General features: G+C 35.5%; 40 protein-coding genes (1 of these 40 only partly in view). 22 read left to right on the top strand and 18 right to left on the bottom strand.

All coding sequences use genetic code 11. The annotated features are described in order from the left end of the window. From ABD792_RS14880 to tamL, 5 genes are all read right to left on the bottom strand, one after another. On the bottom strand, nt 1-1,085 hold the 5' end (the start) of the coding sequence (locus ABD792_RS14880; protein ID WP_345007070.1) for a polyribonucleotide nucleotidyltransferase. The gene continues 1,153 nt to the left of window position 1, outside the view; the window shows 1,085 of its 2,238 coding nt (coding positions 1-1,085); the start codon lies at nt 1,083-1,085; its stop codon lies beyond the left edge, outside the window. A 171-nt stretch (nt 1,086-1,256) separates the two neighbouring features. Continuing rightward, a complete protein-coding gene (gene rpsO, locus ABD792_RS14885; protein WP_345007122.1) occupies nt 1,257-1,526 on the bottom strand; it encodes a 30S ribosomal protein S15 in 270 nt (89 codons plus the stop codon). A gap of 132 nt (nt 1,527-1,658) precedes the next feature. After that, complete coding sequence (gene accD / locus ABD792_RS14890; RefSeq protein ID WP_345007071.1) at nt 1,659-2,516, bottom strand: acetyl-CoA carboxylase, carboxyltransferase subunit beta; 858 nt, start codon at nt 2,514-2,516, stop codon at nt 1,659-1,661. A gap of 296 nt (nt 2,517-2,812) precedes the next feature. After that, entirely contained in the window at nt 2,813-3,880 is a 1,068-nt protein-coding gene (gene fbaA / locus ABD792_RS14895) for a class II fructose-bisphosphate aldolase (RefSeq protein WP_345007072.1), read from the bottom strand. A 131-nt stretch (nt 3,881-4,011) separates the two neighbouring features. Further along, nucleotides 4,012-6,540 (bottom strand): translocation and assembly module lipoprotein TamL, encoded by a 2,529-nt coding sequence (tamL, locus tag ABD792_RS14900; protein WP_345007073.1) that lies wholly within the window; start codon nt 6,538-6,540, stop codon nt 4,012-4,014. A 219-nt stretch (nt 6,541-6,759) separates the two neighbouring features. On the opposite strand from tamL, the gene ABD792_RS14905 reads away from it, so the two are divergent. Further along, nucleotides 6,760-7,485 carry a TrmH family RNA methyltransferase gene (locus ABD792_RS14905; RefSeq protein WP_345007074.1) on the top strand — a complete coding sequence of 242 codons (726 nt, stop codon included), beginning with the start codon at nt 6,760-6,762 and terminating at the stop codon, nt 7,483-7,485. Here ABD792_RS14905 and porT read toward each other — a convergent pair. Continuing rightward, nucleotides 7,479-8,210, bottom strand: coding sequence for a type IX secretion/gliding motility protein PorT/SprT (porT, locus tag ABD792_RS14910; RefSeq protein ID WP_345007075.1), 732 nt, complete (start codon nt 8,208-8,210; stop codon nt 7,479-7,481). The genes ABD792_RS14905 and porT overlap by 7 nt on opposite strands. Before the next feature lie 3 nt (nt 8,211-8,213). Further along, nucleotides 8,214-8,942, bottom strand: coding sequence for a bifunctional demethylmenaquinone methyltransferase/2-methoxy-6-polyprenyl-1,4-benzoquinol methylase UbiE (gene ubiE, locus ABD792_RS14915; protein WP_425568176.1), 729 nt, complete (start codon nt 8,940-8,942; stop codon nt 8,214-8,216). A 512-nt stretch (nt 8,943-9,454) separates the two neighbouring features. On the opposite strand from ubiE, the gene trkA reads away from it, so the two are divergent. Both trkA and ABD792_RS14925 read left to right on the top strand, forming a co-directional pair. Then, nucleotides 9,455-10,804 (top strand): Trk system potassium transporter TrkA, encoded by a 1,350-nt coding sequence (gene trkA / locus ABD792_RS14920; protein WP_345007077.1) that lies wholly within the window; start codon nt 9,455-9,457, stop codon nt 10,802-10,804. Nucleotides 10,805-10,807: 3 nt separating this feature from the next. After that, the gene (locus ABD792_RS14925) at nt 10,808-12,301 is read left to right on the top strand and encodes a TrkH family potassium uptake protein (protein WP_345007078.1); all 1,494 of its coding nucleotides are present in this window, start codon (nt 10,808-10,810) and stop codon (nt 12,299-12,301) included. A 330-nt stretch (nt 12,302-12,631) separates the two neighbouring features. On the opposite strand, the gene ABD792_RS14930 is transcribed toward ABD792_RS14925, so the two are convergent. Both ABD792_RS14930 and ABD792_RS14935 read right to left on the bottom strand, forming a co-directional pair. Then, nucleotides 12,632-13,477 (bottom strand): T9SS type A sorting domain-containing protein, encoded by an 846-nt coding sequence (locus ABD792_RS14930; protein WP_345007079.1) that lies wholly within the window; start codon nt 13,475-13,477, stop codon nt 12,632-12,634. Between the two features lie 116 nt (nt 13,478-13,593). Then, on the bottom strand, nt 13,594-14,340 hold the full coding sequence (locus ABD792_RS14935; protein WP_345007080.1) for a response regulator transcription factor: 747 nt from the start codon (nt 14,338-14,340) through the stop codon (nt 13,594-13,596). A 172-nt stretch (nt 14,341-14,512) separates the two neighbouring features. Here ABD792_RS14935 and ABD792_RS14940 point away from each other — a divergent pair. Beyond that, a protein-coding gene (locus ABD792_RS14940; protein ID WP_345007082.1) for an IS3 family transposase occupies nt 14,513-15,642 on the top strand; the annotation gives its coding sequence in 2 pieces (ribosomal slippage) (nt 14,513-14,774 and nt 14,774-15,642; 1,131 coding nt in all). A 255-nt stretch (nt 15,643-15,897) separates the two neighbouring features. Beyond that, nucleotides 15,898-16,161, top strand: coding sequence for a hypothetical protein (locus ABD792_RS14945; protein WP_345007084.1), 264 nt, complete (start codon nt 15,898-15,900; stop codon nt 16,159-16,161). A gap of 59 nt (nt 16,162-16,220) precedes the next feature. Here ABD792_RS14945 and ABD792_RS14950 read toward each other — a convergent pair whose 3' ends face one another. After that, a complete protein-coding gene (locus ABD792_RS14950; protein WP_345007085.1) occupies nt 16,221-17,408 on the bottom strand; it encodes a pyridoxal phosphate-dependent aminotransferase in 1,188 nt (395 codons plus the stop codon). A 19-nt stretch (nt 17,409-17,427) separates the two neighbouring features. Then, a complete protein-coding gene (locus ABD792_RS14955; RefSeq protein WP_345007086.1) occupies nt 17,428-18,528 on the bottom strand; it encodes a fatty acid desaturase family protein in 1,101 nt (366 codons plus the stop codon). Between the two features lie 142 nt (nt 18,529-18,670). Between ABD792_RS14955 and rsmG the strand changes: the two genes are divergently transcribed. Then, the gene (rsmG, locus tag ABD792_RS14960; RefSeq protein ID WP_345007087.1) at nt 18,671-19,300 is read left to right on the top strand and encodes a 16S rRNA (guanine(527)-N(7))-methyltransferase RsmG; all 630 of its coding nucleotides are present in this window, start codon (nt 18,671-18,673) and stop codon (nt 19,298-19,300) included. 4 nt (nt 19,301-19,304) lie between these two features. On the opposite strand, the gene ABD792_RS14965 is transcribed toward rsmG, so the two are convergent. After that, nucleotides 19,305-20,264: a tetratricopeptide repeat protein gene (locus ABD792_RS14965; RefSeq protein WP_345007088.1), complete on the bottom strand. Its 960-nt coding sequence runs from the start codon at nt 20,262-20,264 to the stop codon at nt 19,305-19,307. A 291-nt stretch (nt 20,265-20,555) separates the two neighbouring features. Here ABD792_RS14965 and ABD792_RS14970 point away from each other — a divergent pair, with 291 nt between their 5' ends. Further along, the gene (locus ABD792_RS14970; RefSeq protein ID WP_345007089.1) at nt 20,556-25,499 is read left to right on the top strand and encodes a DUF8202 domain-containing protein; all 4,944 of its coding nucleotides are present in this window, start codon (nt 20,556-20,558) and stop codon (nt 25,497-25,499) included. 94 nt (nt 25,500-25,593) lie between these two features. Here ABD792_RS14970 and ABD792_RS14975 read toward each other — a convergent pair whose 3' ends face one another. Together ABD792_RS14975 and htpG are read right to left on the bottom strand one after the other, a co-directional pair. After that, nucleotides 25,594-26,046 (bottom strand): FKBP-type peptidyl-prolyl cis-trans isomerase, encoded by a 453-nt coding sequence (locus ABD792_RS14975; RefSeq protein ID WP_345007090.1) that lies wholly within the window; start codon nt 26,044-26,046, stop codon nt 25,594-25,596. Nucleotides 26,047-26,179: 133 nt separating this feature from the next. Beyond that, complete coding sequence (htpG, locus tag ABD792_RS14980; protein ID WP_345007091.1) at nt 26,180-28,090, bottom strand: molecular chaperone HtpG; 1,911 nt, start codon at nt 28,088-28,090, stop codon at nt 26,180-26,182. 224 nt (nt 28,091-28,314) lie between these two features. Between htpG and ABD792_RS14985 the strand changes: the two genes are divergently transcribed. Beyond that, nucleotides 28,315-29,319: a 3-oxoacyl-ACP synthase III family protein gene (locus ABD792_RS14985; RefSeq protein WP_345007092.1), complete on the top strand. Its 1,005-nt coding sequence runs from the start codon at nt 28,315-28,317 to the stop codon at nt 29,317-29,319. 599 nt (nt 29,320-29,918) lie between these two features. On the opposite strand, the gene ABD792_RS14990 is transcribed toward ABD792_RS14985, so the two are convergent. Then, on the bottom strand, nt 29,919-32,372 hold the full coding sequence (locus tag ABD792_RS14990; RefSeq protein ID WP_345007093.1) for a TonB-dependent receptor: 2,454 nt from the start codon (nt 32,370-32,372) through the stop codon (nt 29,919-29,921). A gap of 100 nt (nt 32,373-32,472) precedes the next feature. On the opposite strand from ABD792_RS14990, the gene ABD792_RS14995 reads away from it, so the two are divergent. Then, nucleotides 32,473-32,835: a CoA-binding protein gene (locus tag ABD792_RS14995; protein WP_345007094.1), complete on the top strand. Its 363-nt coding sequence runs from the start codon at nt 32,473-32,475 to the stop codon at nt 32,833-32,835. On the opposite strand, the gene ABD792_RS15000 is transcribed toward ABD792_RS14995, so the two are convergent. Continuing rightward, entirely contained in the window at nt 32,806-34,269 is a 1,464-nt protein-coding gene (locus ABD792_RS15000) for a sodium:solute symporter (protein ID WP_345007095.1), read from the bottom strand. The two genes, ABD792_RS14995 and ABD792_RS15000, sit on opposite strands and share 30 nt — an antisense overlap. Nucleotides 34,270-34,406: 137 nt before the next feature. Between ABD792_RS15000 and recR the strand changes: the two genes are divergently transcribed. From recR to rimO, 13 genes are all read left to right on the top strand, one after another. After that, a complete protein-coding gene (gene recR, locus ABD792_RS15005) occupies nt 34,407-35,024 on the top strand; it encodes a recombination mediator RecR (RefSeq protein WP_345007096.1) in 618 nt (205 codons plus the stop codon). Between the two features lie 93 nt (nt 35,025-35,117). Beyond that, nucleotides 35,118-36,218 (top strand): glycosyltransferase family 2 protein, encoded by a 1,101-nt coding sequence (locus ABD792_RS15010; protein WP_345007097.1) that lies wholly within the window; start codon nt 35,118-35,120, stop codon nt 36,216-36,218. An 89-nt stretch (nt 36,219-36,307) separates the two neighbouring features. Beyond that, nucleotides 36,308-37,639 (top strand): dihydrolipoamide acetyltransferase family protein, encoded by a 1,332-nt coding sequence (locus tag ABD792_RS15015; RefSeq protein WP_345007099.1) that lies wholly within the window; start codon nt 36,308-36,310, stop codon nt 37,637-37,639. Between the two features lie 104 nt (nt 37,640-37,743). Next, a complete protein-coding gene (locus ABD792_RS15020; RefSeq protein WP_345007101.1) occupies nt 37,744-38,520 on the top strand; it encodes an exonuclease domain-containing protein in 777 nt (258 codons plus the stop codon). A 69-nt stretch (nt 38,521-38,589) separates the two neighbouring features. Beyond that, a complete protein-coding gene (locus tag ABD792_RS15025) occupies nt 38,590-39,201 on the top strand; it encodes a fumarylacetoacetate hydrolase family protein (protein ID WP_345007103.1) in 612 nt (203 codons plus the stop codon). Beyond that, entirely contained in the window at nt 39,202-39,543 is a 342-nt protein-coding gene (locus tag ABD792_RS15030; protein ID WP_345007104.1) for an Hpt domain-containing protein, read from the top strand. A gap of 5 nt (nt 39,544-39,548) precedes the next feature. Continuing rightward, nucleotides 39,549-40,802 (top strand): competence/damage-inducible protein A, encoded by a 1,254-nt coding sequence (locus tag ABD792_RS15035; protein WP_345007105.1) that lies wholly within the window; start codon nt 39,549-39,551, stop codon nt 40,800-40,802. An 81-nt stretch (nt 40,803-40,883) separates the two neighbouring features. Continuing rightward, nucleotides 40,884-41,120 (top strand): 50S ribosomal protein L28, encoded by a 237-nt coding sequence (gene rpmB / locus ABD792_RS15040; protein ID WP_027136933.1) that lies wholly within the window; start codon nt 40,884-40,886, stop codon nt 41,118-41,120. A gap of 25 nt (nt 41,121-41,145) precedes the next feature. Next, nucleotides 41,146-41,328, top strand: a complete 183-nt coding sequence (gene rpmG / locus ABD792_RS15045; protein ID WP_042242510.1) for a 50S ribosomal protein L33 — start codon at nt 41,146-41,148, stop codon at nt 41,326-41,328. A 48-nt stretch (nt 41,329-41,376) separates the two neighbouring features. After that, complete coding sequence (locus tag ABD792_RS15050) at nt 41,377-41,526, top strand: DUF4295 domain-containing protein (protein ID WP_199114623.1); 150 nt, start codon at nt 41,377-41,379, stop codon at nt 41,524-41,526. Between the two features lie 275 nt (nt 41,527-41,801). Further along, the gene (gene ftsY, locus ABD792_RS15055) at nt 41,802-42,755 is read left to right on the top strand and encodes a signal recognition particle-docking protein FtsY (protein ID WP_345007109.1); all 954 of its coding nucleotides are present in this window, start codon (nt 41,802-41,804) and stop codon (nt 42,753-42,755) included. A gap of 55 nt (nt 42,756-42,810) precedes the next feature. Further along, the gene (locus ABD792_RS15060; protein WP_345007110.1) at nt 42,811-43,239 is read left to right on the top strand and encodes an SRPBCC family protein; all 429 of its coding nucleotides are present in this window, start codon (nt 42,811-42,813) and stop codon (nt 43,237-43,239) included. Nucleotides 43,240-43,309: 70 nt separating this feature from the next. Then, nucleotides 43,310-44,614, top strand: a complete 1,305-nt coding sequence (rimO, locus tag ABD792_RS15065) for a 30S ribosomal protein S12 methylthiotransferase RimO (RefSeq protein ID WP_345007112.1) — start codon at nt 43,310-43,312, stop codon at nt 44,612-44,614. A 126-nt stretch (nt 44,615-44,740) separates the two neighbouring features. Here the strand turns inward: rimO and ABD792_RS15070 are convergent, their stop codons facing one another. After that, a complete protein-coding gene (locus ABD792_RS15070; protein WP_345007113.1) occupies nt 44,741-46,552 on the bottom strand; it encodes a cytochrome-c peroxidase in 1,812 nt (603 codons plus the stop codon). 265 nt (nt 46,553-46,817) lie between these two features. Next, entirely contained in the window at nt 46,818-48,377 is a 1,560-nt protein-coding gene (locus ABD792_RS15075) for a PhoX family protein (protein WP_345007115.1), read from the bottom strand. Nucleotides 48,378-48,470: the final 93 nt, after the last annotated feature.

Genomic DNA, 48,470 nt, shown 5'->3' on the forward strand with positions numbered 1-48,470 from the left:
GAAGTACCTAAAGTAACGGTCGCTAACGCTTGCGTTTCCCCGCGGGTAAAGATTGACGACCCATGTGTAGATGGTAAATAATCAATTTCACACCAAATAGGTCTTATATCAGTGGTTTTACGTCCGTCTAAGCGTAAACCTTCATTTAGAGTTAAATCCCTGACAGCATTCTTTTCAGCTTTGCTGTAATATTTAGAAATTAAGTCGCCAAAATCTTCTTGTTCTTCTTCGGAAAAAGAAGCTATGATATCTTCTTTAATTTCAGCAAAGGCAGCCCCTCTTTCTTGTTTTGAAGAACCAGCTTTAGCTACGGCATATACTTTCTCGTATGCCATATCGTGTATTTTTTTTGCTAAATCTTCGTCTTCACGTTCTGGTTCATATTCTCGAGTTTCTTTTTTTCCAAATGCTTCTGCTAATTTAATTTGTGCTTCACACTGTACTTTAATAGCTTCGTGTGCAAATTTTATAGCTTCTGTCATTTCTTCTTCAGAAATCTCATTCATTTCCCCTTCTACCATCATTACGGAATCTGCAGATGCACCAATAACCATATCGATGTCAGATTCTTCTAATTGTTTTAATGATGGGTTAATGATAAATTCACCATTAACACGACCAACTCTTACTTCAGATATTGGGCATTCAAATGGAAAATCGGATAATTGGATGGCTGCTGAAGCTGCTAAACCAGCCATGGCATCAGGCATTACATTTTCATCATGTGACATTAACTGAATCATCACTTGTGTCTCACTGTGATAATCCTTAGGGAATAGAGGACGTAATACACGGTCTACTAAACGCATGGTTAAAACTTCACCATCACTAGGTCTTGCTTCTCTCTTAAAGAATCCTCCGGGATAACGTCCAGCTGCAGCAAATTTTTCGCGGTAATCTACTGTCAGTGGTAAAAAGTCTACATCTGCCGATTTGTAATTGGAAACTACCGTACATAATAACATACAGTTTCCAGATTGCACTACAACGCTACCATGCGCTTGTTTTGCTAATTTTCCAGTTTCAATAGAGATTTCTCTACCGTCACCTAGGTCTATGACCTCTTTAAAAACTTTTGGAATCATAAATTTTTTAATTCTAATTAAACAATGGTCGTTGTGTTGTTGTGTGTAGTTGTTGTGTGACCAATGAAAAACTGTAATTAGCTTCTTATTTAGCGCGTTTAAACTCTCCGCTTACGAGTGGTTGCTTTAAACAAAAAACCACGTTTTAAAACGTGGCTTTTTGTGATGTGATTATTTTCTTAATCCTAGTTCTTTTACTATTGCACGATATCTCAAGATATCCTTTTTGGTTAAGTAATCCAACAATGCACGACGTTTACCTACCAATTTTACTAACGAACGCTCAGTGTTGAAATCTTTACGATTATTTTTTAAGTGCTCGGTTAAGTGGTTGATTCTGTGAGTGAACAATGCAATTTGACCTTCAGCAGAACCCGTATCGTTCTTTCCTTTACCGTGTTTTGTGAAGATTTCTTCTTTTACTTCTTTAGTTAAATACATGCTAATATTATTATAAATGATTTTTATGTATACGAAAGCTTGTCTTTCGAGCGGCAAATATAGTAATTTTTAACGACTTACATAATGAATAATCTATTGAAAAGAAAAAGTGTCTTAATGGAGACTTTTAATTTATGCTCTAAGCGGTTGATTCGTAATTAAGTCAATATATTGATTTACTTTATTTTTTAGCTCTTTACGTTGTGTAATAAAATCAAGAAAGCCGTGTTCTAGCAAAAATTCTGAAGTTTGAAAGCCTTCAGGTAATTCTTTACCTGTAGTGTCTCTTACTATACGAGGTCCTGCAAAACCTATTAAAGCTCCTGGTTCGCTAATGTTAATGTCACCTAGCATAGCAAATGAAGCAGTAGTTCCTCCGGTTGTTGGATCTGTACATAAAGAAATATATGGTATGCCGGCTTCTGCCAACTGTGCCAATTTTACCGATGTTTTGGCTAGTTGCATTAATGATAGGGCAGCTTCCATCATTCTTGCTCCTCCAGATTTTGAAATAATCATTAAAGGAATGTTCTTTTTTAATGAGTAATCGGCGGCACGTGCAATTTTCTCACCCACAACACTACCCATGGATCCTCCAATAAAGCTAAAATCCATACAAGCAACAACTAAATCTTTGCCCTTAGATTTGCCAACTGCGGTACGAACGGCATCTTTTAAATTGGTTTTAGTTTGCGCAGTTTTTAAACGGTCTGGGTAATTTTTGGTGTCAACAAATTTTAAAGGATCCTTAGATTCTAAATCGGTATCCAATTCTTTAAATTTATTGTCATCAAAGAGTATTTCAAAATATTCTTTACTGCCTATACGTACGTGGTAACCATCCTCAGGACTTACATAGAAATTTTTTTCAAGCTCTTCAGCATCAACAATTTTTCCAGTTGGTGATTTATACCACAGTCCTTTTGGAGTGTCTTTTTTTTCCTCTGTAGAGGTGGTAATCCCTTTTGTTTTTCTTTTAAACCAAGACATACTGATTTATAATTTTAGATTTACAGTTCAAGATTTTTTAATCTCAACTCGTGTTATTCTGTTGGCTTACCAAATTAAGGTAAGCGAGTATCGAAGCTATTGGTTCGTATCTTTTGTTTATTGAATGAGTCCCCAAAGCCGAAAGACAAAATTAAAGCTTTATTTTAATTTGAGGTTACACCTATATAACTTTTTGGCGAAAATGGTGTTTTAGTAAGAAATGCTTTTCAGTACTATTTTAAAAATGAAAAAATCCTGCGTTTAACAGGATTTTTTCATTTTTAAAATATAGTATCTTACAATGTGTTTACGTTGTTAAGGTCTTCAAAAGCCTTTTTCAAACGTTCTACAAATGTTTTTTCTCCTTCACGTAACCATACGCGTGGATCGTAATATTTTTTATTAGGCACATCGTCACCTTCTGGGTTTCCTATTTGTCCTTTTAAGTATTCTGCCTTGTCACCCATATAATCACGAATACCGGTCATAAATGCATATTGTAAATCGGTATCGATGTTCATTTTAATTACACCATAGCTTATGCCTTCACGAATTTCTTCAAGCGTAGAACCAGAACCTCCGTGGAATACAAAGTCTATAGTATTGTGTGGAACGTTATATTTCTCAGAGATATATTCTTGAGAATTTTTTAAGATCTTTGGGGTTAGTTTAACATTTCCTGGTTTGTATACACCGTGAACATTTCCAAATGCAGCAGCAATGGTAAATTGGTCACTTACTTTACTTAATTCTTCATAAGCATAGGCAACCTCTTCTGGTTGGGTATATAATTTAGAATCATCAACATCGGTATTGTCTACACCATCTTCTTCTCCTCCTGTTATACCAAGCTCTATTTCTAGTGTCATGCCCATTTTGCTCATGCGCTCTAAATACTGCTTACATATTTCAATATTCTCTTCAATTGGTTCTTCAGAAAGATCTATCATATGTGAGCTAAAAAGAGACTTTCCTGTTTCAGCAAAATGCTTTTCACTGGCATCCAATAAACCATCTATCCAAGGTAATAGTTTTTTTGCACAGTGATCTGTATGTAAAATTACGGGAACACCATAAGCTTCAGACAATGTGTGAACGTGTTTTGCTCCAGCTACAGCACCAGCAATGGCAGCCTTTTGTCCTTCATTGCTTAATCCTTTTCCTGCATTAAACTGTGCGCCTCCATTAGAAAATTGAATGATTACAGGTGCATTTAATGCTGCAGCTGTTTCTAATACACCGTTAATAGTATCTGACCCAATAACATTAACAGCAGGTAAAGCAAAGCCTTTTTCTTTAGCTAGTTTAAAAATTGCTTGAACTTCTTTTCCTGTAGCAACGCCGGGTTTAATATTATGTCCCATTTTTTAAATATGTTGATTAATTATTTATGAGCACCAAAAGTAATCAATTTTTAAATAAATAGGTGTGGTTTAGCACCTTGAAACTCATAAAAAGAAACTAAAACGTTATAGTTTGGATAAACGAATAAATTTTAAAAAGGATAGTTTATACCTATGTTGTATACAGCATTTGAGAAATTATAATCTTTAAACCAACGGTTTGTTGTGTTATAGGAAGGGTCGTAAGTTTTAAAGCCAACATCAAAACGAAAAACAAAAAAGCTAAAGTCGTATCGTAATCCAAAACCAGAGCCAACGGCTGTATCTCTCAGAGAGTTAAAATCTGTAAAGGTAGCGCGCTCATCGTCTATTTCATCTAAAACATTCCAAATGTTGCCAGCGTCAACAAAAATAGCACCATTCAAGTTCTCGAATATGTTAAAGCGTTGTTCGACGCTTAAAGCTAACTTTAAGTTTGCTTCATTAAATTCATTGGTTGTTTCAGAGCTTCCGGGCCCTAAGCTATAGGCTGTCCAAGCACGGTTGTCGTTAGATCCACCTGCAAAGAAACTTTTTGAAAAAGGTATATTAGTGGAATTTCCATAAGGTATGGCAATGCCAAAAAAACTACGTATGGCCAACACGTTCTTTTTTCCTAAGTCCCAGTGTTTAATATATTCTAGTTCTGTTTTGATATATTGAGAATAAGCTACATTAAATAGTTCGTAACGGTCATCACTGTTTTTTTTAAGACCAAAAAGTTTAGAGGCATTTGCCAGTAAATTACCCGCCGATTCTAACTTAAACCTGAATATGGAGAAATCTTCATCAAACAGATTAGTGCGGTCGTCCCTAATCAAACCAAAACTAGACGAGAGTATAAGGTTGTTTTCGGTTAGTCTGTTTTTACGTTCGTTGATGGCAGACACCAGTTTGTAATCATCATCGTCCGAATTTAAAGACGTATTATCGTTTAATACATCATTTATAAAAGCATCAGTTTGATCTGGGCGTTCCAAATTTTCTCCATTATTATAGTTTAACGATTTTGATATGGAGTTAAGAGTGGTATATGAGTTTTTATAGACATCAAAATAATTGTCAACATTTAGGTTACGAACGTATTGGGCGTTAAACAAATCAAGTCGGTTGGTTGTTTTGCTAGATGGGCGCCAATTGTAATTAAACGTGCCACTAAAGGCTTGTTTGTCCAAACCTATGTTGGTTTGTCCCGAGGCAGATAAACTAATTCTGGTACTTGGTGACATGTGTTTGGGAATGATTCTGTCGGTGTTAAATGGTGAAAACAACCTAGGGATAGTAAGTTTTAAGTCCACACCAACTTCATTAATGTCAAAAAACGGATCGTCAGGGTTGTTCTCATCTTTAGATGAACCAATAGATCCAATGGCAGAGATTTCGAATGTTTCTGCACCTCTAAAAATATTTCTAATTAGAAGGCTCGGGTTTAACGCAAGACCAATAGTTTGTATGTTACTTTGGGAAATATCCGTGTCAAAACTTAAACTGAATTTTTTTAAAGGTGTTAATTTAATGCTTGTAGCCAGTTGGTTTTTTACACCGGGTATTGAGTCGTATTTTATATCAGGATATTTAAAAGAACGTAATTCGCTTAAGTGCCTATATGTTCGCGTTCTGTCTATGTCCTTAAAGATACTATTTGGGGATATAAATACAGCATCTGTTAGGGCTTTAGGGCGATAACGTATTTTATCGTAACTGTATATGCTGTAACCATTGAAAAAAACAGAGTCTTGAAAAGCCTGTCCTTCCTTTGCAAAACTATAATCCGTAATAATTTTTACATCTCTAACTTTATAAATTTGAAATGGAAGATGCTTAATGGAATCTTGTGTGCGTATGGCTCTATTTTGAATTTGAATATCAACATTTACTTTTTTATTAGTGCCTATGGTGTCTATTTCAAAGCCTATATAATCTTGGTTAAAGTGGTATAGGCCTGAATTGCGTAAATCATTTGTAATGCGTTCGCGCTCTAGTTCAAAATTTTCAGTTTTGTACTGTTCTTTTGGTATTAGTAAAGAGTTCTTTTTTATGAAAGTGTATAAAGAATCGATTACTGGTGATGCTATCTTTTGGGAAATACTGTCAAGAACAAATGGTGTTCCGGTTTTAATGTGGTAATCGATGGTTGCACGATTGTTTTCTTTTTTATTAGTAGTAGAAGATGCTTTTACGTCAAACCAACCATTGTTGATATAGTAATCATGAAGGCGTTTAACAGACTTTTCGGTTTTGTTTTTATCTACAATCACAGGTGCTTCCCCCGTCTTCTTTATCCAGTTGTTAAAATTTTTACGAGATGATTTGTAACGTTCTAGTTGCTTTTTGGAAAGAAATTTTTCATACCTGCTCTTACGTTTCGGGTTTTTATTAATGCTGGCATCAATAATAGAATCAATATTGGGACGCGCTGTATTATATAAGTGTAAACGTAATGGGAAACCTAATATTTTTTTATTGGGTTCTTGATGTAATAAATTGCTTAGTGTTTCAGTGTTGTCTTTTTTGTCGTTAACTTCTATAGACGTATCGGTAAGCAGGAACTCGTTTTCAGGAACTCGCTTTACTGCATTACAAGAAAATAAGAACCCTGTAATTATAATAAGTATAAGTATTTTAAAAAGTTGCTGTTTCAAATGAAATGACAATTAATCAAGTTACGTGCTTTAGCTTGGGGGCTCTATAGAAAAGGATGTTCTAAAAAGCCTCCTTTTCAATGGATTCAAAAATACATTATTTCATGTGTTATTCATATAATTATCACAATTTGTGATTTAAATATTTAGTTAGGCATAATGCCTGTCATTATTTTTTATTTTCTTTATGCAATTAAAAAGGCACATTAAGAATCTATTATGCTTTCAAAAAATCAGATAAAATCAATAACGCGTTTAAAGCAAAAAAAATATAGGTATCAGCAAGGTTTTTTTGTTGTTGAGGGTATAAAGACAATAAAAGAATTGCTGGATTCCAATTTGGAGCTTCAAACTTTATATACCACAGAGTCATTCAATATTGATGCCAAAGATGAAATCATTATTTCTGAAAACGAATTAAAACGTATTAGTTTTTTAACTACCCCCAATAAAGCATTGGCTGTTTTTAAGATTCCAAAACCAAAACCTATAAAGACTAATAAACTCATTGTAGCACTTGATGCAGTTCGAGATCCTGGGAACTTGGGGACTATCATAAGACTTTGTGATTGGTTTGGTGTTGGCGAACTAGTTTGTAGTAAGGAAACGGTAGACTGTTACAATCCTAAGGTCGTTCAAGCAACCATGGGGTCTATAACCCGTGTTAATATAAGTTACGTTGAATTGGACGGGTTTTTAAAACAGCATGGTTTACCTGTTTATGGAGCTTTTATGGATGGCGAAGTTGTTTACACCAAGTCTTTACCAGATGCAGGTATTTTAGTCATGGGAAATGAGGCTAATGGTATATCGAAGCCAGTTGAAGCTGCTCTAACCGATAAAATTTCAATTCCGCGTTTTGGAGACTTACAGGCTACCGAAAGTTTAAACGTAGCAACTGCTACAGCTATATTGCTTAGTGAATTTAAACGTCGTGTTTATTGAAAGGTGAAATTAATAAAAACACCTCTTGTTTTCATAGTGTATATATTGCTGGTCCATGGACTGTTTGGATCTTTGTCCCTTACCAACTCATCATTAATGGCAAAAACACCGCGTATGGATGGTGTAAATTTGAAATTATATAAGTAAAAATCTATGCCAAAACCTAGCTCATAAAATAACATGTTCTTTTTAGTCCTAAATTGGCCATTACTATTATCGTTTGGGTTGTCTTGATTACTGGCCAAATTTATGGCGGTCGAAAATCCACCAACAATAAAGGGTTTAAAATTATTAATGCGTTTTGTGGAGAATTTTACCAATAACGGAACATGAATATAGGTCGATTTTACCTCGCGAAATAAATCAGAATCTTTATAGTTGGTGCCTTGAAAGTAAGTTGCGCTGTAATGTAATTCTCGAGCTGTAATTAAAAGGCCTGGTTCAATGCGTAAATCGATGTAGTTATTAACGCGTAAATTGCCAATGAGGCCTACGTTAAATCCTGGGCTACGTTTTACATAAATATCCCTTAAATCTTGATTGTAATCAAAGTTAAAATCGTAGCTGTTAAAACCTAAAAAATACCCCCATCTTAAAAGATCGTTATCTGTAGACCGCCTCCCTTGATTGGCATCGTAAGTCACCTTTTTTTTGGTGAATAGTTGCGCATGGGAGGTTTGGTTAATGAATACAAACGAAATTAATAAGATAAAAAGGTTTTTCATACGTTATTGCTTAGATGCTACATAAATTGTTGCCACCCCCATAGTTTGTGGAAAATCTTCAACACTAATAAACCCGATTTTGCGTAAAATATTGTTCAGGGCTTCACCATATGGAAAAACGGATGCCGACTCACTTAAGTACTTATAAGCACTTTTGTCTTTAGAAAAAAGCTTTCCTATAACTGGTAAAATATATTTGGTGTATATGTTATAACCCTGTTTGTACGGGAACTTAGTTGGTACCGAGGTTTCTAAAATTACAAATTGACCATTAGGTTTTAAAACTCTTAGGATTTCTTTTAACCCATTTTCTAGAGTCTCAAAGTTCCTAATACCAAAAGCAACTGTTATAGCATCAAAAGTATTGTCTTCAAAAGGCATGTTTTCGGAGTCTCCCAATACAAGCTCTATTTTATTTTCAAGTGATTTTCTTTTAATTTTTTCTTTGCCAATTTCCAGCATCCCACTGCTTATGTCTAACCCTATAATTTTAGAGGCATTGGTGGCAGTTAGGTTAATAGCTAAGTCTCCGGTGCCGGTGGCTATGTCCAGAATGGAATCGGGCTGTTTTTCTTTTACGATATTAACAACTTTTTTTCGCCATTTTATATCTATTCCAAATGAAATAACACGATTAAGGCCGTCGTAATCACTAGAAATGGTGTCGAACATTTTGGTGACTTGTTCTTTTTTTCCTAGTGTACTATCTTTATAAGGTTTTACTTTAGACAAAATTATTTTTTTGACAAACGTACATATTTATTTTTAATTTAAAATATTTAGGAATTGGCAAAATAAAGATTCTGTTATTGTATTTTTAAAGTAAACAACCTCTAGATATGTCTACGAGGCACTTGTAAGAAAAAATATTTTGATTTTGAGACGTGATTTAGGGCTTTCAATCTCGATTATCAAGTAAAGGAACCGTTAAGTTAAAATTAATAATTTTAAAGGATCGTATCTTTATTGTAAATGCCGCATTGCGTTACGATAAGAAGAGGAGATATGTATTTTTATACTATATTTGTCCTGTTTTTTATGATAAAACGCAAATAGAAAGGCGTTAATAAATTACAAAAGTAGCATTGATGTCTAATAATGTAGTCTTAATGTCATATTGAGTGCAGTTTGACAATTTAAATCAAAAATTTTAGATATCTACGTTTAAAATTATAATGTGAGAACGTAGCAGTTACGTATTCTCTATTTTATTAAGTTATGCACAATTACAAAAACCTAAACGAGTGAAAATAATTATTGCTGGGGCTGGTGAAGTTGGATTTCATTTAGCAAAATTATTGTCCTACGAGTCACAAGAGATTACATTAATAGATACCAATAAAGAAAGTTTGGCTTATGCCGATGCTCATTTAGATATTAAAGTAATTAGAGGAGATGCTACATCGATAGCTATTTTAAAAGAAGCCCGTGTTGATAACAATGATTTGTTTATAGCGGTAACATCCAGTGAAACTACCAATATTACGGCTTGTGCTCTAGCAAAGCGATTAGGGTCTAAGAAAACGATTGCCAGAATTTCGAATACCGAGTTTATAAATCACAAAGACGAAGTTGGATTTACTAAATTTGGAATAGACGAACTAATTTCACCAGAATCTTTGGCTGCTTCCGAAATAGAGTTGTCATTAAAACAATCTTCTTTTAATGATACTTATGAGTTTGAAGAAGGAGCTCTAACGATGGTTGGTTTAAATTTGTCCAGATCTGCATCATTTGTAGGGAAAACAGTAAAGGAAGCTGCGGCTATATTCCCCGAAATACATTTTGTACCTATAGCAATTCAACGTTTTGGAACACAGTATACTATTATTCCTCGTGGGGATACCAAATTTAAAAGAGGTGATAATGTGGTGTTTATAACCTCTGAAGGTGGTGCAGAAGAACTTTGTAGGCTTACAGGAAAGACAAATCGGGAGATTAAGGATGTAATGATTCTAGGCGGAACCAAAATTGGATTTAAAGCTGCTAGGGATTTAAGTGAAAAAGGGTTTAATGTAAAAATACTGGAAGAAAATAAAGAACGTGCATTCGACATAGCAGATATGTTGCCTCATGTTTTGGTTATTCATAGCGATGGACGTAATGTAGATTTGCTTGAAGAAGAAAATATAAGTGAAATGGACGCTTTTATAGCGGTTGCTGCAAATTCTGAAACCAATATCATGTCCTGTTTGGTGGCTAAATCCAAAGGCGTGAAAAAAACAATAGCCCTTGTTGAAAACATGGATTATTTTGAGCTGTCCCATTCGGTAGGAATCGAGACGTTAATTAATAAAAAATTACTCGCGGCCAATAATATTTTTAGGTATATACGAAAGGGAGAAGTTGTGGCCATGACTAAGCTTAGCAACATGAATGCTGAATTGTTGGAGTTTGAAGTTAAGGCTACATCGGCTATTTGTAATAAAGTCATTAAAAATGTCGATTTTCCACGTTCAGCAATTATAGGAGGCGTTATTAGGAATGGCTTGGGGGTTATAGCATTAGGAGATTTTAAGATTCAAGAAGGCGATCGTGTAGTGGTTTGCAGTTTACTTCAGTCCATTAAAGGAGTAGAAAAATTATTCCGCTAGTATATGAAACTTAATTACAAAATCATTTTTCATTTTTTAGGCTTGCTGCTTTTATTCAATGGAGGGTTTATGTTATTGGCATCCCTTGTAAGTATGCTTTGTGAAGACGGTGTTACGTTCCAAATATTTTTAGCAGGTGTTGTAACGCTTGTAGTTGGGGCTTTAGCTATGTTTTTTACAAGAGAGCACAAAAAGGAAATGAATAAAAGAGAAGGTTATATTGTTGTAACCTTTGGTTGGGTTATCATGGCCCTATCTGGAGCACTACCTTATGTTTTTACCGAAAGTATCACAAGTTTTACCAGCGCTTTTTTTGAAACTATTTCTGGATATACAACTACCGGTGCAACCATTTTAAACGATATTGAAGCTGTGCCTAAAGGCGTATTGTTCTGGAGAAGCTTAACGCATTGGATAGGTGGTATGGGGATTATCGTTTTGGCTATAGCCATATTGCCACTTTTGGGAATTGGAGGTATGCAGCTTTTTGCAGCAGAAGCTCCTGGACCTAGTGCCGATAAATTGCACCCGAGAATTACAGATACAGCAAAGCGACTTTGGTTGATTTACTTTGGCTATACTGCAGCTGAAACGGTATTGCTTAAGCTAGCAGGAATGTCTTTTTTCGATGCGATCAATCATTCTATGGCAACTTTATCTACAGGAGGTTTCTCTACAAAGAATGCAAGTATAGCACACTGGAATGGGCAGCCTATAATTCAGTATATTATCATCCTGTTTATGTTCTTGGCAGGGGCAAACTTTGTTTTGAGTTATTTTGCCTTTAAGGGAAGGGTACAAAAAGTGATTAAGGATGAAGAGTTTAAACTGTATTTTAAATTTATTCTGATATTTACCGCCATTGCAGCTGTGATTATTTATTTTAGGGCAGATGTTTCTGTATCGTCTGTTGAACATCCTATGGTATGGGGAGCTGGAGAGAGTGCGTTTAGGCATGCGTTGTTTCAAGTGTTGACCGTTATTACTACTACTGGATTTATTACAGCCGATTTTACTATGTGGACACCTTTTTTGGTTGTATTCTTTTTTGGTCTTATGTTTTTGGGAGGGTCTGCCGGTAGTACTTCAGGAGGTGTAAAAGTGGTAAGACATTTAATTATGATTAAAAATGGCTTTATGGAGTTTAAGAGAACATTACACCCTAATGCTATTTTACCAGTTCGCTACAATACTAAAGCTATTTCGGGAGATATTGTTTTTAATATTTTGGCCTTTTTCATTTTATATATGCTCTCGTTTATTGTAGGAGCTTTGGTCTTTTCAATGTTTCAAATAGATTTTAAATCGTCTGTAGGACTGGCTGCCTCTAGTTTAGGAAATGTGGGGCCTGCTCTGGGGGATTTTGGACCTGTTAACAATTATGCTGCATTACCACCTTTGGCGCAATGGTGGGCTTCCTTTTTAATGCTTATAGGACGTTTAGAACTCTTTACGGTACTTATTTTATTTACACCGTTCTTTTGGAGAAATAGATAAAATGTTCATTTTCAGTCTTTTTATTGTATAATGTAATGGTTTTTTGTTTAATCACTTGATTATAAGTAACTTGTGTTTAGGATAGATGATTAATCTCCTTGTTGTCGATAGGGGAGTAATCGCCTGCTTGTCTGTTTAATATTCGTTTCATTTTAAACTTTGAAATTATAGATGACTAAGGTGTTAAATATGGTAAGATATAATTCGCTAAAGAATAACTAGAAACTAAAACTTAAGAAAGGAATTGTACTCATGTTAAGTCAAAGTTTTTAGTAATTACTGAAACCTATTTTGAAAGAAAAGATATGGCGTAATTAGATAATGAAAAGACTATTCCTTAATTAGTTTTATCGTTTTTAATTTCTTGCCAGAATTTATTTCAGCAAAGTAAATACCCGATTTAAGCTCACTGGTATCTAGGCTGCCTTTAGTAGTTTTAATGTTTTCTTTACTAATTATCTGGCCTACATGGTTGTAAATGGTTATAAAATTAATTTCAGTTTTTGCTGAAAAAAACAATTTGTCTTCCAAAGGGTTTGGGTAATAAGTTAACTCAATGAGCTCATTGTCTTTAGTATTTAGTAGGGCAGAAGTTAGAGATATGTCGTCTAAGCCAATGAAATCGCTAGAGCCATTTTGATAAGCTACTATTCGAAATCTAACGTACTGATTTCCTGTAGGAATGTTTACAGTGAATTCTTCCCAAGTATCACCTGAAGAATTTGCATTGGATGGGCCTGGATTGGGGTCAATGTCTATATGAATATCGGGAGATGACCAATCTGAACCATTGTCAAAAACTAATTCGTAATAAATATAATCTGAAGAGTCATAACCTTTAAAGTTACACCAAAAACTAAAGTCAACCGAAATACCACCTATATTGATTGCATCAAAGGTAAGGATGTGCTCTGGACTTGAGTTACCTGTTTCTGATTCAGAATGTGGGTTGTCCAAGTCCCTGCCAGCAAAATAGAATGAGCCAGATCTAGCTCCGTCTAGACTACCTAAAGCTCCAGAGTAAATATCCCAAACATCTGTATCTGTATTAAGGTTGTAAAGTGGGATATTGGTGCTGTAATTCCAATTGTCTGAACCAGAGCCTTCAAAACCTTGAAAAACTATTTGGGCAACTGTTGAATTGTAAATAGAAATGAAAAACATTAGAACTACCATTTTGTATGGTTTCACTTGGGGGATTAAAAAATACATTCTTAAAATTGTTAGGGGATTATACCAAACAAAATTAGATAAGCTCTAAGGTTTTTGAAATACCTAAAATTGAGTAATTTTTAATGGTAAAAATGGAGGAATTTAGTAGCGTCTACAAGCGAATTAATTTTTAGTTTTTGTTTAATATTTCTCCAATGTGTCCTAACAGTAAAGATAGAAATATTAAGTGTTTTGGCAATCGTATCTGCGTTATGCCCGTGAGCATATTTTAATAGTATTTCCTTTTCCCTTGTGGTTAACGATTGAAATTTGATAAGGTTCTTTGAATGGAAAGTATTGTTTGACTGGAACTTTTTAAATAACCTTAGTACATTTGAGGCATCCGTAGGAGCTTTTATTTTTAATAGTATATTACCATCATCATCAGCACCTTCATAACTAACCTTGTACTCTTGGTTGCTTAAGGGACTAATGTCATTAATAAGCCAATCCATAGCTTCTTTTTTAGATACAAAATGGCGTGGCATCAAGGGGATGTTCAATCCGTCAAAGCTTTCAACAACACTTAAATGAGAGAACACGTCTTTGCTAACAACGAAAGCAAATTTTTTAACACCAGTCGCAAAGCAGGGATGAACCACATGTTGTTCGGCCCATTTTTTTGTGCTTTCAGTCATTATAAAAGTGAAGTTTTTATGCAACCATAAAGCTTTAGAGGCTTTATGCTTTTGTTGTATGGCTACAAACAAAAGCATTTCTTGTTTAAAAACGAAAACATTCTCTGGAGATTTAATCCAAGTTTGAATTGTTAAATTGTTGGACTCGTCAAAATAAACTTGGAGATAATCGGTTTGATGAATGATCATAAATTAAGGAAGGTCTTTTTAAGGTAAATGTAAAAAGTTTATTTATAAAAATAAATACTCACTTTTAAGTATAAATCAAGAAAGTTAAATGATCTATAAAAGTAAGTGTAAGCTCCCCTTAAAACCGAACTGTTTAAAAGTGTAAAAATAATATTAACTTTAAACAGTAATTATGAGAAAAAGTAAATTCAGTCCTCAGCAAATAGCGAAGATTTTAAAAGAGTTCGATAATGGGAAAAGTGTCGAACAGATAACGCGTGAACACGGTGTAAGCACTTCCGCCTTCTATAAATGGCGTGAGCGCTATGCTGGCATGAACGGTAAAGAACTCAAACGCATCAAAGAGTTGGAGGAAGAAAACCGCAAACTCAAACAGATGTATGCCAATCTGGCTCTGGACCACCAAATGGCCAAAGAGATCATCGAAAAAAAGCTTTAAGGCCCTACCGTAAACGAGTAATAGCCCAAGAACTTATTCACTACGGTATCAGTAGGGCGTGCCGTGTTTTAAATATGAGTAAGAGTGTTTACTATTACACGCCATTGCCTAAAGAGGATAAAGAGATAGAGCGAGCATTGCTCCAAAAGGCAGAGGAACATCCAGAAGAAGGGTTTTGGAAGGCTTTTGACCGCTTAAAGGATGAAGGCAAGCCTTGGAACCACAAACGCGTTCACCGTGTATACAAAGCATTGGGATTACCGTTAAGGCGCAAAGCCAAGAAACGTTTACCGGCAAGAATAAAAGAACCTTTAGATGTCCCGCAAGCTCTTAATTATACTTGGAGCATGGATTTTGTAACGGATGTACTTGAAAACAAAAGACGTTTTAGAGCTTTCAATGTTATTGATGATTATAACAGGGAGGCCCTGCATATAGAAATAGATTTTTCCTTGACCAGCAACCGTATCGTTTGGGTTCTGAACCATTTAGTAAACAAAAGAGGCAAGCCCCAAAAGATACGCATGGACAATGGGCCTGAGTTCATAGCAAATATCACATCTGTGTGGAGTGAAATCCATGGCATAACGTTTCAATACATACAACCAGGCAAACCAACCCAGAATGCCTTTATAGAACGCTTTAATGGTTCTTTCAGGAGGGGCGTACTCAATCGATATATTTTTGAGACCATCGACCAAGTTCGAGAACAAACCCAATTATGGATGCACGATTACAACCATTATAGGCCTCATGATGCATTAGGAAAAATGTCCCCGATAAAATATGCAGAAGTTAATTGTAATGGAGTTAGCTCCATTACAATTAAAAACAATAACTTTATTGAAATTTTAGAAAATTAGACAGTTCTAATTTGGGTGAGCCTACATAAGGGTGTGTGCCTGTGGTTGGTTTGTGTTTTTCAATTAAATGTAAAAATGTGTAACAATCTTGTAAAAATAGCTACATATAATTGAGCGCTTTTTTTGATCCTTAACTGATTTCTTCTGGGGTTTCCCGATAATAATCTTTTACATTTTAGTAACTAGATGAGTTAAAGAACAGGTTGTTCTATAACTACATCTGGTTAATGCATATAATTTAAAAATTTTAAAATTATGAGTTTTGGAGTTGTACAATCAGCAATAACTTCTATGAAAAATAATAGAAAACTATTGTCGAAAAGAAAAGAAAGTAAAGTATTAGATGGTAACTATGCTAATGTGGGATTAAAAGACTTTCCCAAAGCTACACCTGAAGCATTACAAAATTTAAAGGAAAAGTTGCAACGGGAGCAGAAGCAACGTACAGTTTTTAATACTGTTTTATTTGCAAGTATAGTTGTATTGGTAATGTTATTTGGTTTTTATTTTATGTCCTAAAAATAAAGCCGTTAAAGTAATTTAACGGCTTTCATTTATTCTATATGAACTTTAATTTGTTAGCTAAGTGCTTCTTTGATGCGTTTTATAGCTTCAATAATTTGTTCTTGAGAGGCAGCATAAGAGATACGGATACAATCCGGATTTCCAAAAGCTTCACCAGTAACAGTTGCAACATTGGCTGCTTCTAAAAGATATAAAGCAAAGTCTGACGCATTATTAATTAATTTGCCTCCAAATGTTTTGCCGAAGAATGCAGATACATTTGGAAAAACATAAAATGCACCATCTGGTACGTTTGTTTTAAAACCTTCTATATCGTTCAATAAATCCAAAATAAGGTCGCGACGTACTTTAAACTCATCGACCATATATTTAATACGATCTGGTGATTCGTTAAGCGCTGTAATGGTTGCACGTTGTGCAATACAATTGGTGCCTGAGGTAATCTGTCCTTGCATTTTGGTACAAGCCTTAGCAATCCACTCAGGAGCTCCAATATACCCAATACGCCATCCGGTCATAGCAAAAGCCTTTGCAACACCATTTACTGTAATGGTGCGGTCGTACATACTTGGTATGGCAGCAAAGCTAAAGTTTGGTGTTCCGTAATTAATGTGCTCGTATATTTCATCCGAAAGAATGTAAATATTTGGATGCTTCTCCAGCACTTTGGCTAAAGCACGGTATTCGGCTTCAGTGTAAATGGTGCCACTCGGGTTGTTGGGAGAGTTAAAAAATACCATCTTAGTTTTTGGTGTAATGGCAGCTTCCAACTGTTTCGGAGTAATCTTGAAATCGTTTTCAATACTTGAAGGGATTTCTTTGAAAGTAGCCTCGCACAAAATAGCAATGGCAGAATAACTTACCCAATATGGTGCAGGTAATAGCACTTCATCCCCAGGGTTTAAAAGCACCTGTGCTACATTGGCAATAGATTGTTTGGCACCAGTAGAAACAACAATTTGGTTTGGGGTATAGGATAAGTTGTTGTCGCGCTTAAATTTTAAGCAAATGGCTTCCTTAAGCTCACCATAACCATCTACGGGAGTATACGAGTTGTAATTTTCGTTTATGGCATTTACAGCGGCTTCTTTTATAAAGTCGGGCGTGTTAAAATCGGGTTCCCCCAAGCTTAAACCGATTATGTCTTTGCCTTCGGCTCTTAATTCCCTGGCTTTTGCGGCCATAGCCAATGTTGCAGAAGCAGGTATGCTGTTGATTCTGTTAGAAAGTAAATCCTTCATTAGTGATTAAACTGTTAAATTAGACTTGTAAGGCCGGTTTCATTCCCATTTCTTTTAAATGTTTAAAATGGGCAATGATTGCCTTACGTGTGGTTTTATATTCGTTATAAGGTAAGTTGAATTCTTTAGCTGTTTCCTTAACTATTTTAGAAATATTTGTGTAATGTATATGACTAATATGAGGAAAAATATGGTGTTCTACTTGGTGGTTTAAGCCTCCTGTAAACCAGTTAACTATTTTGTTTTTGGTACTAAAGTTAACCGTAGTTTTTAATTGGTGAACAGCCCACGTGTTTTTCATGGTGCCGTCTTTTTCAGGAAGTGGCATTTCGGCGTCTTCCATAACATGTGCTAACTGAAAAACAACACTTAAAATTAAACCAGCTGTATAATGCATAATAAAAAAGCCGATCAATATTTTCCACCAGGCAATGTCTAAAATGACCATGGGTAATACAATCCAAATAGCTAAATAAATAATTTTAGAAATAACCAGTTTACTCCAGTTCCATATAGGGTTTGGAAACTTGCCATATGATAATTTACGTTTCATATAACGGCTCATTTGTTGAAAATCTGTAGTAATGGCCCAATTAATTGTAAGCAAACCATAGAGTAATACAGAGTAGTAGTGTTGAAATTTATGATGCCAACGCCATTCAGAATGTTCTGAAAAACGTAAAATACGTCCGGCCTCTAAGTCTTCATCATGCCCATGAATATTTGTGTAGGTATGGTGTAAAACGTTATGTTGTACTTTCCAGTTGTATACATTACCAGCTAATATGTAAATACTGCTTCCCATTAATCGGTTAACCCATTCCTTGTTTGAAAAGGAACCATGGTTGCCATCGTGCATGACATTCATGCCAACACCAGCCATACCAACACCCATTACAATAGTGAGCAACAGTTGAGCCCAACCGGGAATGTTTAATGTTAAGATTAAAAAATAAGGTGTTAGGAATAACGAGAACATAACAATGGTTTTTATCCAAAGCTTCCAGTTCCCGGTACGTTTAATGTTATTGTCTTTAAAATAGTCGTTTACGCGTTTGTTGAGTGTTCTAAAAAATTTAGCAGAATCTGTTCTAGAAAATGAAAGTGCTTGTTTTGTCATTCTATTAATTTAAAATATGATAGGTGTTTAAATCCTATGCTCATACCTGCCGCAAAGATAGTTAATAAACAAATCTAACTTATAAATATTTTCATAAAAATATGGATATAAAAAGTATATTTTTGCATAAAATATCGCATTAATGGAACTTATTTTAAAATATTTTACCAACCTAACAGAAGATCAGATATCCAAATTTGAAAAATTAGAATCGCTTTATCAAGACTGGAACTTGAAGATTAATGTTGTGTCAAGGAAGGATATCGATGAACTTTACCTACGGCATGTTTTACATTCTCTTGGAATAGCAAAAGTGATGGGATTTAGTGATGGATCAAAAATTTTAGATGTTGGGACTGGAGGTGGATTTCCAGGGATTCCATTGGCTATTTTATTCCCACAATGTTCCTTTCATTTGGTAGATAGTATCGCTAAAAAATTAAAAGTAGTAGATGAAGTGGTAGATGGCTTAGGACTAACTAATGTTAAAACCACACATAGTAGAGTAGAGGCCATCGACGATACTTACGATTTTATTGTAAGTCGAGCTGTGGCAATTATGCCTACGTTCGTGCATTGGGTAAAGGGTAAAATCGCTAAACCCCAGAATAATGATCTTAAAAATGGGATTTTGTATTTAAAAGGAGGCGATTTGTCTGAAGAGTTAAAAGACTATAAAACAACAACTATATATAACTTAAGCGATTGTTTTGATGAACCCTTTTTCGAAACTAAAAAGGTAGTGCACTTACCTTTAAAATATAGAGGTTAGTGTATTATTCGAGATCTTTAACACCATTGATAAAAAAGTAATATTGTTTTTGATACCAATAGCTGTCAGCATAAAACTCCAAAGCCTTGGTGTTTTTTGTTTTTGCTGTTTTAGCTAATATTTTTTTTGCTTTTTCGAAGTTTAATTGTGCATTTGGTAAATCATTTAATTTGTTATAGCCAATTGCCAATCCAATTAAAGCGTCAAAATCTGAAGAGTCAAAGGATGTGTTAATGGAAAAATCGGAAACGGCGTTGGCATATTGGGCCAAGTGTAAATTTGAGATCCCCCTGAAAAAATATGTAAAAGGGTTTTTTTTATCATGCCTTATCGATTTAGTAAAATCTGAGAGTGCTTGTTCATGATGATTTAATTCCATATAAAATAGCCCACGATCGAAGTAGGTTTCTGCATTTGGATAGATGAGAACAAGAAAACTATAATCCTTAAGTGCCATTTCATGTTTTTCTAATGCACTATATGAAGTTGCTCTTAACTTATAAGCTTTTGCATGGTACGGATCGGTTTCTATAACATTGTTTAAATCTTTAATGGCTCCGTAATAATCATTTAAATCGTATTTGGATGTGGCAAGACTAAATAGCGCGTCAATAAAATCCGGATCAATATCTAAGGCTTTTTGGTAGTCCTGTTTAGCACCTTCGTAATCTTTTAGGCTATACCTGGAATTGCCGCGATTAAAATAAGTGTCGGCATCGGGTTTGTAAACTAGTATTTTAGAGTAATCTACTATGGCTCCAGAATAATCTCCTAAGTCATTTTTCGCAATACCTCTGTAAAAGTAGGCATTTAAGTTTTTGGGTTCAAGGTTTATAACTTGATTAAAAAGTTCTATTTTTTCGTTTAAATCTGTTGCCCTTATCGCTTTCCTGTATAATTTGTTGGCTTGGGCATAGGTTAGTATTGGTGTAAGAATAAATAAGGTAAAAAGTTTGATTTTCATGATAAGCATTGAATTTCAAATTGAATTTTTTTAAAATAAAAGTAGTGTATTTTAAAGATACAGCAATTTTAAAGCCATTTTTTGTTTTTGTGATTAATTTTTCTGTTTTTCATAGAAAGAATAATCTTTCATGTTTGTGTTTTTTATCTGGAAAAAGGACTTTTTGTCGTGTTTTTGTGAGTTTTGTCTTGTTTTTTTAGTGTTTCGTCGGGTTTAAGTGAACTTAATTGTTATATTTGATTAGTAAATTGTTATTTATTAGTTAATAATCCATCAATTGTCTCTCTATCTATGGATCCCAAATCAGTCTCTCTCCTATTATCGGTTAAGTTTGTTTTGTTGTTTTTATTTGTGGGTTTTATTGGATACTCGCAAGATGATATTCAAGTAGAAATTATTGGCGGTTCTATCGTGTACGAATACGACATCATAGAAATTACTGCCGGAAATGCTATCTCGTTTAGGATTACGAATACTGGAACAAAGTCCAAGTGTGCCAACCTTAAAGTAGAAGATATAACTTTGGACCCCTCTACTGGTTTTTCGTTAACCAATGAAGCCTTGCCTAAACATATTAAGCCTGAAGCTTGTAAAAATGGTGATAAGTATACCGATTTTACGGTTACTAACGTAAGTGGCAATTGTGATAATAGTACTTGGGTTACAATACATTTAAATGGTAGTGATGGTGATTTTGAATTTGAGTTTCGGTTAGAAGGGACTCCAGAAATAAACGTATTGGGAGGAAGTCCCTATGCCGATATAGCCAATGGATCGACTACGACTACAGCAGAAACAGGAACTTATTTTGGGGTGGTAGATCAAGGAAGTACCGTTACTCGAAATTATATTATTACAAGTACAGGTAGCTGCCCTTTAGATGTAACTGCAATTTCAAGCTCATTAAGTGATTTTTCTGTTGAGACGGATTTAATATTGCCCGATAGTTCAACAACCAACTTGCCAGTAAGCATCGATCCGGGATCCTATATTATCTTTAGTGTTACCTTTTTAGCACCAGTGTCCAGTGGTACACTTACCTCAACAATAAGTATTTCAAATTCAGATAATACAACATTTACTTTTGATGTTAGTGCAGAAATTTTTGACTATAATATACCAGGACCAGGGGGTATTACAGCTGATTTTAGATTATGGTTAAAATCAACGCGGGGAGTTACAAGAGATGCGAATTCAAAAGTAGAAAAATGGGCAGATATAGGTACAAATGGTAAGCATGCAATACAATCGAGCACAGCTAAACGACCAACTTATATTGATGATGCGACCTCTAACATAAATTTTAATCCTGTTATACAATTTGAAAACAATGGAGGTAGTACCAATGAATATCTTTACAATAATAGTAATGGCTTTTATAGCCAAGATATATTTATTGTTATGGTGCCCGACGTTGATGTTTCCACTGCATCTGGAATGACCATTTTTTCAGGATCCATATCCGATATAATTACACCAGAGAATTATGTAGATGATTCCGATGACGTAACAGGTGTAGGAATGGGGGATTTTACGTCCAATATAACAAGTGAGCGTTTATGGTATAACCAAGGCTCATCCACAACAAACCCCTATTACAGTTTACCAGCATCTTCATCGAGGGCTTATGATGTGGCCGGCATAATAAATGCGCGTAATAAGTCGGCGACGGCATCTGATGGAATGACTATTTTCTATAATTCCATAGACGATATGCCTGTGGCCACGCAAACTATTACAACATTTCAAAATGTAGGATACGTTGATACAGCGCCTGATCCTGATGTTACTTGGGGGACACCATATAAAATAGGTATAAATACTAATAGTAACTTTGGTAATCTTAATGGACGTGTAGCAGAAATCTTTACATTCGCAGAACGTGTTTCAGACGCCGATAGACAAAAAATAGAATCGTACTTAGCTATAAAATATGGGATTACTTTAGGAGCGTCGACCGAAGCCCAAAAGAACTATGTAAATTCTTTCGATACAACCATATGGGATATAACTGCCAATGCGGGGTACAATTATCACGTTGCTGGCATTGGTAGAGACTCTATTTCCGATTTAAATCAAAAACAATCAAAAACACTTAATGCTACTAATGAGGTTACAATTGGCTTAAACGGTATTTATACAACAAATAATGCCAACATAAGTGAATTTATAGAAGATGGCGATTTTTTGGTTTGGGGAAGTAATAATGATGTTTTTACAGGAACAAATACGAATACGGTAACTATTACTACAGGAGTAACAACGTCTTTAACGCGAATTGATAGAAAGTGGAAAATAGTGGAATCTAAGGAATCTGTTAATGGAGACGTAGAAAAGGTATATGTTTCTATTCCTGATGATGCGTTTAGTGGTTTCCCGTTGGGGACTGATGAAGAGTATGTATTGATTGTTGCTGATGCCGATAGTTTTTCCAATACGGATATTATTGATGTCATTCCGTTGAAATCCGATGGTAATTCAAATCTGCAAACTTGGTATGATTTTGATGGAACAAAGTACTTTACTTTTGGACGGGCTTCGAAGTTGTCAGAAAATCACGCTATACATATTGATAGTGGTGATTATTTGGTTGGAGCATCCGATCTTAATTTGAATATTGATGCATTTACTATTTCTGCATGGATAAAGTACAGTGTGTCGAGTTCAGATCCACGAACTATTGTGTCCAAAGGGAGTAAATTACAATTACGAATAAATACTTCCGATCAAGTAGAGGTGTTGGTCGATGATGATGTAACACCAAAATTTACATCCACTATGCAGCTTAACGATGGGAAATGGCACCATGTAACCCTTGTATATAATAGCGGTACGATTTTTTTATATGTTGATGGTGTTTTGGATAAATCTGAACTTAATGTGGTTGCGCCATCCCTTAATTATAACCACTTTTCGGTAGGAGCATTATATGTCGATAAAAATACTATCGAAAATCCCTTAAAGGGAGATATTGATGAGGTTTACGTTTGGGATGAAGCATTGACAGAAGGGCAGATACGTTATTTAATGAATCAAGAAATAAGTAAGACGGGTGAGGGCTTGGTAGACGGTAAAATATTGCCTCAGGCTGTGGAAAGCAATGAAGTGTCAACATTGCAATGGGATAAACTAAAAGCTTATTACGATTTTAATTCGTTCTACGGGTCTACGGTAGAAGGTCTAACGGATGATAGGAATTTCTTGCGCTTAAAATACTTAAATAAAGATAAGGATTTAGCATCCGGTCAAACAGCGCCGTTGCCATATGTGTCTACAACTAGTGGTGTTTGGAGCAATGCGGGTACTTGGCTTAATGGTGCGGATAATATGCTGCCAAATGCACTTAGTTTGGATGGGGAAACGTATATTGATTGGAATATTGTTGAAACGAATCACGACATAAGCTCTGGTGATAAAGATATTACTGTTTTAGGGCTTATAAATGCTTCAGGAACCTTAACTATTACCGATCCCGTTGTTACATCGCCCGTAGAGAATAATGATGGGCAAAGTTTAAGGGTAACGCATTATTTAGAAATAGATGGAGTCATAGATTTGGTGGGTGAATCGCAACTTGTGCAGGACGAAGGAAGTATTTTAGATGCCGATAGCGGGGGATACATCGAAAGGGATCAACAAGGAAGTGCTAATAGCTTTAAATATAATTATTGGTCGTCTTCGGTAAGCCCAATAACAGGTAATACAGAAACAAGCGGGACAGGAAGTTCTAGTGTTAATAACAATTATACTATATCGGGTGTTTTATATGATGGGACTTCTTCAGATTCTTACCAAAATATAAATTTCGATCCCGATAAAACAGCTGCCGATTCTAGTACGCCTTCTAATCCTAGAACAATAAGTACGCGTTGGTTTTATAAGTTCTATGGAGCTACTGGGGATTTTGGTTCATGGGTTAGAATTAATGAAGTGTCATCGTTGCTTCCAGGAGAGGGCTTTATAATGAAAGGAACCTCTGGAGTGACAGACCTTTCGGTATTGCAAAATTATGTGTTTAAGGGGTTGCCAAATAATGGTGATGTTAGTTTGGAATTGGACAAGTCTTTGGGAGATGTAGACCGATTGTTGGGAAATCCGTACCCTTCAGCTATTGATGCCGATGAGTTTATTTTGGATAATATAAAGACTACCGAAACCATTAATGGGGAAGTAGGAAGAAATAATGCCAATGTAATAAATGGGGTGTTGTATTTTCTGCATCACTTTGGGGAGATTAATTCGCATTATCTGGCAGATTATATTGGGGGCTATGCTACCTATACACTTATGGGCGGTACTGAGGCATATTCGACAAATAGTTCTTTTCCAATAGTAGGTGGAGGTAGAATTCCAGAACGTTACATTCCGGTAAACCAAGGCTTTTTTGTGTCTACCCATCTGCCTTCTGATGTCAGTGGGGCGACTACAACGGTAGAAGGTGGAACAGTAGTATTTAAAAATAGCCAGCGCGTGTTTGTTCGTGAAGGTATTACTGGCACAAATGAGGGGTCAGTATTTTTTAAGCCAAACAGTACGAAAAAGGCAACAGTAGAAAAACGTAAGGATGAGCGATCCAAAATCAGGTTGCGATTTATATCGCCATTAGGTTTTCAGAGACAGCTTTTGGTTGGCGTAGATAAAAATGCTACCAATGATTTTGATTTGGGATATGATGCTCCTCTTGCTGATGTTAACAAGGACGATATGTATTGGATGCTTCATGGTAGTAAGTTTGTAATACAAGGCGTTGGTAATTTTGAAGCAGATCAGGAACTGCCCTTAGGACTGAGCCTAAACCGATCTGGTATGGTGGCTATAAAAATAGATGCAGTTGAAAACCTGGATCCAGATTTGGCAGTTTATATAAAAGATGGTGTAACTGGTGAAACATATCAGATAAACAATGAACCATACGAGATTTATTTAGATGCAGGAAAATACGAAGATAGGTTCTCATTAGTATTTAAGCCAAATCAAGTTGATGATGATGAGCTTCTTGTAGATGATTATGTCGTTTATTTTGACTCAGAAACGTCCTCGTTAGTTATAAAACCCAAAGGACAAACCGAGGTGTTTAATGTTACGCTGTACAATTTCTTTGGAAAACGTTTGAAGATAAATAAGGTTAGAGCCAGAAAAGTAATAAAGCTTAAACAGCTTAAATCGGGTATTTATATTTTAAGGTTTAATACAAATAATGGTGTTGTAGTTAAAAAGATTGTAGTCAATAAATAATAACCAAGCTAGATTTTAGATTGACTTGAAAGCAAGATGAAACGCACAGCCCCGAATACTAATTCAGGGCTGTGCGTTTTAAGCAAGTAGCTATCTAGTTTACCGAGATCAAGTTGATTTCAAAAATAAGGACAGATCCACCAGGGATACCATTGTAATAGTTATTGCCATAGCCCAAATGAGCAGGAATTAAAAGCATGCCACTTCCACCTTCTTTAAAATACGTGATGCCCTCGGTCCATCCGCTTATAACCTGTTGTAGGTTAAATGAAATGCCCTCACTGTTACTTTGGTCAAAAACATTACCGTTGGTAAAGTAGCCTTTGTAGGCAACGGTTACATCAGAGGAGAAAGTAGGCTGGGCACCGATGCCTGGTTCGTTAATAATGTAATACAAGCCGGTGTTGCTTTTTTCGGCAGTTAAATTGTTATCCGCTAAATAGCTTTTTATTTCTTCATCGTTTTTAGAAACAAAATCGGTTACTTCTTTTTTTGAGCATGATAGAGCGATAACGCATGTTACTAAGGCAATAAATGTTTTTTTCATTCTTTTTTTTTTTTTTTTCAAGAAGCAAATATAGGTAATTTGTGTTCGTGCTTTAAAAAGTAAAACCACCCTGTTATTGCAGAGTGGTTTTGTTTAAGTTTCTTAGTATTTAAAATTGAAATGTTTTAAAATCTTATTTGATCATTTCGTAGCTACGCTTAATAAAGTTGGTTAACTCTTCACCTTTTAAAAGTCCTTGGGAAAGGCGAGCTAAATCTAATCCTTGGTTGATTAAGCGTTCTTGCTTTTTCTTGGTTTTAGTTGCAAGAATATCGCTTACCAATTCTGAATTTGTATTTACAACAAGATTATACATTTCTGGCATATTACCCATACCAAACATGCCGCCGCCACCAGTTGCCTGCATCTCTTTCATGCGTCTCATAAACTCTGGCTGTGTAATCATAAATGGCGAATCGTTACTGTCCATGGCTTCCAATTGAACCATAAACTTCTCAGAAGGAATAACTTCTTTTAGTAGCTCGTCGAGTGTTTTGGTTTGTTCCTCATCCAGTTTGGAAATTGTAGTGTCCTCTTTTTTAATCAATTTGTCAATGTGATCTGCATCAACACGGGCAAAAGAAATGTTTTCTTTCGTTGTTTCCAGTTTTTGCATTAAATGCGACACAATTGGAGAATCTAGCAATAACACTTCATAACCTTTTGCTTTTGCTGTTTCAATATAACTATGTTGTTCATCTTTGTTGGAAGCGTACAAGATTACCAATTTATCGTCCTTATCGGTTTGGTTCGCTTTAATCTTGTTGTACAGTTCCTCGTAGGTATAATAAGATCCGTCAACCGTTGGGTATAGAGCAAAGGCATCTGCTTTTTCGAAGAATTTCTCTTCAGAAAGCATACCGTACTCAATTACAATCTTAATGTCGTTCCATTTGGCTTCAAAATCTTCTCTGTTATTGTTAAAAAGAGATTTTAATTTGTCGGCTACTTTGCGAGTAATATAAGATGAAATCTTTTTTACAGCACCGTCGGCTTGTAAGTACGAACGCGATACGTTTAAAGGAATGTCTGGCGAATCGATAACACCGCGTAGCATGGTTAGGAATTCGGGAACAATTCCCTCTACATTGTCTGTAACAAAAACTTGATTTTGATAGAGTTGGATCCTGTCTTTTTGCATGTTTAAATCCTGTGTCATTTTGGGAAAATACAGGATCCCGGTTAAATTAAACGGGTAATCTACATTTAGGTGAATGTTGAATAAGGGCTCTTCAAATTGCATTGGATACAATTCTCTGTAAAAGTCCTTGTAATCTTGCTCCTCTAAGTCTGAAGGTTGTTTAGTCCAAGCAGGATTAGGGTTGTTTATAATATCATCTACTGTAATTTTTTTGTGCGGCTCAGTTGTTTCATTGCCTTCTTTATCTTTTATGGTTTTAGGAGTAAAGTCTGGATCATCAATTTCCTTTGTTCCAAATTTAATTGGAATAGGCATAAACTTGTTGTACTTTAATAGTAGCTCACGAATACGACTTTCTTCCAAAAACTCGGTAGAATCTTCTGCAATGTGCAGTACAATTTCGGTGCCTCTGTCGGTTTTGTCTGAAGCCTCTAGGGTGAATTCTGGACTGCCATCGCAAGTCCAGTGTGCGGCAGATTCGTCTTTATAAGATTTGGTAATAATCTCGACTTTATTGGCAACCATAAAAGCAGAATAGAAGCCCAGTCCAAAATGACCTATAATGCCAGAATCCTTAGCAGAATCTTTATATTTGTCCAAAAACTCTTCAGCTCCAGAAAAGGCAACTTCGTTGATGTATTTTTCAACTTCTTCTGCAGTCATACCAAGTCCTTGGTCTATAATGTGCAGTTTCTTGCCCTCTTTGTCTATTTTAACTTCAATTTGCGGATTGCCATATTCAACTTTTGCTTCTCCAATATTGGTAAGGTGTTTTAATTTTAAAGTAGCATCTGTTGCATTACTTATTAACTCGCGTAAAAAGATTTCGTGATCACTATACAAGAATTTTTTAATAAGTGGAAAGATGTTTTCTACCGATACATTAATATTTCCTTTTGTCATAATTCAATAAATTTATTAGGCATTCTTCAGGGAACGCTCGAAAAATTAGTTATTTGCTTTAAATACATACAGGGCAGGGCAACAAAAATGCCAATCGTTAAAAGATGACAAACTGACATTTGTTTTGAAGATATAAAGCGTGTAACAGTTCGTATTTAAGGATTTAATTTCGTATTTTTCTTGAACAGAAAACTAGAAAATGTTTAAATAAAAAAGCAGGTGTCATGTATAATTCGAAAATAATAGGTTTAGGAAAATATGTTCCTGATAATGTGGTGACTAATGACGATTTGTCAAAGATTATGGATACTAGCGATGCTTGGATACAAGAGCGAACGGGTATAAAAGAACGCCGATGGATCGAAAAAAACACGGGAGATACTTCGGCGGTTATGGGAGCTAAGGCTGCTAAGATTGCCATAGATCGTGCCGGACTGACCAAGGATGATATTGACTTTATTGTTTTTGCAACATTAAGCCCTGATTATTATTTTCCTGGTTGCGGTGTGCAAATTCAAGATATGCTGGAGATGCCAACGGTGGGAGCTCTAGATGTTAGAAACCAGTGTTCTGGTTTTGTGTACGCATTGTCAGTGGCCGATCAGTTTATTAAAACTGGTATGTATAAAAATATTTTGGTTATTGGAGCTGAATACCATAGTAATGGATTAGATAAAACCACACGAGGTAGAGGCGTTACTGTTATTTTTGGAGATGGGGCAGGAGCTTGTGTGCTATCAAGAGAAGAAGATAATACCAAAGGAATTTTGTCTACTCATTTGCATAGCGAAGGGAAATATGCAGAAAAATTAATGGTGGCATCACCAAGTATTGCGCACTGGGTGCCAGAAATTTTAGAATCTGAGAACGAAGATTTGTCATACTTTCCATATATGGATGGGACTTTTGTGTTTAAACATGCTGTGGTGCGCTTTAGTGAGGTTATCATGGAGGCTCTTGTAAAAAATGGTCTGACAAAAGGAGCTATTGATATGCTTATTCCTCACCAGGCAAATTTGCGCATTGCACAATATATTCAGAAGAAGTTTGGGTTAACTGATGAACAGGTATTCAATAATATTATGAAGTATGGAAATACAACGGCTGCTTCTGTGGTTATCGCGTTAACCGAAGCTTGGGAAGAGGGTAAGATTAATACAGGGGATATAGTAGTTTTGGCAGCTTTTGGTAGTGGTTTTACCTGGGCTAGCGCTGTTATAAGGTGGTAATGGATAGTAAGTAACAAGAACAAAAAATCCGAAACCATATATGGCTTCGGATTTTTCTAGCTATTAATCAACTCCAACTAACACTATGTCTAATGTGAAGGATCTATTTACTAGACGTAAAAAAGTATAGAATATTGCATGAAAGATAATTTTTAACGTTTTTTAACATCATAAAAAGAAAAAAAACCGAAGCCAATTGGCTTCGGTTTTTTACTTATACTAATCTTTCTTTTGCGAAATTTATTAATATGTAGGTGACTAACTCTAAATAATTATTGTTCGTTTCGGCTAGATAGTATAAAACCACAACGTATAGTTTTGATAATTATTGTGTTGTAATTTTATTTTTTTGAAAAATTATAAAAAATAACCCTACAAAAGCTTTTGTAGGGTTATTTTTATATGCTATTATGTCAATATTTCAGGGCAATTAGCAATTGAAGATAATTTTTTAATTAAGTGACTAATTCAAATAAAAATTCGATATTCGATGCTAATGGGCATGCTAGTTACAATTAAAATTAAGCACATGTAAAAAAATAACCATATTATACGAATATGTGTTATTTGTTAATTATTTAACAATTGAGGTGCGGAGTTTATAAAAAACCGCCACTATCCTTGGTTTCGTTGCTATCCCTGCTCTTTCTTCGAAGCGCTTGGTTTTTTCCTCCTCCAAAACGATAAGAGAAACCGATATAGGCAGTTCTGCTTTCCCAGTTAAACTGTCCATTAGAAGGGTAGGGTGTTTTGGCATCAAATTTAAATCGCATGCCTTTAAAGATGTCATTTACTCTAAAGCTTATTGAGCCTTTATTCTTTAAAATATTGAGACTGGCACCGGCATTTAGCATAGACATAGACCTTACGTCAAACTGAATGCTTCTGCCTCCTCCAGTGAACATGTAAAATAATTGAAACCGTAAATTTTTTGTTGCTGTAAAGTTGTTATTAATACGTGCATTAAAGGCATTATTGGTAACTTCCAACTGTTCGCCGTTTGCAATGCCTGATTGTTTTTGTAAGTATAAGTCGGTACTAGCATTGGCACTCCACCATTTGGTTATTTTATAATTGGCAGCTACCTCAAAACCATACCGATTGGTGTTATTGTAATTGGAAAACGTAAGAAGCACCTTATCTTCATCAAAAGGATCCTTATTGACAATTCTGTTAATGGTGCCGTTTACACGACGATAAAATGTGCCAAATGACAACGATCCTTTTTTTAGCTGTCTCGTGTAATTAAGTTCAAAAGAGTTGGTGAATTGTGGGTTTAAGTTTGGGTTGCCAACACTTGTAACCCGAGGGGTGGTCCACTGTCGAATCGGGTTTATTTGACCAAGTGAAGGACGGTCTACGCGTCTGCTGTAGCTAATTTGAAACTGGTTCTTTTCGGTTGGATTATAAGTTATAAATGCCGATGGGTATACCGAAAAAATAGCATCATTTACACTTAATTTGTCTGAACCTTTATAAAAGTCGCCCTCAATTTCGTATTGTTCAAAACGGGCACCCAATTGCATAGAAATTGTTTTTAATTCATAATTGTAATTGGCATAAGCCGAGTAGATGTTTCTATTGTAGGTAAATGAAATATTTGGGGTGTCCTGCGTTTCAAAGCCACCATTGCCATCTGGAACTTGGTTTCCAGAATCGTCTAAAACAAATTCGTGTTGTGAGGAATCCGAATCGTTTTCCGTTTTGTTCAATCGGTATTCAAGCCCCAATTCTAGTTTGCTGTTTTCTGATAATGGATTTGTGTAATCCAGGTTAATCAGCGTGTTGTTTCTAATATTGTTTATGTCGTTTGTGTAATTTAAAAAAGGATCAGAAGGATCTATGTATTCTTCAGAAATGGCGTTTTCGGTTCCCTTAAGTTTGGAATAATTGGATTCAAATTCAATTTTGTGCCCTTCCTTATTAAAATCTAATCGATAGTTAAAATTATAAGTTTGTTCGTAATTGTCGTTAATTGAAATATTCGTGTTGTCAGTTGCAAGGGTATTGTTGTCCTGAATTTTAACGTTTCCTATTCCTTCATTGTCAAAGTTGTTTTGTATAGTGTAAATGGAAAATGTATTCTTGTCATCTGCAAAAAAATCAATACCGAATTTTGCCAAATGAGACTCCGCATCGTTTTGAAATTTAAAATTTTGAAGTGAATTATTACCGTCTCTTTCAACAAAACCGTTATTGTCGGATTTGCCACTATTGGTGCCGTAGTTTGTGTAAAAATTTAATTTTCCAGTTTTGTAGTTCATGCCTATAGAGCCATTAAACCTTGTGTTGATGCCTCTCGTTATGCCAGTGTCAATATTTCCATTGAACCCCTGATTTGCATTTTTGTGTAAAATAATGTTTATAATACCACTCATACCTTCAGGGTTGTATTTAGCTGATGGGTTGGTAATAAGCTCTATTTGCTTAATAGAGGAAGAAGGTATTTGTTTGAGTAACTGAGAAACACTTACATTACTTGGTTTACCATCTATTAAAACACGAACATTCTCATTTCCTCTTAGACTTAAGTTACCCGTTTGGGAATCAACACTAACAGATTGTATGTTGTTAAGCAATTCAGATGCTGTCGTGCCTGCAGAGGTTAAATCCTTACCGACGTTAATAACTTTGCGATCTATTTTCTGAACAACGCTGGAGGTTTCGGCAATAACGGTGACTTCATCTAAACCTTCTAAGGCTTCCTCGAGCAGGATATTACCTAGATCAACCTTGTAGTTTCCTTTGCCAATGGTTACTTCTTTGCTAATGGTCTTGTAGCCTATGTATTGAATGTTTACTATAAAGTTGCCTTCTATAACTTTTATAATTTCGAAGGAACCGTCTTCATTGGTGATACCACCCGTTAAGGTTTCTCCAGAAACTTTTTTCACAATAACATTTACGTAGGGTAAGGGTTGTTGTAGTTTTGCGTCTAAAACTTTCCCTGAAATAGTACCGGTTTTATCGATGTTTATGTCGGGGGTTTTAGGGTATACTTCTATTATTGCTATAAAGTTTAATAGAAAGCATAGAAAATATAGTTTCTTCATTTTTTTTGATGCTTGTTTTTTTGATTGATTGTTTTCTTGTAAGACTTGAAATTACCCGTTCTGTTACTTAATTTATTTAACTTAACATCTTTTTAACATAATGAAGAAAAAAACATTAGTATTGGGTGCTTCACTTAAGTCTTTCCGGTTTTCAAATTTCGCAATTAACAGATTGGTAAATCATGGTGTGGAAGTGGTAGCTCTTGGTGTGAAGAGTGGGGATGTTTTTGGGGTATGGGTAGATACGGAAGTAAAACCATATAAAGACGTACATACGGTAACATTGTATCTTAACCCCGGAAATCAGAAGGGGTATTATGACTTTATCGTATCGTTAAGCCCTAAACGGGTCATTTTTAATCCAGGAACAGAGAATCCTGAACTTTATACTATATTAAAGGCTAATGGTATTTGTTTTGAAGAGGCCTGTACGTTAGTGTTGCTTGCTTCTAATCAGTATTAGGCCAATAAAAGTAAGTAATCCGTTAAGAGGTAAAAGTTCATAGCCCAATACATAGCCTCCTAATCTTTCAGGAGGAATTTCACCTATAATAGTTATTAGAATAACAGAGCATAATGCAACTATCCATACGTATTTGTCTTTTACTTTGTATTTTGTGAAAATACCAAATGCAAATAGCCCCAATAATGGTCCATAGGTGTAACCTGCAACAGTCAATAGACTGTCAATAACATTGCTGTTGAGCACGTATTTAAAGATAATAATAGCAATGATTAGTAAAATGCTCATGCCGATGTGGGCTTTCTTCCTAATGCTTTTTTGTAGTGCTTTTGGTTTTTTGTCAATATTTAAAAAATCTATACAAAAGGATGTGGTTAATGATGTTAAGGCACTATCCGCACTGCTATAGGCCGCAGCAATTAAACCTAGCATAAATGTAATGGCAAGAGTAATTCCTAAACCACTGTTTAGGGCTATTTCTGGGAATAATAAATCGGTTTTAGGCTTGCCATCCATTAGGGGGATGGCTATATTATGCTTATTTGCAAATATGTAAAGTAAAGCGCCTAAGTACATGAATAACAATGTTACAAAAACCAATACAATACTAAATGAGACCATATTTTTCTGGGCATCTTTTAAAGATTTACAGGTTAGGTTTTTTTGCATCATATCTTGGTCTAAGCCTGTCATGCAAATTGTGACAAACATGCCTCCTATAAATGATTTGACAAAATGACTTCGTTCTAAAAAACTATCCGTAACAAATATATTGCTGTAAGTTTTTAACTCGTTTGAAGCTAAAAATTCACTAAAGCTCCAACCTAAACTTTCATTTATAAAATAGATAGAAAGTATAACCGCCAATATCATGAATAAAGTTTGTAGCGTATCGGTCCAAACAATGGTCTTAATACCGCCTTTGTTAGTGTAAATCCAAATAAGCGAAATTGAAATAACAACGGTAATTTCAAACGGAACATTCCACGCCTTGAATACAAATTGCTGTAACACGATGGCTACTAAAAACAATCTAAAGGCAGCGCCTAAGACTCTAGAGACAAAAAAGAAAAAGGCACCCGTTTTATGGCTAACAACACCAAAGCGCTGTAATAAATATTCGTAAATCGACGTGACATTAAGTTTGTAATAAATAGGTAATAGAATATAAGCAACAACAAGATATCCAAACATGTATCCTAATACCACTTGAAAATAACTAAACTGCGATCCTTGTATCCATCCAGGAACCGATATGAAAGTTACGCCAGAAAGAGAGGCTCCAACCATACCAAACGCTACCAAATACCACGGCGATTGCTTTCCTGCTTTAAAAAAATCGTCATTATTGTCGTTTTTTCCAGTAAAATAAGAGATTGTTAAAAGTACCCCAAAATAGCCAGCGATAAGTAGTAAGATTTGTGTTGCGGTCATAAGTAAAAATAGTAGCTGTTATATATAAGTTTTTCAAATTACAAATATTAAGCTTCAAATTCCAAATCCAATGCCCCGTATTTAAAAGAATGTTTTAAAATTAGTGAATTTGGTGTCTAAATAGTAATTTCGCATCTATGGAATTTTCTTCAAGATTACTGGAACGAGCTGTTAATGAGATGTCACAACTACCAGGTATAGGTAAACGAACGGCATTGCGTTTGGTCTTGCATTTGTTAAGACAGCCAAAAGAACAAACTGTAGCTCTGTCCGAAGCATTGAAGCAGATGCGTCAAGATGTGAAATTTTGTAAATCTTGTCATAATATTAGTGATGCCGATCTTTGTGAAATTTGTGCAAGCCCCAATAGAAATGAATCTGTTGTTTGTGTAGTGGAGGACATCAGGGATGTTATGGCAATAGAGAATACAAGTTCTTTTAAGGGGTTGTACCATGTTTTGGGAGGGAAAATATCACCAATGGACGGTATTGGGCCTCACGATTTAAATATTGAGTCGTTAGTAAAAAAGATTGAACAGGGGAAAATAAAAGAACTTATTTTTGCGTTAAGTTCTACTATGGAAGGAGATACAACTAATTTTTACATATATAAACAAATTCAAGATTATAAAGTTTACACATCTACTATTGCCCGGGGGATTGCAGTGGGCGACGAATTGGAGTATGCCGATGAGGTTACTTTAGGAAGGAGTATAGTAAACAGAATACCTTTTGAAAACTCCTTGAAATCGTAATTTATTTTTAATGTGTAAGACCAAACCTTTTACGGTGGAGGAATTAAGTGGTTTTAAAATGCGACTGATCTTTTAAAAACATTTATTGAATACGTGAAGCTCTCAATTGTTATACTAAATTATAATGTTAGATACTTCTTGGAACTTTGTTTGAAAAGTGTTCAAGAAGCAGTTAAAACCATAGATGCAGAAATTATTGTTGTAGATAATAATTCGGGCGATAATAGCTGCGATATGGTGACACATTTGTTTCCAGACGTCATACTTGTAAAGAATACAGGTAACTATGGGTTTTCTAAAGCAAATAATATAGGCGTTTCAAGAGCCAAAGGTGATTATGTTTGTGTTTTAAATCCAGATACAGTCGTGCCTGAAGATGTTTTTGTGAAACTTTTGGAGTTTTCTGAATCAAAAGAACAGCTTGGAATTGTTGGATGCAAATTAATTGATGGAAGTGGGCATTATTTGCCTGAAAGTAAACGTAATGTGCCATTTGTTGAAAGGGCTTTCAAAAAACTGCTAGGGAGCACTAAGGATTACTATGCCAGTCATCTCAATAAAGATGCTGTTGGGGAAGTAGATGTATTAGTAGGAGCATTTATGTTTATGAAACGGGAACTTTATGTCTCTATGGGAGGATTTGATGAAGATTATTTTATGTATGGCGAAGATATCGACTTGTCATATAAAGTTTTAAGGTATGGATTCCGTAATTATTATTATGGAGGTACTACGGTTATTCACTTTAAAGGAGAAAGTACATTAAGAGATAAATATTACACACAGCGCTTTTATGGGGCTATGCAAATATTTTACGAAAAACATTTTAAAAGAAATTTGCTTTTCGATATGCTTGTTTGGTTGGGAATTAAAATAGCTTGCTTTTTTGGGAGATTACCAAAAGCAAGAAAGGCAAAACAAGTAGATAAATATATATTGATGTCAAATAAAATGGATAATAAATTACAGGCTGTTTTGTCAAAGGAAGTAGTTTTGTCATCATATTTAAAAGGTGTTAATGATGATACAGAGGTGATTTTTGATACAAACGTACTTGGTTATAAAGAAGTTATTAATATGATGGAAAATGGAAATGGAAGTAAATCTGTGACTTACAAAATAATGCCTAAAGAAGCTAATTTTGTTTTGGGTAGTAACAATGCAGCTAGTAAAGGAGAGGTTATATTGTTTTAATAAGGTATTTTGTAAATAATTTAAAAAAAACAATGTTTTTTCGTTAATTTTGCAAACGAAAATTTAAAAACAAGTTTTACGTTATTGATATGGCAAGATTTGAGCTTAAGTTACCAAAAATGGGAGAAAGTGTTGCAGAAGCAACAATAACATCTTGGTTAAAAGATGTTGGTGATACGATAGAACTTGATGAAGCAGTTGTAGAAATAGCTACAGATAAGGTCGACAGTGAGGTGCCTAGTGAAGTAGATGGTGTTTTAGTAGAAAAACGGTTTAGTGTTGATGATGTCGTGCAAGTTGGTCAGGTAATAGCTGTTATAGAGACCGAAGGGGATGTTGATGGTGAAGAGGAAACCAAAGAGGAGGAATCAAAACCTAACGAAGAAGTGGTAGCACAAGTGGAACAAGTCATTACGGTGGCAAAAGAAACAGTTGCTCCAGTAAGTTCAGGAGTTGGGCGTTTTTATTCACCGTTGGTTAAAAATATAGCTAAGCAAGAAGGGGTTTCGCAAGCAGAATTGGATAAACTTACAGGTAGTGGTAAGGATGGGCGTGTCACTAAAAATGACATTTTAGCCTATATAGAAAATAAAGGTGCGGCTAAAGGAGAAGTTTCTGCGCAGAAAGAAACCAAGGAAGTTCAAGCCGTTTCAGACAACAAAGGAGATTTGATACCTCAAAAAAATGCAGTCACTCCAGTTGTGGCAAGTGGAGAGGATGAGGTTGTAGAGATGACCAGGATGGGTAAGATTATAGCGCATCATATGGTAGAGTCTGTACAAACTTCTGCCCATGTACAAAGTTTTATTGAAGCAGATGTTACTAACATTTGGAACTGGAGGAAAAAGGTAAAAGATGGTTTTATGAAACGAGAAGGTGAGAACTTAACCTTTACACCTATCTTTATGGAAGCTATTGCCAAAGCACTTCGGGATTATCCAATGATGAACATTTCTGTTCAGGGCGATACCATTATTAAGAAGAAAAATATCAATTTGGGCATGGCAGCAGCCTTGCCAGATGGTAATTTAATTGTACCTGTTATAAAAAATGCCGACCAACTTAATTTGGTAGGCATGACCAAACAAGTTAATGATTTGGCTAATCGCGCAAGGATCAATCAATTAAAGCCAGATGATATTCAAGGCGGTACTTATACTGTTACTAATGTGGGGACTTTTGGCAGCATAATGGGAACGCCAATCATTAATCAACCACAAGTAGGTATATTGGCATTAGGAGCTATACGAAAAGTGCCTGCCGTTATAGAAACACCAGAAGGCGATTTTATAGGTATTCGTTATAAGATGTTCTTGTCGCATTCCTATGACCACCGTGTTGTTAATGGGGCGCTTGGGGGGCAATTTGTTAAAGCTGTAAAAGATTATCTCGAAGCATGGGATGTGAAAAGAGAGATTTAAGACCATACATGATTGTAAGAAAAGTTAAATCCAGCCTAAAAGGGCTGGATTTTTATTTCCTACACTTTTCAATTTAGTATCTTTACCGCTTTAAACTTTAGTAGATGCAACTTAATTTAAATAAACCAATTTGTTTTTTCGACCTAGAAACAACAGGAGTTAATATATCGCAAGATCGAATTGTGGAAATTTCAATTTTAAAGGTGTTCCCAGATGGAAAAGAAGAAAGCAGAACATGGTTGGTTAATCCAGAAATGCCAATCCCAAAAGAAGTAACTGCAATCCATGGGATTTCCGATGCTGATGTTGCGGATAAGCCAATATTTAAAGAGCTGGCAAAAGAGGTTCATAATATGATTAAAGATTCCGATTTAGGTGGTTTTAATTCGAATAGATTTGATATTCCTTTATTGGCCGAAGAAATGTTACGGGCTGAAATGGATTTTGATATGAAAAGTCGTGTTGCAGTAGATGTGCAAACCATTTTTCATAAAATGGAACAACGTACTTTAAGCGCAGCCTATAAGTTCTATTGTAATAAAGACTTAGATGGAGCACATAGTGCAGAAGCAGATACCAGAGCAACTTACGAAGTATTAAAGGCTCAAGTGGAAAAATATGATGAGATAGAAAACAATACTAAGTTTTTGGCTGAATTTAGTTCTAGGAAGAACTTTGCCGATTTTGCAGGATTCATTGCTTACAACAAAAAAGGAGAAGAGTGCTTTTCTTTTGGTAAGCATAAAGGAAAACTTGTTACTGAGGTACTCGATAAAGAACCTGGTTATTTTGGATGGTTGCTCAATGCCGATTTTCCTTTGTATACAAAAAAGGTACTTACAGCTATCAAGCTAAGGAGTCTTAATAATAAATTAAGTTAGTTTTCTAAGAACAGACGTAGAAGTTGGTTTAAAAACAGATACGTTCCAAAAACCTAAATTTTAATATAAATGAAGCTTATTTGTGTAGGTAGAAACTATACGGAGCATATAAGAGAACTGGAAAATGAAAAACCTACCGATCCCGTAGTGTTTTTAAAACCAGACACGGCTATCTTGCTAAAAAAACAACCATTTTTTATTCCAGATTTTTCAAATAATGTGCATTATGAAGTTGAAGTATTGGTTAAGATTAATCGCGTAGGGAAATACATAAATAGAAAATTTGCACATAAATACTACAGTGAAATAGGATTGGGACTCGATTTTACAGCTAGAGATTTGCAGGGCGAGTTAAAAGAAAAGGGACTGCCTTGGGAAAAATCGAAAGCTTTTGATGGTTCAGCTGTGGTGGGTAAATGGCTTTCCGTAAGTGAGTTTGAAGATGTTAATGCAATTGGATTTTCTTTGAAAAAGAATGAAAAAATTGTACAATCAGGAAATACAAGCCATATGCTTTGGAGAATTGATGAATTAATAGAATATGTGTCAAAATATTTTACTTTAAAGATAGGAGATATTATCTTTACTGGAACTCCGGCTGGAGTTGGTAAAGTTGATGCCAACGATAAATTAAAAGGATTCATAGAAGACAAAGAAATGTTTTCAATAACAGTTAAATAAATGGGAAATTATTACAAATTAGATAGAGTTCGTGAATTAGCTGATAATGATGAGGATTTCATCTTAACCTTGGCAGAAACATTTTTAGAAGAAGTATCGGAAGATGCCGAACGATTAAAAAAAGCAGTGGCAGAAGGCGATTGCCATAATGCCTATCAGGCTGCACACAAAATGAAGCCTACTGTAGATTTGTTTCAATTGGGCATACTTGATGACTTGATAGAAGTACAAGATTGGGGGAAATTTGAAAAAAGAGATTTAGATATTACTCCTAAGTTAGAAATTGTTATGAATGCGGTAGACAATGCTATTGCCGAAATAAAGTCAGACTTTAATTTGTAAAAAAGATGCTAGCCGAAATTATAACGATTGGAGATGAGCTCTTAATTGGGCAAGTTGTAGATACTAATTCGGCATTCATAGCGAAAGCACTTAACAAAATAGGGGTTTCAGTCTTCCAAATTACCTCAGTTCAAGACGATAAAGAGCATATTCTTAATGCACTGGCAGCAGCAGAAACCCATGCCGATATCATACTTATAACAGGAGGGCTGGGGCCAACCAAAGACGATATCACCAAAAAGACCATTGCAGAGTATTTTAACGACACTCTGGTTCGAGATATTTCAGTGCTTGAAAATATTGAATCCATCTGGAAAAACTATACAAGGCAAACACTACTGCAAGTAAACAAAGATCAAGCGTTGGTGCCATCAAAGGCTAAGGTGTTAATGAACAGGTATGGCACGGCTCCAGGTATGTGGCTTGAAAAAGGAGAAAAAGTATTCGTGTCACTTCCGGGAGTGCCCTTCGAAATGAGGGCTTTAATAGAAAATGAAGTCATTCCCAAACTGACAAACAAATTTCACTTTCCGTTTATTCTTCACAAAACCATGTTGGTTTACGGCTTGGGGGAAAGCACCTTGGCAGATAGAATTGCTATATGGGAAGATGCTTTGCCAAAGCACATTAAATTGGCTTATTTACCAAGTTTGGGAAAAATGAGGTTGCGCTTATCCGCAAAAGGTTTTGATGAATCCCAGATAAGAAAAGATGTTCAAGATCAAATAGATAAAGTTATCCCCTTGATTAAAGATGTCTATTTTGGTTTAGAAGATGAGGAAGGCGATTTAGAAGTTATTATAGCTCGACAGCTTACTAGAACAGGAATGAGCTTGGCAATAGCCGAAAGTTGTACTGGAGGTAGTTTGGCTAAATGTTTTACATCGAAGCCTGGAGCGTCTTTATACTTTAAAGGTGGTGTGGTAACCTATGCAACACAGTCTAAAGTAGATCTTTTAGGTGTGCCAGAAGAACTTATTGAAGCCCATTCAGTAGTAAGTGCCCCAGTTGCTGAGTCTATGGCACAAAATGTACTTCGACTGTTTAAATCCGATTTTGCTATCGCTACTACAGGTAATGCCGGTCCAACAAAAGGTGATAGCGATGCAGAAGTAGGAGATGTCTTCATTGCTATAGCGACAAAAAATAAGGTTTATTCAGAGAAATTTAACTTAGGAAACCATCGTACTAAAGTTGTAAATAAGTCGGTGCATAAAGCTTTAGAATTACTATTAAAAGAAATTTTAAAAAATAGATAACAAATTGGTTGTCATAAAATAAAGATTTTGTATATTTGCACCTCGTTTTTAAATAACAAAATATATTTAAAGTTATAGATAATGTCAAGAGTTTGTGAACTTACAGGGAAGAAGGCAATGGTTGGTAACAACGTGTCTCATGCATTAAACAGAACTAAACGCAAATTTAATGCGAATTTAGTAAAGAAACGTTTTTACATTCCAGAAGAAGACAGCTGGATAACTTTAAAAGTTTCTACATCTGCTTTAAAAACTATAAATAAAATAGGTATTTCTGCAGCAATTAAGGAAGCTAAGTCTAAAGGGTTTTTAAAATAATAGCTGTATTTAATAAGTAAAAGAAATGGCAAAGAAAGGCAACAGAATACAAGTAATATTGGAATGTACTGAGCATAAGGAGTCTGGTAAACCGGGAACTTCTAGGTATATTACAACAAAAAATAAGAAAAATACGCCTGATAGAATGGAGTTAAAGAAATTTAACCCAATATTAAAGCGTATGACAGTTCACAAAGAGATTAAATAATATAGATATTTTCGTTTTTATTGAAAATGTCAAATAACGCATAGAGTCATGGCAAAAAAAGCAGTAGCATCATTACAGACAGGGTCAAAGAGATTAACAAAAGCAATAAAAATGGTTAAGTCTCCAAAAACAGGAGCTTACATGTTTGTAGAATCTATTATGAGCCCAGACGAAGTTAACGACTTTTTAAAAAAGTAGTCTGTTAGACCTTTTTTATTACGATATTTAAAAGCAGCTTTCCAAATGGAAGCTGCTTTTGTTTTATATTTGTGCATCGTCTTAAGGGCAAATGGTATAGAGTTTATAAACTCCCTTGGTTGTTTAATGGAAACTTCCAATATTTATTGGGAACAAACTATATAGAGAGTGTTCTAGGAGCATTTGTTAGAAAAACATTTTGATTTGAGACAAGTTATGCAGCATTAAAATCTCGATTATCGAGTAAATAATACATCAACAAATAATTTTAAAAAATGAGTTTTTTTAAAAAAATATTTTCATCAGAGAAAAAAGAAACATTAGATAAAGGTTTGGAGAAATCTAAAACCAGTTTTTTTGGAAAGTTAAGTAAAGTAGTTGCTGGAAAGTCTAAAGTAGACGATGAAGTATTAGATGACCTTGAGGAAGTATTGGTCTCTAGTGATGTTGGTGTTAATACAACCTTAAAAGTAATTGAACGTATTGAAGAACGTGTGTCCAGAGATAAATACTTGGGCACCGATGAACTTAATCAAATCTTAAGGGAAGAGATAGCAGGTTTGTTAAGTGAAACACACTTGGGAGAAGAAACAGAATTTACGATTCCCCAAGATAAAAAGCCCTATGTTATTATGGTAGTTGGTGTTAATGGTGTAGGCAAAACTACGACAATTGGCAAATTGGCCTATCAATTTAAAAAACAAGGACTCAATGTGGTTCTTGGGGCTGCGGATACATTTAGGGCAGCTGCAATAGACCAACTTCAAGTGTGGGCAGATCGTGTAGACGTACCTATTGTAAAACAATCTATGGGAAGCGATCCGGCTTCTGTGGCTTTCGATACTTTGCAAAGTGCCGTAAATCAAAATGCAGACGTTGTTATTATAGATACTGCCGGACGATTGCACAATAAAGTAAATTTGATGAACGAGCTCACCAAAGTAAAGCGTGTAATGCAAAAAGTGGTAGAGGGAACTCCAAACGATGTGTTGTTGGTATTAGACGGTTCTACAGGGCAAAATGCTTTCGAACAGGCCAAACAGTTTACAGCGGCAACAGAAGTAAGCTCCTTGGCCGTAACCAAGTTGGATGGTACAGCTAAAGGAGGTGTGGTTATTGGTATTAGCGATCAGTTTAAAATCCCTGTGAAATATATAGGAGTAGGAGAAGGTATTGAAGACCTTCAGGTGTTCAATAAATATGAATTTGTAGATTCGTTTTTTAAGTAAACGTATCACTTCTCTGTAGATAGGGATTTCAGTATTTAAGTAAATTATATCCGTTGTGAGCTTTGCTATATACCATAATTTTGTTATAAATGCTTCCCATAAAAAGGTGTTCAATGCAATTTCACAACCAAATCATCTCAATAATTGGTGGACACTCAAAAGTTCTGGAGAACCTAAGCTAGATGCTGTCTATAACTTGAATTTTACAGATAAATACAACTGGTATTGTATGGTTTCTAAATTAGAGCCCAATATATCAATGCATTTTAAAATGACAAAGGCCGATGCAGATTGGAATCCAACAACTTTTGGATTTGATTTGGAAATAAGAAACAATCAGACTTTAGTTAGATTTAGTCATATTAATTGGCCCTATCAGAACGACCATTTTAAGCATTCCTCATTCAGTTGGGCATTATTGCTTAAGGGGTTAAAAGATTATATAGAAGGAGGTATTGTTGTACCTTTTGAAAAGCGTAGTTGACCAATTAGAGCTATTGGTAACTAATTATCCATAAGCATTACGTATCTTTGCGCCCTGATTTACAAAAGATATGCGCACAAAATCCCTTAAGAAAAATAAGATAAACGTCGTAACACTAGGTTGTAGTAAGAATGTTTACGATAGTGAGGTGTTAATGGGACAGCTTCAAGCAAGTGGAAAAGAAGTCGTTCACGAAGAGGAAGGTAATATTGTGGTTATTAATACCTGTGGATTTATTAATAATGCCAAAGAGGAAAGTGTTAACACCATATTGGAATTCGTTCAAAAAAAAGAAGAAGGAGCAGTCGATAAGGTGTTTGTTACAGGATGTTTAAGCGAACGTTACAAGCCAGATTTGATAAAAGAAATTCCCAATGTAGACGAGTATTTCGGAACCACTGAACTTCCTGGTTTGCTCAAAGCTCTGGGAGCCGATTACAAGCACGAATTAATAGGAGAGCGTTTAACAACGACGCCAAAGAACTATGCTTATTTAAAAATAGCCGAAGGGTGTGATAGACCTTGTAGTTTTTGTGCTATTCCTTTAATGCGTGGAAAGCATAAAAGTACACCCATTGAAGAAATAGTCCTGGAAGCAGAAAAACTAGCTGCCAAAGGCGTAAAAGAATTGATTCTTATTGCGCAAGATTTAACATATTATGGTCTTGATCTGTATAAGAAGAGAAACCTTGCCGAATTACTGGAGGCTTTAGTAAAAGTTGAAGGCATTGAGTGGATTCGTTTGCACTATGCGTTTCCAACTGGATTTCCAATGGACGTTTTGGAGGTTATGAATCGCGAACCTAAAATTTGTAACTATATCGATATCCCATTGCAACACACCAGCGACCCAATATTAAAAAGTATGCGCAGGGGCACAACAAAGGAAAAGACCACGAAATTGCTCCGGGATTTTAGAAAAGCGGTACCAAACATGACCATTCGTACCACGCTTATTGTTGGATATCCTGGAGAGACTGAAGAAGATTTTCAAACCTTAAAGGATTGGGTACAAGAGATGCGTTTTGAACGTTTGGGGTGTTTTACTTATTCGCATGAAGAAAACACACATGCCTATAATTTAGAAGATGATATACCAGAGGAAGTTAAACAGGAGCGTGCAAATGAGATCATGGAAATACAATCCCAAATTTCATGGGAATTGAACCAAGAAAAAATTGGTCAGGAATTTAAAGTGGTTATCGACAGAAAAGAAGGTAACTATTTTGTGGGGCGTACCGAATTTGATTCGCCAGATGTAGACAATGAGGTTTTAATAGATGCAACCAAAACCTATTTAAAAACAGGTGAATTTACAACTGTTAAAGTTACAGAAGCGGCCGATTTCGATTTATATGCCGAAGTAGTGAACTAATAGGATAGTTTACAATATAGAGTTAAACACACAAAGCTTGGGAAATCCCCAAGCTTTGTGTGTTTAATAGAAGAGAATTCCTCGAGGCTCAGCCTTGGGGATAGTTCGTTTCAAGAAATTCTTTATTTAATAGTTGGCATTTGTAACGCGATCATCCGTCAAGGTTTTAACAAAGGAAACCAAACTGGCAAGTTCTTCGGGTTTTAATTCTAAAGACTCAAAAGGAAGCGTCTGGTGATCTAAATTAAAGCCCAGGCCAGCACCCCCGCCTTTATTGTAAAAGTCCATAACCTCTTCTAATGTATTATAAACACCATTATGCATATACGGTGCTGTTAATGAGGCATTACGAATAGTAGGTGTTTTAAACATGCCATAATGGAGCGGTTCATTGAATTTCCAGTAAAACCCAAGATCTTCATCCAATTCTTCATTGGCTTTTGTTTTTGGGACACCAATAACTTCTTTTTCGGTTTCATTAAAAAATGGAGGGACTGTACCGTTGGTCAATGGGATAAAATGACAGGTAGCGCATAAGGCCTTGCCCATAAAAATGTTATAGCCCGCTATCTCCTCTTCGGTAAAAGTATCTTCTTCACCACGCATGTTTTTGTCAAATTTAGAATCGAATCCATTAAGTGTAGAAATGTAAGATGCAATGGCTTTAACTACTTCGGTGTTTTTGGTTGGAATATGTCCAAATGCATCTTTAAAAAGAGGGGCATAAGTACTGTCCTTTAAAATAGTGTCGGAAAATTGGTGAATATTGGCATTGAACTCATTTGGGTTTGTAAAAACAGAGGAAACCTGGTCTAAGATAGTTTCAGACCGGCCATCCCAGAAGAAACTTTTTTGAAAAGCTGTATTAATAAGGGTAGGCGTGTTGCGTTGTAGTGCATTTCCAGTATTGTCAAAATTACTAATTAAACCATCTGCATATCCCTTGTTGGGTATATGGCATGTTGCGCAAGACATGGAGCCATTATTGGAAAGTTTGGTGTCAAAAAACAGTTTTTCTCCCAATGCAATTTGTTCCTTTGTTGGGTTTTTATTGACAGCTGGCGTAAAATAATTGAGGTTGAACGTATTTTTTTCAAAAAATGTCGGTGCATCAAAATTAAACGGTTCTGTATTTGTTGGCGTCCATAAAGCTACAGACTTCCTTATTTCTACCCAGTTTCTGGTAATAGGGTTCATATAGTCTCTAGTAAATGCAAACCTGTCAAAGCTTTCAAAATTGGTGTTCCCTTCGATGAATTTAACTGCTTTTGTAATGTTTTCCATAAAGGTGCTGTCCAAAGTTAAGTTGTTGTCTTTTATAAGCTTACGTATGCTGAGGTTGTAAACGCTTCTTAAACTTTCAAGGGAAATTTTACTCTCATTAATACCTAGGTGACTAACAGGTGTGTCAAAACCGGATATGCCTAAACTAACGATTCTAAATAACTGCTGATGTGTTGTAATAAAGAAACGTTGCGGGGTGAGTGTTCTTTTTTCTATACCCTTTTTCAGGTTGTTTAATAAGCCTTTTGTAACATAGATTTCATGCTGAAAGTCGGCATGGGTTATTTCTTCTGTATATATGCTTTCTTCTATCTTTTGGAAGCCTATAGGTTTTAATATCTTACCGTTATCTTCTTTATAAATGGGCAGGGCAGGGCCGTTAACCCTATGGCCTACTTCTGGGTTTAAATAAGCGGCATAAGGTTCTGCTTTTTTAAAGGCCTCCCGGGCTTTAATAAAATAAAGTTTTGATTCTTTGCTTTGAAAACCAACAGCTTTTAAGCTGTCTAAATAGGAGATAGATTGTGATATGTGGTCTAAATAATACGATCGCGTCGTTTCCCAATCGGGAACTCGATCCAAATGTTTCTTTTTGCAATTAGTTAAAAAGATTGCAAGTAGAAGAATATTTGTAATTTTTATTGTTGTATACATGTTTAACAGAAATGTTTTATTGATTATCCGTTATTAGTAATAATTTGTGCGCTGTCATTCAGAACGGAGCATGGCGAAGTGAAGAATCTTTTGATTGCGAAAGCGATTCCTCCAAAGCCTGTATTGAGTTTGTCAAAATATCGGAATGGCAAAAAACTGCTTTTTTGCATCATGACACATAACAGACAGTCATTAATGTTTTTAAAACAAAAGAATCTCCATTCGAAAATGGAGACCTTTTATCTTAACTGAAACTATGTTTGGTTTATCTCGGTAAACCTTTTAAAATAACAATTTGAGATGCTTGGTTGTCTTCATAAGAAGAATTAGTATGCCCATCTAAATCTTTAAAATCATCATGTCTCCAGTAATGGGGTTGTAATGCTAGGATAAAAGTGCCTGGTACACCAACCTTATCAGATATATCTACTAATGCTCCAAACTCACCACTTAAACCAGTGCTGTTGTTTTGAGCGAGATCTTGTCTAACAACCAGTTCTAATACTTTACTGGGGTAGTTTCCGTTGATATCAGTTTGGTATATTTGAGCAGCATGGCCTCTGTTAAACGAATTAGGGTCTTCTTGGATATACACAAAGTTTTCGGTTACGCAAATGTTGTCGGGGCTTTGAAGTTCAGGCAAATTCCCGTCCATGTTGTTTGTGTCTGTATTTCCACTAACGATTTGTGTTAATTTACCTGCTAGAGGATTTGTTTCATCCAACTCTAACTTGTAGACAGTCCCCCAGTCGTTGTATGTGCCTCGTCCAGGTCCTCTACCTGTTACGGCAAAAAATACATTTCTACCGTTGGTATCGTTACCTTTTTGGTAATCAACATCTTCAACGCGCATAAATTGCGATGCATATACATCCATACAAGCAGTTTCCATTTCACTTTTGGTAAGGTCTTTACCATTAGCAATCTCAACAAATTCCACATCGTAAGTGTTACCAAAGTCTAAGCTACTTTCGTTATATATTGTGTTGGCAGCAACATCTTGAATACCATTAGCACCATCTGATACTTGCTTAAACCGTAGAACATATATTTTTCCGTTGGTTAAATCGGCATCGCCGTTTTCGGAGTAGTACATGGTTACCTGTCCTTCAGAACCGCTAGAATCGTCGTCTCCACCAATGATAACGGTTTTTCCAGAGTAAGCATCTTTTGGAAGAGGTGTGGCATTTTCCCAAGAAAACTCGCCTAAAGCATCCAGTCCAAAGTCGGCAGTAGGTGTAGGGGTCTCAACCCAAGGATCAATGCCCTTAACGTCGTAATTAATGCTTTCTGAAGCAGATAAAAACAAGTCCTTGTCGCCACCATGAATGTCTTTTTCCCACATCGTGGCCGAACATTGTCTGGCAAAGTCGGCTACCCCTGAGTTTAGCAAGTAATCTCCTGAAATAGGCATTAAGTTTTCATCCAATCGTATTCTGGCTACAGCATAGCTGTCCTCGCAATTTACAACATATATATATTCATCGCCGTCTTTTAAAAAACCAGCACCATCAGCAGAACCGGCTAATTGAAAATTGCCATCAATAACATCGGGAGTGCTTATTATTGAGTAAGCGGTAACATAATTAAACTGTGGAGCAATAGCCACTAGAGGTTCGTATGGAGATTTGTTTGAGAACATGGTGGGTTCTGGAACAAAGTCTTTTCCATCTTCACCGTCTTCACCGTCTTCACCGTCCTTTCCGTCTTTTCCGTCAATACCATTTATGCCGTCTTTCCCATCTTCGGGTTGACAGGCAGTGGTTGTTAATGACAGAACTGAAAAGAATAGTATTTGTAAAATCAGTTTGTTAAAAGTTTTCATATCTAAAGTTTTATTTAAAATTATTTGAATATCCGTAATACATCATAATTCAAAAAATAGGGTTATTTTTGAAAAAACAGTGTCTCTATGAAT

It is taken from the genome of Snuella lapsa, assembly GCF_039539345.1.
Lineage (GTDB): Bacteria > Bacteroidota > Bacteroidia > Flavobacteriales > Flavobacteriaceae > Snuella > Snuella lapsa.

Coding starts and splice junctions, on each gene's coding strand:
- rpsO (WP_345007122.1), bottom strand. CDS start 1,526: ATGTATTTAACTAAAGAAGTAAAAGAAGAAATCTTCACAAAACACGGT.
- accD (WP_345007071.1), bottom strand. CDS start 2,516: ATGTCTTGGTTTAAAAGAAAAACAAAAGGGATTACCACCTCTACAGAG.
- fbaA (WP_345007072.1), bottom strand. CDS start 3,880: ATGGGACATAATATTAAACCCGGCGTTGCTACAGGAAAAGAAGTTCAA.
- ABD792_RS14905 (WP_345007074.1), top strand. CDS start 6,760: ATGCTTTCAAAAAATCAGATAAAATCAATAACGCGTTTAAAGCAAAAA.
- porT (WP_345007075.1), bottom strand. CDS start 8,210: ATGAAAAACCTTTTTATCTTATTAATTTCGTTTGTATTCATTAACCAA.
- ABD792_RS14925 (WP_345007078.1), top strand. CDS start 10,808: ATGAAACTTAATTACAAAATCATTTTTCATTTTTTAGGCTTGCTGCTT.
- ABD792_RS14930 (WP_345007079.1), bottom strand. CDS start 13,477: ATGGTAGTTCTAATGTTTTTCATTTCTATTTACAATTCAACAGTTGCC.
- ABD792_RS14935 (WP_345007080.1), bottom strand. CDS start 14,340: ATGATCATTCATCAAACCGATTATCTCCAAGTTTATTTTGACGAGTCC.
- ABD792_RS14945 (WP_345007084.1), top strand. CDS start 15,898: ATGAGTTTTGGAGTTGTACAATCAGCAATAACTTCTATGAAAAATAAT.
- ABD792_RS14950 (WP_345007085.1), bottom strand. CDS start 17,408: ATGAAGGATTTACTTTCTAACAGAATCAACAGCATACCTGCTTCTGCA.
- ABD792_RS14955 (WP_345007086.1), bottom strand. CDS start 18,528: ATGACAAAACAAGCACTTTCATTTTCTAGAACAGATTCTGCTAAATTT.
- rsmG (WP_345007087.1), top strand. CDS start 18,671: ATGGAACTTATTTTAAAATATTTTACCAACCTAACAGAAGATCAGATA.
- ABD792_RS14965 (WP_345007088.1), bottom strand. CDS start 20,264: ATGAAAATCAAACTTTTTACCTTATTTATTCTTACACCAATACTAACC.
- ABD792_RS14970 (WP_345007089.1), top strand. CDS start 20,556: ATGGATCCCAAATCAGTCTCTCTCCTATTATCGGTTAAGTTTGTTTTG.
- ABD792_RS14975 (WP_345007090.1), bottom strand. CDS start 26,046: ATGAAAAAAACATTTATTGCCTTAGTAACATGCGTTATCGCTCTATCA.
- htpG (WP_345007091.1), bottom strand. CDS start 28,090: ATGACAAAAGGAAATATTAATGTATCGGTAGAAAACATCTTTCCACTT.
- ABD792_RS14985 (WP_345007092.1), top strand. CDS start 28,315: ATGTATAATTCGAAAATAATAGGTTTAGGAAAATATGTTCCTGATAAT.
- ABD792_RS14990 (WP_345007093.1), bottom strand. CDS start 32,372: ATGAAGAAACTATATTTTCTATGCTTTCTATTAAACTTTATAGCAATA.
- ABD792_RS14995 (WP_345007094.1), top strand. CDS start 32,473: ATGAAGAAAAAAACATTAGTATTGGGTGCTTCACTTAAGTCTTTCCGG.
- ABD792_RS15000 (WP_345007095.1), bottom strand. CDS start 34,269: ATGACCGCAACACAAATCTTACTACTTATCGCTGGCTATTTTGGGGTA.
- recR (WP_345007096.1), top strand. CDS start 34,407: ATGGAATTTTCTTCAAGATTACTGGAACGAGCTGTTAATGAGATGTCA.
- ABD792_RS15015 (WP_345007099.1), top strand. CDS start 36,308: ATGGCAAGATTTGAGCTTAAGTTACCAAAAATGGGAGAAAGTGTTGCA.
- ABD792_RS15020 (WP_345007101.1), top strand. CDS start 37,744: ATGCAACTTAATTTAAATAAACCAATTTGTTTTTTCGACCTAGAAACA.
- ABD792_RS15025 (WP_345007103.1), top strand. CDS start 38,590: ATGAAGCTTATTTGTGTAGGTAGAAACTATACGGAGCATATAAGAGAA.
- ABD792_RS15030 (WP_345007104.1), top strand. CDS start 39,202: ATGGGAAATTATTACAAATTAGATAGAGTTCGTGAATTAGCTGATAAT.
- ABD792_RS15035 (WP_345007105.1), top strand. CDS start 39,549: ATGCTAGCCGAAATTATAACGATTGGAGATGAGCTCTTAATTGGGCAA.
- rpmB (WP_027136933.1), top strand. CDS start 40,884: ATGTCAAGAGTTTGTGAACTTACAGGGAAGAAGGCAATGGTTGGTAAC.
- rpmG (WP_042242510.1), top strand. CDS start 41,146: ATGGCAAAGAAAGGCAACAGAATACAAGTAATATTGGAATGTACTGAG.
- ABD792_RS15050 (WP_199114623.1), top strand. CDS start 41,377: ATGGCAAAAAAAGCAGTAGCATCATTACAGACAGGGTCAAAGAGATTA.
- ftsY (WP_345007109.1), top strand. CDS start 41,802: ATGAGTTTTTTTAAAAAAATATTTTCATCAGAGAAAAAAGAAACATTA.
- rimO (WP_345007112.1), top strand. CDS start 43,310: ATGCGCACAAAATCCCTTAAGAAAAATAAGATAAACGTCGTAACACTA.
- ABD792_RS15070 (WP_345007113.1), bottom strand. CDS start 46,552: ATGTATACAACAATAAAAATTACAAATATTCTTCTACTTGCAATCTTT.
- ABD792_RS15075 (WP_345007115.1), bottom strand. CDS start 48,377: ATGAAAACTTTTAACAAACTGATTTTACAAATACTATTCTTTTCAGTT.